Here is a 57,671-nt window from a genome sequence, read left to right as displayed (position 1 = left end):
CGCCATACCGGATTGACCATTCGCTCGCTGGCCGAACAACTGGATGCCCGCGAACATGTGCTGCGGGTGCTGATCAACCGTCATCTCGGTTATCGCAACTTCAATGAATACCTGAACCAGTTCCGTATCGACGAGGCCAGCCGCCGCCTCGCAGATCCAGATGAGGCGCACCTGCCGGTGCTGACAATTGCACTGGATATTGGCTATCGCTCACTGAGCCCCTTCAATGCCGCCTTCAAGCGCCGCCATGAGTGCACTCCCACGGAGTACCGGCGGGAAAAACTGCCCGCCTGATGGCAACCAACACCACCAAATCCTGTCACTAGTTACCGGGGTTTTGCGTAAATATCCACATTCGGGGCTGGCCCTGTGGATGTTTTGCAGTGCCGGAATGGCCTGCAGGCCCGAGCCGCTAAAAATCCGTCACCGTTTTTTCATTATCAGCAAGCCAAACCGACCGGACTGGGCCAGACTATTTAAGCAGGGCTGTTCTGTGGGCACTTAGCCCAGTCACCAACCCGCCCTCAGGGCAGTTCCTGCAAATCCAGAATTCCACAGTGACCGGCCCCTCCGGCCACTTTTTATCCAATAAAAAAGGCGCCTATAGTGAGGCGCCTTTTTCACATTCCAACGTATGTTCCGGTTCGCTTACTCAGATAGATCGACGGCGATACTTCCGGTACGCGGGGTACCAGGAGTGGCGCTCTATCGACGCTTCCAGCCGCTCCTCGGTTACCTTCGGTGCCACACCGTCTTCCTGAGCCTGAATACCCACTGCGCGGGCAATGTAGAGCGTGATATCGCGAATTTCCGCCAGCGGCGGTAACAGTGCCCCCTCTGTACTCTTCACGACAGGCGCATGTTCTGCCAGCGCGTTGGATGCCGCCATCAGCATGTTGTCGGTAACCCGGCGTGCACCAGCGGCGATGACACCCAGCCCGACACCGGGGAAGATGTACACATTGTTGCACTGGGCAATGGTGTGGCTTACACCGTCAATCTCTACCGGATCAAACGGACTGCCGGTTGCCACCATCGCCTCACCCTGGGTCCAGGTCAGGATTTCCTGCGGCGTGGCTTCAGCGCGGGAAGTGGGGTTGGACAGAGGCATGATCAGTGGACGCGGGCAGCCTTTGTGCATGGCCTCGACGACCGGCTGGGTAAACAGGCCACCCTGCCCGGAAACGCCGATCATGATGGTGGGGCGCACCTGCTCGATCAGCTGCTGCAAATCCCACTCGCTGGCGTCCGGGAACTCGTCTGAGGATCGCGCCAGTCGCGCCTGGAAGTCGTGCAGGTTTTTCATGTCACTGGTGACCAACCCATAGCGATCAAACATGAACAGCTGCTTGCGAGCGGCCTCTTCCTCCATGCCCTCTTCCATCATCGCCTTCACGATCTGCTCGGCGATGCCACAGCCGGCGGAGCCGGCGCCGACCACCAGAACCCGCTGTGCACTGAGTTTTTCCTGCTTGGCCTTGCTCGCCGCCAGCACAGTGCCCAGGCACACCGATGCGGTGCCCTGGATATCGTCGTTGAAGCAGCAGATTTCGTCGCGGTAGCGCTCCAGCAACGGCATCGCATTGGTCTGGGCAAAGTCTTCAAACTGCACCAGTACTTTCGGCCAGCGGCGCTTTACCGCGGCCATAAAGTCGGCGATGAATTCGTCATACTCTTCCTGGGAGATTCGCTCGTGGCGCCACCCCATATACATGGGATCGTTCAGCAGTGTGCGGTTGTTGGTACCCACATCCAGCATCACCGGCAGGGTATTCGCCGGGCTGATACGACCACAGGCGGTATACAGGGACAGCTTGCCAATGGGGATCCCCATGCCGCCGATACCCTGGTCTCCAAGACCGAGGATACGTTCGCCATCGGTGACCACGATAACCTTGACGTTATCCTTGGTGGCGCTGCGCAGAATATCGTCCATGTACTCCCGATCTGCGTAGGAAACAAACAGCCCACGGTGGTTGCGGTAAATACTGGAAAACTCTTCACACGCCTGCCCGACGGTCGGCGTGTAGATGATCGGCAGCATCTCCTCGATGTGCTCAACAATCAGGCGGAAGAACAGGGTTTCGTTGTCGTCCTGAATGGCGCGCAGGAAGATATGCCGGTCCAGGTCACTCTTGCACTGCTCGTACTGGTGGTAGGCCCGACGCACCTGCTCATCGATGCTCTCGACATTATTCGGCAGCAGGCCGATCAGATTGAACTCGATCCGCTCTTTAAGGGAAAACGCACTGCCCTTGTTCAGCAGTGGCAATTCCAGCAGTGAAGGACCCGCGTGGGGGATATAAAGGGGGCGTTTATCTTCGTTGGTCATTACAGCGTCGTCGGGGTATCGCGGCACCGGCAATAGCGCCGGCACGCACATTCAAAGGGATTCAACCGGATACGCTTTTCACTAAGAACAATATGCGATTCTCAGTCACACATCTTGTTCAATAACGGCGAAATCCGATGAATTTGGAATGCGCGCGAGCCTAACGCCGACGACAGGAAATAACAACCGTGTAGGCCGGCGCGAATACTGCTATTGCTTGGGCGATGACATAAACTTGATCAGCGCTTTGTAATCCTCATCGGAACAATCCGAGCACATGCCACCTGGGGGCATCGCATTGAGGCCGTTTTTGACTGAAGCGAGCAATGCGTCCATTCCCTTATCGAGCCGCGGCTTCCACGCCTCAACATCATGCACCTTGGGCGCGTTGGCTACGCCAGTGGCATGGCAGACATGGCAGGCTTTCTGGTATTTGTCTTCCGCCGAATCGGCTTGCGCCACGCCGGCAGTACACAGTGCCATTCCCAGGATCACGATCATTTGTTTCATTTGCTTCTGCCTCGCTTGCTTTGCAGTTGCCATCACTTGAGGTGACCGCGCGTTCTGCCCTGCGAATATGTCGCTTGTTACATCACGAACAGCAGTGTAGTCCGGTCCACGCATATACCGAAACTCAATCTAACTCTCCTATCTAACTCTCCTATCTAACTCTCCCATCTACTGCTCGCCATCGCCGATATCCGACGTCGCAGACTCGTTCGCCACCCACGTCCACCAATCATTCATCTATGAACTATCTTCAAAGACACCGGAATTCCAGCTTTTCACCACCTTTTGATAAATCCAATAACCCGGAGCTAGTGAATGAAATCACACTGGAGCAGGGACCCCAGCCTTCACTTTGCCCTGATTGGCGCCGTGCTCTTCGGCATCAACAGTTTTTTTTCCAGTTCTGACTCAATAGAAAACAACGACATCGTTGTATCTGAAAGCCGAATCAATCATTTGGCGGCCGTATTCGAACGAGGCTGGCAACGCCCACCCGAGCCACAGGAACTTGAGGGCCTGATTAACGATTACGTGCGCGAGGAAGTGCTCTACCGCGAGGCAATCCGCCAGGGGCTGGATAAAAACGACACCGTAATCCGCCGGCGCCTGCGTATGAAGATGGAGTTCCTGGCCCGGGATTTGGTCGAGGCCATAGAGCCCGCCGACGCTCTGCTCCAGGAGTACTACCAGAAGCATATCGACCGCTATACCCAACCTGCACAATACAGCTTTGAACAAATCTTTCTCGATAGCGATAAACGCCCGCAAGTGGCAGAAGATGCGCGTATCGTTCTGACCAAACTGGTGGCCGGCGCCGATTATCGCGAGCTTGGCGACAACAACCTGCTGCAACACCATTTTTCCAAGATAAGTAGCGAGAGAATTGATCGTGTTTTTGGCGGCAGTTTCTCTCTACAGCTCACGGAATTACCACAGGAACAATGGGTCGGCCCGTTAACGTCTGCCTACGGCGAGCATCTCGTCAGAATCACGTCTTACCAGCCCGAACAATTTCCGGAGTTCGCAGAAATCCGCACCGATGTGCTGCGAGACTGGCAAATTGAGGAACAGAAAAAAATTCTGGAGACCCAATACAACACTCTGCGCGCAAACTACCAGATTCAGATTGCGTCCCCCTCCAGGGAGGTGGCCGGGCCATGAAAAAGCTGATGCTGGTGTGGTTTGTATTCATGCTGCCCGCACTAGGGCAAGCCCATGAACTGCGCCCGGCTGCGTTAAGTGTGATCCAGAGCACATCCGGTAATTTTGATGTAATCTGGCGTGTACCGGCGCGCGGTGATATGCGGCTGGCACTCTACCCAACATTTGGCGAGACAAGTAAACAGGTTGGACTGCCTACGGCACGGATAGCCAATGGTTTTTATGTAGAGCGCTGGCAGATAAGTCATCCCGGTGATCTTCTGGGCAGCAATATCAGGATTGATGGCCTGGAAAACACCATGACCGATGTGCTGGTACGTATCAGCTGGCTGGATGGACGTGAGCAAGTGGCGCGTCTGTTACCGGATCAGCCACAGTTACGTGTAGAGGAAAAAGCAGGCAACAAGGAGGTTGCGAACATGTATTTTTTCTTGGGCGTTGAACACATCCTGCTGGGAGTCGATCACCTGTTGTTTGTACTGGCGCTGGTAGTGCTGGTCAGCGGGTGGAAACAGCTGGCAGCGACAATCACGGCCTTTACCCTGGCCCACAGTATTACGCTGGCAGCGGCGGTTCTGGGCGTTGTTACCCTCCCCCAGGGGCCGGTGGAAGCAGTCATTGCCTTGAGTATTGTATTTGTGGCCACGGAGATTCTGCACAAACTTGAGGGGCGCAGCACACTGGCAATTCGTAAACCCTGGGTGATGGCGTTTGGCTTCGGGTTATTGCATGGGCTCGGGTTCGCCGGCGCTCTAACCGATATCGGCGTACCTCAATACGCGATTCCACTTTCTCTGGCACTGTTCAATATCGGCGTGGAAGCCGGCCAGGTACTGTTTATTCTGGCGGTTAGCGGGCTGATGCTTATGTTCCGGCAATTGCCTGCCGTACAGCAGTGGGAAGTACGCACCGGTCACACGGCCATCGTAGCCAGTGCCCTCCCTGTTGCCTATATGGTGGGAGGGCTTGCCGCCTGGTGGCTAATTGACCGGACACTTTCTTTGGTTGTCTGAGCTTCGGCTGTCGATTCAGGTTCTCTGAGCAACCTGGGATTCATGTTGCCCCGGTAACGGTCAACTACCGGGGCAACTGACCGGATGTCGCCGATCAATCCTGGAACAGTAACTCCAGGGGGTACCCCGTAAACGGCTTGGTTTTTTCGATAACCAGGTGGGACGTCATGCGGGTAATCGCGGCATCTTCATCGGCCAGCAATTGCTCGGATACCCGATTAAAGTCCCCGGCATCCGGGCATACAAAACGCAGCATGTAATCGAATTCACCCGACATTTTTACACAGGATACGATCTGTTCGATCTTGTTGATTGCGCGGCGAAAGCTTTCGCTGGTACGGGCGTCCTGGCGCTTGAGCGCGACATTCACATAAAACTCGGCGTGACGGACTTTCTCCAGGTTCACCTCCGCCTGAAACTCGCGAATAAACTTCTCATTGGTCAGTTTTTTAACTCGCGCCAGGCAGGCGCTTTCAGATAGACCAATCTCTTCCGCCAGATTCAGGTTACTGACGCGGGCGTTGGTCTGCAGGATTTCAAGAATACGAAGATTGTGCCGATCGATTTTCACAGTATTGTTCTGTCAACGAATAGGAATTAAGGAGAAGGATAGCGGCAATCCCATGCTGCCGAAACCATTTGGCTCCGGCGCATCATATGGGATTTTTCGGGCTTAGACAGCTTTGCGGCAACCGCCCAGGACAAAATGCTCGATTCGGTCAAGCGCACGGGAGAGTTCTGCCTCATCCGCTGCCAGTGTCAGGCGCACATGGTTTACCGCGCTTGGACCAAATGGCTTGCCGGGTAATACAGATACCAGCTCCGCATCCAGTAGCGCTTCAGCGAACGCCTCGCCGTTTGCCGCCACCGCAGACACATCCACCATCACAAACATGCCGGCATCAGGGGATTCGCAACTCAGCCCTGGAATGCGCTGGATGCGCTCGACAATCAGGTCGCGGCGTTTCTCGTACGCCTCGCGCATTTGTTTCACGAAATAGGTATCAAACTCCAGCGCAAAAGCGGCGGCCTCCTGGATAAACTGGGGCACACCGAAAATGGTCGCGCCGGCAAATTCAATCAGCCGTTCGACCAGCGGCCCCTGTGCCACCGCCCAGCCGAGGCGCCAGCCACTCATGGCATGGGATTTGGACAGGCCATCAATCACGATCACATTGTCCAGATGCTCCGCCGCGGTACGCAGGGAGGTGTGGCGACGCGCAAAGGTGATCATGGAGTACATTTCGTCGGAGATAAGCCAGATATCCCGTTCGCGACAGTAGGCGGCCAGATCTCGCAGTTGCTCCGGGGTAGCCATGACACCGGTGGGGTTGACCGGGGTATTGATCATCACCACGCGGGTTTCTTCGCTGATGGTTTGCTTGATGGACTCGATATCGAACTCGAAGCCTTTTTCCGGCCGGCATGCGACTTTGCGTACGTCGAGCTGCAGTGCGTCGGTGATGGGCACGTAGCCAATGTACATGGGCTCGGGGATGACGATCTGTTCACCCGGGTTGAGCAGGCAGGAAAGTACTGCGTAGATAGCATTGGTGCCACCGGGGAATACTACGACGTCGTCGGGACTGCAGGGGTGCGGACTGACTTTGCTTTCGATATCGGCGATGGCGCGGCGCAGCATGGCTTCGCCGGCCGCCGGTGAGTAGTGGGTGCGGCCGACGCCGAGGCGCGCGCGGGCGAAATCCAGGATGGGTTCGGGGGTGTCGAAGTTGGGGTCGCCGACACACAGGAAGATGACGTCTTCCCCTTTGTTCGCCAGGGCATGGGCGCGGTCGCTGACCGCCCATACATCGGCGTCAGCGGAATGTAGGGCCTGGCTCTGCTTGCTGAATCGGGGGTTGTACATCGTCGGGGTCCATTAGTAACTGTTGTTATCAATACAGTTACGTTAGCAATCAGCGGGGTAATCGATGCCGCTTCCGGTGGGGTGATTTCGCAGCAGCGCGATTTTTTTCATGTCTGGGCCGCAGAAAATGCGGCAGCACAGGGAGGTGTATTCCGATCGCTTCCTGTGGCGGCAAATCACTGGGTAGCGGGTTTCAGGACCGCTGTGTATACATCCCTGTACGCTCTGTCGGAAACATCCCTGTTTCCGACAGTCCTGAAACCCGCTACCCAGCGCTTTGCCTTCCCTCGAACCATCAGCACTCCGTAAGCTAGCAACCAACCCCCGCCGGCATTCAAAACCGGTAGTTCAAGCTCAATCCACCCACCGTATCCTCCGGCCGGATAATCACATCCCCGGCTATCCGCAGGTTGTCGTTAATTTTCACCCCCACCATCGCACCCACGCCATTCTGGAAGAAGCCGGCGTTCTCGCTGCGGTAGCCCGCCATATACGCCCAGTTGTTGCGAATCGAGTTAACGCCGATGGCGACATCCTGTTCGTCGTCACCCGCGTTGTGTTCCAGCCAGAATTCTCCGAACCACTCCTGCTCATCCGATTTCGGGCTGTTGTAAAAGAAGCCGGCTCGGCAGCGGCGGTAATCGCGGTCCTGACCATGTACCCAGAGCCCCAAAGGATCCTTGCGGATTCCATAGGGCCCGGCGTAGGTGTATTCGGGAATGCTGTCTTCGTTGAAGCCATTGACCTGGATCTGGGTCCATTCGACCGATACAAACGGTCCCATATGGCTGTCGAGGTTTTGGCTGGCGTCGTAACCGGCGCGCAGGAATACGTTGTAGCCATCGCCATCCGTGTCGGCGTCCAGGCGATGGGAGAAGGTGTTGCCCAGATGGATGGTGCGCTGGATGTCGTTGTACTGAATATCCGACCAGCCAAGGCCTCCATCGACAAAGTAGAAACCGTTATCCCAGCGCGCAAAAGCGCTGAGGTTGAAGTTGCGGCTTTTCAGGAAGATATCCGGCGGCTCATATTCGCTGCCACCATAGGACATGCCAAGCCCCCACTCCAGGTGTTCGAAGCCGGCAAAGCTCATGCCGAGAAACCCGTCCCAGGCCGGGAATTCATCGTTGATGGCATAACCGGTGCCCAGTTCGGCATGCTCCACGCTTGCGCCAAAAAACACGGTGGTGAACGGGTCGCGGTAGCGCTGTGAAATCAGGTGATGATCGAGGTTGAGACGGTGCTGGCGGGTGTTCTGATAGCCCAGGTCAGGGAGCACCGCAAACGCGACCGGGGCCATCAGGGTTTCATAGTAGTAATCGGCCAGTAAACGCTGACCTGCCAGCGTAGGGTGAATACTGTCGTAAAACACCAGCATGTCCGGATTGGGGGCACTGCCGTTTTCCCCATACACGGGATGGGGATTGGCGCAATTGGTGTAACAGGTGGCACTCTGGTCAATATTGGCGAAGCCGAATGCTGTGGGGGTCTCCACGGCAAGTTCCAGAACCCCCTGCAGATCCAGCAGCAGGATGTTGCCAATGGAATTCAGCTGGCGGCGCAGGGTGTCATTGAACCACTCCGAGCCCTGATTGGCGTAGGCAACGGCGGCTCCGCCTTCCGCATAGACGGCGGGGGTACGGCCGATACGGGGCGCGTTCGCCATCACCACGTAACCGGCACCGGCACGCTTTAACTCACTACCGGCCGTGGACAGAAAGCTGGCAGCGCGCTCCATGGATTCCTTTGACAGGGTGCCGCCGCGCACGCCGTCGAGAATATTGTTGCCGCCACCAAGCAGGAAATAGAGACCATTCGGGTCCGCCGTGTTTTGTGACAAATAGCCCTGCCCTGTGGCAAAGGGTACGCCCCCCAGAGTGATGCCATTGTTCGGATTGTCGACCAGTGCCTGCAGTGCGGATGGATCGCCGAAAGCAGATATTGCCGCCAGCGTATCGGCCTCACTCAGGTAGGGGCTCTCCCCCGCCGCCGGATTACAGACGCCATCGGCACCGCAACGGCTGGCATCGGGCAATATTGTGGTCAGGGCGTTGTGGTCGGCCACCGAAGTATCCGGAAACAACGCCTGGAAGCGTTGTGATCCCACGACATCCAGCAGCACATCTGCAGTTCGGTTACCACCCACAGCCCAGTTACCGCCGTTCCCCAGAACCGACCGTGCCACCTGTTCAAATTGCTGTGCCGGTGTTCCCGACGCAGGCGCACAGGGGATGGCGCCACCAAACTCCGGTCCCAGTCCGAAACAGGAGTTACTTGCGTTTAGTCCAAGGTAATCTGCCAAATAGGAAACCGCGGGCTGCTGTGGATAAAGCCCTAGCAGATCGGCATTGGTAAAAATCCCCGCATTGCCATTATCCGACAGGCTGTCGCCGAAGGATGTGATCGAGCTGTAGAGACCTCGGCTTACCGCTTCGGCTGTCGCAGTAGCGGAAACCACGCTGATGGCCGCTGACAGAGCCAGCATCCTTACGGCCCGGTTTCCAGAAAACGTTCTTGTCCCGGGATAATTCACTGCGGCCTCCTTGCCACGGGAAATTTCGAGGCAAGTATAGGTCAGTGGTGTTGGGGGAGTTTTGCGGCGGTATCAATCTGGCCGAAACCCGCAAACGGGTGTCCGGCTACTGTACCTGCTGCTCAGGCGAACTGTCTGTCTGCTCGACTAGCGGCACCAGTACGCCACTGATAATGGCACCCAGCAAGCCCCACACCAGTGCGATGGCGAGCAAGCACTGCCACACCGGGCGGCCCCAGCCCGCGGGACCAAAGTGCACGCTATTGAAGTAGAACAGGGGGGCTGCAATGACGCCGGTTAACGCGGCATGCAGCGGACGCCGCATCAGGAAGCCAAGGGAGTATCGAACGGTGGTGGCGAGCATGGCCCAGATACAGATTGCCCAGGCCGGCGGCAGGTTGGAGCGGTAGTCCTGTACGCCATTCGCCATAAAGGCCCACTCGACACCAAATCCACAGAAGATGAAGCCCAGGATCAGGAAGATATCCCGCATGTCCCGCCACATCACAAAATGCAGCATAAGCACCACGAACAGCGCGATGAGCGCCAGAGCATTGCCGTACAGTAAGGCCACCCACCAGCCGGCAATAAATAGACTGAAATTCACCAGCTTCTTTTGATTCATTGGCGACTCAATAAGCAGAACCGATTCCGTACAACGAGTGCGAGATGCCACTATGCGTTAATGTCCACACGAGCTCTCTCGAATAAATCAGAGGTTCATCAAGACTTCAAGTTAGCAAAGACTTCGATCGCCCGTTTGCGGGAATCCGTCACATTACAGATAGGCTGAGGATAGCCTTGCAGCGGTGGCGGACAGTGAATATCCCTGGCGGACAACTTTGCAAGCTCAGGAACATACGCCCGGATAAAATCCCCTTCGGCATCAAACTTCTTCGACTGGCTATACGGGTTGAAGACCCGGAAGTACGGTACAGCATCAGTGCCAGTGGAAGCGGCCCACTGCCAGCCGCCATTGTTCGCGGCAAAGTCCGCATCCACCAGCTGCTGCATGAAGTAGCGTTCGCCGCGACGCCAGTCGATCAGCAGGTTTTTGGTAAGGAAGGAAGCCACCACCATGCGCAGGCGGTTGTGCATCCAGCCGGTCTGGTTGAGCTGGCGCATGGCCGCATCGACAATCGGCACACCGGTTTCACCGGCACACCAGCGCTCAAAATCGTGCTCACTCCGGGACCAGGGCACCTGCTCGGTTTCCGGTTTGAACGGCTGGTTACGGCACACCCGGGGGAAGTTCACCACCAGGTGCTGGTAGAACTCCCGCCACAGCAATTCACTCAGCCAGGTGCCCGCGCCCTCGCTTTTGCCTACCCAGCGGCCGCTATTCTCCTCCAGAGCCATCTGCACGCACTGTCGAATCGACACCGCACCGCAGTTCAGATAGGGCGACAGGCGCGATGTGCCCTCGATGCCCGGAAAATCCCGTTGCTCGAGATAATCGGCGATTTTTGTGGAAAAATCCTCCAGGTAGCGCAGTCCCGCCGCCTCACCCACCGGCCACTCGAGCACGTTATCCGTACCGCCCGGCACTACGTCATAGTCACCCACGGTTTTGGGGATGCTGCGCACGAGGTTGTTCTCGGCCTCCAGCACCTGCCACTCCGGCCAGAAATCCCTGTGCGTATCTGGACGCGCACGCGGTGTCGGCAGGGGATCAAACGGCGCGTCCCCATGGCGGACGATAAAGGCGCGCTTGAAGGGCGTGAATACCTTGAAACCATCGCCGCTATTGGTGGTAAGGCTGCCTGGCGGAATCAGGGTGCGGTCAGTGCAGTACTCGACCGGCACCGCAATATCCGTCAAAGCCGCACGAACGGCCTGATCCCGCTTCTGCTCATTCAGCGGGTACTCGGCATTCGCGAGCAGCACATCCACATCGAGCTTGTGCACAACCTGCGCAAGCGCCGCTGGCACCTGCTCGAAGCTCGACAATTCGAGAAAATACAGCGGGATATTCCGCTTCGCCAGTTCGTCCTGCAGAAGCTGCAATGAGCGCAGGCGGAACGCGACAACGTTGTCGCCATCGCCGTGGCTGCGCCAGGTTTGCGGGCAGGCGATAAATATTGCCGCCAGTGCATCGCAGCTTTTGTCCGCACGGTAGAGTGCGGTGTTATCGGCACAACGCAGGTCGTTGCGCAGCCATACCAGGCCGCGGCGTTTGGGCGCGCCGGCGCTGCGGGAATTCTTCTCGGCCATCACTATTCGGTTCTGTTACTTCGTTTTCGGAATGGTTGTCAGTGAAAGTCGCACAGGCCCAGTTCGGCCGGCTCGGCGGCCAGCAAAACCTGACTGTGGATAAATCCGTGGGGACTGCGCGGCAGGTAGTGGCGCAGCATGGTCAGTACCGCCGACAGCGGCTTGTGCCCCAGGCGGTAGTCTTCGATCAACTGCTGCAACTCCGCCGTTTCATCCTTGTTGAGGTACTCCTTCAGGTGCCCCTGGCTGTGCATCAGCGCGTTGGTTCTGTCTTTACGGCTCGCCGGGTGCGAGAGGATCTCCATGATGCGACCGCGTACTGCAAATGCCAGGTCGTCTTCCGGCATGGCTTTGCTATCTGCTAGCAGGCGGCCGAGGGCCCGGGTAGCATCCTGGTTATGCGCCATCAGGAGGTACTTGTAGGCGGTGTAGAACTCGATAATACGGGCAATGCGCGAGAGCCGCTTTACAGGCTCTTCACCTGCACCTTCATTCTGCTGCGCTTCCGGTATCTCTTCCTGTTCCGGCTCGCATTCCACATAGCGAAACCAGGCATCGTAGGCAAACACCCGGGTGAGAAAGTTCTCCCGCAACTCGCTATTGTTCAGCCGCCCCACCTCTTCCATTGGCAGATGGGGAAAATGCTGCTGTATCCGACGCGCGAAAATACCGACACCTTCACTGTCGATCCCGTGCCCGTTGTCCAGATAGCGACGCACACCGTGCAGACCGCAGCTCGGGGAGTTCTGCATAAAGATGTAGCCGCGGATCTTTTCCAGATCGGGCACCACGGAGTCGGCATACTCTCGGAGGGGATCGGTCACATCCACTGTCTGGTCTTCCACGCCAACCACGCGCACGGCATCCACGTCCGCTCCCGCTTTTGCCACCAACAGGTGGATGGGCTTGCGCGGCACGCCCATGCCAATCGCCACTTCCGGGCACAGGGGCACATACTCAAAACAGCGGGCGAGTAACTGAGTACATACCTTGCTGTGCTTGTGGCCGCCGTTGTAGCGCACCGGGTCTCCCATGGCGCACTGGCTGATACCGACGGGGATTCGGGTCTGGCGGGGTAGTATTTTCATGCGGCTCTACTATCCAGTTAACGCGCTCAGGCTGTGCATGGTTTCAGTGTACAGTACGCAATTGACCGCAGGATGGATGACAGGCGGCCGCATTTTCCGGCATCTGCGGAACTCCGCGCAATTTTCGCGCACCATTGTGAGCCGATTCTGCTAATTGTTGCGCGAGCCGCCACCGCCGCTACAATGCCAGACCTTCTTTATATCTACCTGTGCAGCGGCCGATCCGCTCAGATAGTTACAGTTACCCAATAGTAAGCACCCCGGGGCCCGGAATGATTCCAGCACTGCGCGAAATCGACGAAGTACAGGCGCTCTACCTGCAGTTCCTCAAAGCACTGAAACAGGCCGACTTCCACGGCGACACCAGCCCAAGCTACGCCAGCCGCACGGTGCTGGCCACCGATAACTCCATCTACCAGGTGCTGCCCCAGGCTGTGGTTTACCCGCGGGATGTACACGACCTGCAGCTGCTGATGGAACTGGCTGATCGAGAGGAATTCCACAAAGTGGTGCTGTCCCCCCGTGGCGGTGGTACCGGCACCAATGGTCAGTCCCTGACCGACGGTATCGTTGTGGACATCTCCCGGCACATGAACCGCATCCTCGAGATCAATGTCGAGGAGCGCTGGGTGCGGGTACAGACCGGTGTGGTCAAGGACCAGCTGAATGCCGCGCTCAAACCCCACGGGCTGTTCTTCGCCCCGGAACTCTCTACCAGTAACCGCGCCACCATTGGCGGCATGATCAATACCGACGCCTCGGGCCAGGGCTCCTGCGTGTATGGCAAAACCCGCAACCACGTTCTGGAACTGAAAACCGTGCTGATGGGCGGCGAACTGTGGCACTCCCACGCCGTCGACGACGACACCCTTGCACAGGTCACCGATACCAACAGCCGCGCCGCGCGGGTGCACCAGCTCTGCGACACCATCGACCGCGACAAGCGTGAACTGATTGAAGCCAAATTCCCCAAACTGAACCGCTGCCTGACCGGCTACGACCTGGCGCATATCCGCGACCGGGAAAAAGACGGCCGTTTCAACCTGAACAATATCCTGTGCGGTTCCGAAGGTACCCTGGGCTTTATCGCCGAGGCCAAGCTGAACCTGCTGAAGATCCCCAAATGTGCGGCGCTGGTAAACCTGAATTACGACCACTTCCAGGATGCCCTCAGGGACGCCACCGACCTGATGAAGGCTGGCCCCACCTCGATCGAGACCGTAGACAGCAAGGTTTTACAGCTGGCCATGGGCGACATCGTGTGGGACAGCGTGAGTGAATTTTTCCCCCAGAACGACAGGCCCGTAAACGGTATCAACCTGGTGGAGTACACCGCGGACTCCGAACAGGCGCTGGAGGCGGCCCTCGACAAGTTCACCGCCCACGTCGACAGCCTGATCGGGCAGCAGGGCAAAAGTTTTGGCTACACCATCGCCCGTGGTCACCAGCAGGTGAACAAGATCTGGGGCATGCGCAAACGGGCCGTCGGTCTGCTCGGCAATGCCCAGGGCAAACAGCGCCCGATTCCATTTGTGGAAGACTGCGCAGTACCGCCGGAAAATCTCGCGGATTTCATTGCCGAATTCCGCGCCGCGCTGGATGAGGCCGGGTTTGCCTACGGCATGTTTGGCCATGTGGACGCCGGCGTCCTGCACGTGCGCCCGGCCATTGATATGAAAGACCCGGAGCAAGCCAAACAGGTGCGCATTATCACCGAGCAGGTGGTCGCACTGGCCAAGAAATACAACGGCTTGCTGTGGGGCGAGCACGGCAAAGGTGTGCGTTCGGAATTTGCCCCGGAATTTTTCGGTGAACTCTACCCCGAGCTGCAGAAAATCAAGGCCGCCTTCGACCCGCGCAACCAGCTGAACCCGGGCAAGATCGCCACCCCCAGCGCCGCCTCCGGCCTGCTCAAGATCGACAAGGTGCCCACCCGCGGCGAGTACGACCGCCAGATTCCGGTACAGGTCTGGGATGGCTATTCCGAAGGGGTTTACTGCAACGGCAACGGTGCCTGCTTCAACTGGAACCCGGACGACGCCATGTGCCCCTCCTACAAGGGCACCCGCAACCGCATCCACTCGCCCAAAGGCCGCGCCTCGCTGATCCGTGAGTGGCTGCGTCTGCTGGCAGACCGGTCCGTCGATCCCGAAGCCGTGGCGCGCAAGAGCCGCGAGCAATCCTTTATCATCGGCCTGCCAGGACGCTTCAAGAACTCACTGGCCAAGGCCCGTGGCGAGTATGACTTCAGCCATGAGGTCAACGAGTCCATGCAGGCCTGCCTGGCATGCAAGTCCTGCGCTGGCCAGTGCCCGATCAAGGTGGATGTCCCCACCTTCCGCGCCAAATTCCTCGAACTCTATTACAGCCGCTACCTGCGCCCGCTCAAGGACTACTTCGTCGGTGGCCTGGAGTTTGTCATGCCTCACTTGGCCCGGGCCCCGCAGCTGTACAACTGGCCGCTGAAACTGACGCCGGTGCGCTGGCTACTCGAGAAAGGCCTCGGGCTCGCGGATTCCCCGGCGCTGTCCGCCACCCGCCTGGACAAGGCGATGCGGGAACTCGGCGTGCCTTACGCCAGCAGTGCCAGCCTCAAAGCCATGGGGCCAACGCAGCGGCAGAAGGCGGTAGTGATCGTGCAGGATGCTTTCACCAGTTATTTCGATGCCGACGTGGTCGCGGACACCCTGCGCCTGCTCAAACTGCTGGACTTCAACCCGCTGGTGGCGCCGTTCCGGGCCAACGGCAAGCCTCTGCATGTGCATGGTTTCCTGCGCCAGTTTGCGCAGGTCGCCGCCGGCAATAGTGCGATGCTCAACAGCCTCGCAGAAAGCGGTATCCCGCTGGTGGGCATTGATCCCTCCATGACCATGACCTACCGCTCCGAATACAAAAAACTGCTGGGCGACAAAGCACCGCAGGTATTACTGCTGCAGGAATGGCTGGCGGAACATACGGAACACCTGGCAACCAACAAGAAACGCCTGCAGCAGCGCAGTTTCACCCTCCTGCCCCACTGCACCGAGCAGTCAAACGCAGCGGGCTCCAGTCGCCAGTGGCAGCAGGTATTCAACGCGCTGGGAATGGAGCTGGCAACGGAAGCGGCGGGATGCTGCGGCATGGCCGGCACCTACGGCCACGAGACCGCCAACAAGGAGACCTCCAAGGTTATCTTCCAGCAGTCCTGGGCGCCGAAACTGCAGGGGGACACCGAGGGAGTTCTGGCAACAGGTTATTCCTGCCGCTGCCAGAGCAAGCGCTTTGCGCAAAAAGAATTACGCCATCCGCTGCAAGCACTACTGGCACAGATTGAAGATTCGGGGTTTACTGTCAGTAACCACTAACAAGCCGCCACTGGAGGCGCTCCCGATGTACCAGGCCCGCTTGCTGCCGACTTTGCTCCCGGCCCTCGCCCTGAACCTGTGGCTGGCCCTGCCAGCCAACGGGGAGCCCAATGAATCAGAAGAGCCGGTGGCCCAGCTGATTGGCGATGCCGAGGAGTACGCCCTCGGCGGCGATTACAGTGCCGCCCTGCCGCTGTACGAGCGGGCCATCGCCAGCCTCACCCATGACCTGCCGCAGCAGCATCGCCTGCGCTACCGTTACGGCATCATCCTGAATGCCCTCGGCGGCCAGCGCCCGGATCTCTACCCGCTGGCCCGCAGCCAGTTCCAGGCGGTGCTCGCCTATATAGAATCGGCACCCGGTTTGCCCTTCGAGCACTCAGCCGCGCGGGTGCGCTCCGCCCTCGCCCATACCTACCACCAGCAATCGGCCACTGTGGACAACCCACAGCAACGGGCACAGATGTTACGCAATGCCTATCAACTGTACCGGGCGGCCCTGAACGAGCTGGAAAAAGAAGAAGACTGGCAGAACCTGGCGATCACCTACTTCAATATCGGCCAGGTATGCGAATGGCAGGGCAATCTGGAAGAAGCCATCGAATGGCTGGAGCAGGCCGTGACCCTGGATCGCCACCACGGTTTCGACGACCTGGAAGAAGACCAGGCCTACCTGACGGCACTGCGGGAAATGGTCAATCCAAGCCGCCCTGTCGACAACACCCCCATATAGCCCCACATAAACAGTGCCTTTGGCACCCTTTCCGACACGTAGCGAGCAAGGCGTACTGCGAAAGCTCGCTACCTGAGCCCCTGTATTGGCGGGATATATATCCTAATACTATCGGCCTGATAGCCTGAAGATTGCCTGAAGTGCCCGAAATTTCCCGGGCTCAAGGTGTGTTTCTCTCAATTTCCGGGAAATCCCGCCGGTCTGACGGCGAGGTCGCAAATAAATGAAAAAAAATTATGTTCCACGGAATCTCCGGTCTTCTCCCCAGAGCTGATCATTTTTTCTACATTCAAAGCATGACATCGTTGTCATAGTAGATTTGCGATTAGCAACCAGATCCCCATAGAAAAGATTTAGGAGCGACCATCACTGTCATCAGCCTGTAATCTGTAGGGTGAGTATTTCATGTAAAAGGAAATTAAGAGTCTCAAGTTCCATTCCTCCAAAACAAGACGACAATCTGTCCGGTAATTTGCCGGCGGCACAGCAACGATTGATTCCCCTCCCCCGATCTTTAATATGGCTCCAGCTGATCAAACATTGATCACTTATTACGAAATCAACTTGGAGGCTAAGCAGACAACTCCAGTCTGCGACCGAAAAGCTTTCGGAGGTAAGATCCTTATGCGACAGAGCCTGAAAAAATTCGTACTTGTATTCGGCGCGTTTATTGCTGCCATGACCGGCGGTGAGGCATTTGCCTCTCTGCAAGAACCCGCCGCCAAGAAAAAGAAGTCCATGACGGTCACGGCTACGGCCTACAACTCCGTAAAAGGCCAAACCGACGATGACCCCTGGATGGCGGCATGGAACAACAAGCTGCGTCCCGGTGACAAAATCATCGCGGTATCCCGTGACCTTGAGAAGCACGGCCTGACCAACGGCACCAAGGTGCGCATTGAAGGTCTGCCCGGCACCTACACCGTGCGCGACCGGATGAACAAGCGCTTCACCAACCGCATCGATGTGTGGATGGAGAAAGACATCAAGAAGGCACGTAAGTGGGGTAAGAAGCAGCTGAAAATCATCTGGGACCACGATAAAAAGTAATCGCCCGATGACTGACTGGGATTCTCACCCCCAGAACGCAAAACCCCGCATTACTGCGGGGTTTTTGTTTTTTGCGCCGCCAACAATCTAGGGCTCAGTGCTGGCGGCAATGCCGGGCACTTCACGGCAGGCAGTATTTTCGATGTAGTAAATACTCGGCTGGCGATCCTCATTGTAGCGATGCTCTACCCCACCCTCCCTGAACACAATCAGGTACTCCGTCTTCACCCAGCCTTTTTCCGTGAGGTATTCGCTGAGCCAGAGCACGGCCGGCGAGTTTTCATAGCAGTTGCCGTAAAACATGCGCGTCTTTTCCACCACTTTCCTGGTCTCATAGTCGCGATATTTTCCCGGGTAGGTAAAACGTTCACCGTCGAGATCCTCGGTAATTACGCCAGTTTCCGCCTGGGGCCGGTCTTCATCATCCTCGCCCGCCGACTCGTCATCATCCGCGGACGATGCAATGTCATCCTCGAGTAATCCAAGCGCCGCGGCACGCTCGTCGTCTGACGCTGGCGGGTGGCTCCACCCGGTGTCGTCGTCAATTTTCTCGAAGTAGATGGCCGTGTTTTCATCGCAGTCGATACAGCTGCGGCCAGCGACGATCGCATAGCCCTGCAGCTCGCCGACCAGGCGCGCTTCCGCCAGGTTCACATCAATCTTGCGGGCATCCGACAACTCAAGCTCGATACCGGAAAATGCCGGCATGGCGCTCACAGAGCAGATAAAAGAGAGGGTCAGGAAAGGAAAGAGTGTTTTCATGCAGAGCAACCACAATTCATACGCCTGCAGATTGCCGGTACGAAGTGCGGCATCGCCGCCGGCAACAGCCGGCGCCGCCGGGGCAACATTCCCTGCAGCCCTCAGGCGACGCCTTGATTGGGTGTGCTGTTACACTGTCGCGATTCCCTTCTATGTATAACCATAGCAGCCATGCGAAGCCCTGCTGACAACACCAGGATTTATTCGCAAACGAACTGGCTAATGTCGGTCACGCACACTAGGTTGCTGCGGCCATGCATCAGGAGGATTCACCGTCGCCCGCTTCCACGGGCCCGATAAAAGCGCCGATCCCTTCCTCTTTCAGGGCATCCAGCGCCTCGCTGAGCGCCTCCTCATCGGTGTCGAAAACATCTTCCCACACGGTGGTGTTGTTGTTTTCGTCCACAATTTCCAGCAGCCAGCCACCCTCACCATCTTCATAAATATCAATGTCGACACTGTGGGTGCCGTCACTGAATGTCCGGCTCAGGGGGGATTCTTTGGAAGTGGTTTGTTCGTCGCCCATGGGCACAACCTCGCTGGCAGCCTCGGATTCGGGGAAATGGATTGGCAGCGCTTCTACCGATTTGAGAGGAAGCTGACACCAGTAGTGAACCAGCAGTCAGCCACTTCCCGGCGCTGTCGAAAAAGTGTACGACACCTAAAGTGAAATCCGTTAAAATGCGCGGCTATTTTCACCCCGGGCACCGTATTTTCTGAGTGACCCGCAGGATATCCATGCCCCGGAATTACGCTCCGGACTGCAAATAAGGAAACTTCATGATCGTCGTCTGTGCGCTGTACAAGTTTGTCACTCTGGACAACTTTGAGTCGATGCGCGAACCCCTGCTCAATACGCTGTTGAAACACGAAGTGCGGGGTACCCTGCTGCTGGCCCGCGAAGGCATCAACGGTACGGTGGCCGGCAGTCGCGCCGGTATCGACGCCCTGCTGGCCTACCTCAAGTCCGACCCGCGCCTGGCGGAACTGGATTACAAAGAGTCCTACACAGAGCAGATGCCGTTCCTGCGCAGCAAGATCAAGCTGAAGCGGGAAATCGTCACTATGGGTGTTGAGGGAATCGACCCCCGCCAGACCGTTGGCACTTACGTCCAACCCAAAGACTGGAACGCGCTGATTTCCGACCCGGAAGTTCTGTTGATCGACACACGCAACGATTACGAAGTAGAAGTCGGTACCTTCGAACATGCGGTGAACCCCAAGACCACCACCTTCCGCGAATTCCCGGACTATGTAAAAGAACACCTGGATCCGCAGAAGCACAAGAAAGTGGCCATGTTCTGTACCGGCGGTATCCGCTGCGAGAAATCCACCGCGTATCTTAAAGAACAGGGTTTTGATGAGGTATACCACCTGCACGGTGGTATTTTGAAATACCTGGAAGAAGTGCCGAAGGAAGAGACCCTCTGGCGCGGTGAGTGCTTCGTATTTGACGAACGCGTAACCGTCAATCACGACCTGGAAAAAGGCAGCTATGAACAGTGCAACGCCTGCCGCATGCCGGTCACCGAGGAAGAAATGCAGTCTGAACTGTTCGAACAGGGGGTAAGCTGCCCACACTGTTACGACAAGGTTTCAGAGTCGGATAAAACCCGTTTCCGCGAGCGGGAAAAGCAGATTCAACTGGCGAAAACACGTGGTGAAACCCATCTGGGGCACGACGCCCGGACCACCACGCTTTCTCGCCGCCAGGAGAAGCAGGCTCTTCGCCGCAAGCAGATGGAAGCGGCGAAAAAGCAACAGCAGTCTGGCTAATCAAACCTGCCCGGGTCTCTATCCGGGTAATTCCGCTGAGCTGGTCAGCCAGCTCAGCGCCTCCCCTTCGGTCAGGAAATGAAAGAGCTCCAGCCCTTCGTCCCGCGCCCGATGGCGGATCACTGCCGTGGTATTCAGTTGATTGCTGTTCAATACCGCAATACGTGCGCCGTGGGCTGCCAGTGTACGGCCCGCAAAGGTGCCCAGGCGCGCCTGCTCTTCTGCCGTCATCGACATACTCTGCACTTTCCTGACGTCCGCCAGAACCCTCAGTGGCTTTAAATGCCCGTACTTGGCGATCAGCTGGCGTATCGCCTCCACGCGATTTTCATAGGTTGCCTCACCGTAGAACAACATGCGCGCCACCCGGTTGCGGGCGTCAAAACGAATCCGAAAACTCATAACTACCGGAACTCCATTCATCCGTACTTCCGCCGCGGAACCTGCCGCGTCTTTGCTACCGCGCCTTCATCATCCGCAATCGCCAGCTACACGGCGCCAACCACTACCTGACATTTGCGCCTGAACTGTATTGGCGCCATAAACAACCAACCGAATATTACACTTTTGTTACAAAACTGTTACAAAAGTGCTTCGGATCCTGAAGGCCTGCACCAAAAATGGGACAAAGGTCTCTTTTTGACAAAAAAAAGGGACCAACAAGCAAATAGATCCTCATTTGCTTGTTGTAACAGGACAGGAATGCATGAAGTGTACGAATCTGGGACGGCAGCGCTAGGAACAATAATCCAAACAAAGCCGAATTTTTAGAACATTCAACCGCAACGGCTATTGTGTGACGGCTTCTGCGCTCAGCAGCCACTCGACGGCCGCCGCTTCAGTGATAAATTCAGCCAGTTGCAGGCCATGAGATTGCGCCCAGCGGTCGATTACTACATTGGCATTGCGATCCGTCGCATGCAGTACTGCCGTCCGAGCGTGTTTCAATCCTTCGAGTTGCGCAGTGTAAGTCCCAAATTCTTGGCGTTCCTCTATGGTGAGCCGAATATCTGCCCTGCGCACATCTACCATCAACAGCAACGGATGCAAGTGGCCAAATTTTTCGGCGATCTGGCGTGCGGAAGCGATTTTATCCGCCAGATAAACCTCATCGAAAAAGGTTGCCCGAACAATTCGGCTGTTCGGGTCAAACCGGATTTGAAAGCTCAATTTCAGAACTCCACTAAACGGCCGCGCGGTGATCCCTCACCAGGGTAACCCATGCGACTGACAGCCTGACTTCAGCCATCAGGAACTGTGCCAACCTGGAAACTCTTTGTGATTTGATCGCCAACCCGGCACGTTCGTTCCAGGAAGAGCGGTACGCGGATCAGTCAGTCTCAATTTCTGGCGCGCTATCGTCATTTAGCAGCCATGCTCGCGCCGCCGCCTTGCGGGCAATACCGGCGTAAAGTGCCGCCACTTCCCCGCCGGGCTCTGCCACCACCGTCGGCTTGCCGCCATCCACTTGCTCGCGGATCGACATCGCCAGCGGCAGCTGACCGAGCACTGCGGTTTCGTATTCACGAGCAATTCTTTCGCCACCGCCAGTACCGAATACCGGCTCCTGGTGTCCGCAATTGGAGCAGGTGTGCAGCGCCATATTTTCCACAATACCCAGCACCGGTACCGATACCTTACGGAACATTTCCACTCCCTTGATCGCATCGACCAAAGCCAGGTCCTGGGGCGTGGTCACAATCACGGCGCCGGCAAGCGCGACTTTCTGCGCCAGAGTGAGCTGGATATCTCCGGTGCCGGGAGGCATATCCACGATCAGGTAGTCCAGCTCATCGCCATCGTCCGCCCACAGGGTTTGGGTCAGAATCTGGTTCAGCGCGCCGCTGGCCATGGGCCCGCGCCACACCGCCGGGGTGTCTTCCGTCAGCAGATACCCGAGCGACATGGTCTTCAGGCCATAGGCAGGAACCGGCACGAAGAACTTGCCGCCCTTCACTTCCGGCCGCACCCCTTCGGTACCGAGCATGGTCGGCAAACTGGGACCGTAGATATCGGCATCCAGCAAGCCAACGGACGCACCCTCGGCCGCCAGCGCCAGCGCCAGGTTTACAGCAGTGGTGGACTTGCCGACCCCGCCCTTGCCAGACGCTACCGCGATGATGTTTTTGACCATCTTGAGCGGCTCTGGCACGTCGCCGGGGAAGGTCGCGGGGACGTCAAAAAACAGCTCAGCCTGAAGTTCTGCACCGGCCAAGTCGCCAGAGGCAAGCAGTGGCGCACACACCGCGCGCATGCGCTCCGCCCATGCCTCCTGCTGGCTGGCACAGGGATAACCGAGGGTAATGCCGGCGAATACAGTGCCATCGTCATAGCCCACCTCGATATCCGACTCCAGTTCGTCGAGCTTCAGCCCGGTAGCCGGATCCTCCAGCTGCCCCAGGGCTTCGGCGATATGTTCGAGCGCCGCCTGGACGCCGGCGGGGAGGTCTTCGTGGTCATGATCGTGATTGTGATCGTGGTGGTCGCTCACAGGCATTTCCTTGTAGCTGTCTGAGGGGTCGAGTGGGCGGCATTGTGGTTTAAGCGGCACATGCCTGACAAGAGCACAGGACCGCGACCCGGGTGCCTTGCAGGGCCCATTTCTGCTATATTCCGCGCTCTTTTTAGACACCGGGCTAGTTCCAGCCTCACCATCCGGTTTCGAACCGGCACAGGCCATCCCTTACTAATGTAGGCGGCCCGTGCAGGCAGCGAATACAGACGCTTCGCTGGCTACCCCGGAAAACAAACAGTCACCTGCCTCGCAGCCTTTGGAATCAATGATGTCGCAGCCCCGCAATATTCTAGTTACCAGTGCACTCCCGTACGCCAACGGTTCCCTGCACCTGGGCCATATCCTCGAGTATATCCAGACCGATATCTGGGCCCGCTTCCAGCGCGCTCAGGGTAATCAGTGCCTGTACATGTGCGCCGACGACGCCCACGGCACAGCGATCATGCTGAAGGCGGAGCAACTGGGCCTGACACCGGAACAGCACATTGCCAACATGCAGGCGGAGCACGAGCGCGATTTCGCCGGCTTCCTGATCGGTGTGGATAACTACCACTCCACTCACTCGGAAGAGAATCGCGAGCTGTCCGCGATGATCTACAAGCGCCTGCGCGAGAATGGCCATATCGCCTCCCGCACTATTACCCAGGCCTTCGACCCGGAAAAACAACTGTTCCTGGCGGACCGCTACATCAAGGGCACCTGTCCACGCTGCAAGACCGAAGACCAGTACGGCGATAACTGCGAAGCCTGTGGCGCAACCTACAGCCCCACCGAGCTGATTAACCCTATTTCTGCAATCTCCGGAGCCACCCCGGTTGAGAAGGAGTCCGAACACTTCTTCTTCACCCTGCCGGCCTTCACCGATTTCCTGAAGACCTGGACCCGCTCCGGTACCCTACAGGGCGAAGTAGCCAACAAGCTGTCCGAGTGGCTGGACGAGGGGCTTCAGGAGTGGGATATCTCCCGCGATGCGCCCTACTTTGGCTTCGAGATCCCCGATGCACCGGGCAAGTATTTCTACGTATGGCTGGACGCGCCGATCGGTTATATGGCGAGCCTGAAAAACTATTTTGACAAGAAGGGCGACAACAACGGCGGCGACTGGCTGGAGTACTGGAAAAAAGACAGCACCGCCGAGGTTTACCACTTTATCGGTAAGGACATCGTCAATTTCCACGCCCTGTTCTGGCCGGCCATGCTGGATTCTTCCGAATTCCGCACCCCGACCAAAGTCTGCGTGCACGGCTTCCTCACCGTGAACGGCAAGAAGATGTCCAAATCCCGCGGCACCTTTATCAATGCGCGCAACTACCTCGATCACCTGGATCCGGAGTACCTGCGCTACTACTTTGCCGCCAAGCTCACCGCCGGCGTCGACGACCTGGACCTGAACCTGGAAGACTTTGTCGCCAAGGTGAATTCGGACCTGGTGGGCAAAGTGGTCAATATCGCTTCCCGCACGGCCAAGTTCGTCAGCAAATCCGGTGGTGTCCTGTCCGCAGAGCTGGCTGACGAGACCCTGTGGCAGCAGTTTGTGGACGCAGCCCCGCGTATCACCGAATTCTTTGAGGCCCGTGAATACAGCCGCGCGACCCGTGAAATCATGGCGCTGGCAGACGCGGCCAATGCCTGGATTGCCGACAAGGCACCCTGGTCTCTGGCCAAGGAAGAAGGCAAGGAAGCGGAAGTCCTGGCGATCTGCTCCCAGGGCGTAAACATGTTTCGCGCACTGATCACCTGGCTGGCGCCGGTTCTGCCGGAAACCGCCAAGAAAGCGGAAGAATTCCTCGGTGTTTCCCTGGACTGGCACGCAGCGACTACTCCGCTGGCAGGCCACACCATCAACAAGTTCAAGCCGTTGATGCAGCGTGTGGAGAAAACCCAGGTAGACGCAGTGGTTGAAGCTGCGCAGGAATCACTTGCGCAACTGCAGGCAGAATCCAAGCCCGCGGCCACAGGCCCGCTGGCGGACGATCCGATCGCGGAGGAAATCCAGTTTGACGATTTCGCCAAGGTGGACCTGCGTGTGGCGCTGATCGCCAAGGCCGAGCACGTGGAAGGTGCGGGCAAGCTGCTGAAGCTCACCCTGGATCTGGGCGGTGAAACCCGCCAGGTATTCTCCGGTATCAAGAGCGCTTACAAGCCGGAAGACCTGGAAGGCAAGCTCACGGTGATGGTGGCCAACCTGGCGCCGCGCAAAATGCGCTTTGGTGTGAGTGAAGGTATGGTGCTGGCAGCCGGCCCGGGTGGTAAAGACCTGTGGATCCTGGAACCGCACGAAGGCGCACAACCAGGCATGCGGGTGCTGTAAAAACACACCGCAACCGCAATACCAACCTGTAGGAGCCTGCTTGCAGGCGAACAGTCCCGGCATTGAACTGCCCCTGTTCGCCTGCAAGCAGGCTCCTACGGATTCAGTGCCCATTTTCGGTTAAAAACGAGAGGCAAAGATGCGTGGTGTTTTTCTTGATACTTCAACCATGAAGCTGGAGGAGCTGGAAACCTTCGCCCTGGAAAAGTCTCTCGAACATTGGGAATTTTTCGAGACCACAGCACCCGAGGAAACGGCGCGGCGTATTGCGGAAGCCGAGGTGGTGATCACCAATAAAGTCGTACTCGACCGCGCCTTGATCGAGGGTGCTCCCAGGCTCAAGCTCATCTGTGTTTGTGCCACCGGCACCAATAATATCGACCTCGACGCAGCCGCCGAGAAAAACATTCCTGTACGGAATGTCAGTGGCTATACCGGCAGCTCGCTGGCACAGCACACCCTCGCCCTGATCCTCGCCCTCGCCACTCGCTGGCACCAGTATGACGCCGACGTCAAAGCCGGGCGCTGGAGTCAGTCCGATATTTTCTGCAGGCTCGATTACCCGGTACTCGAACTCGCCGGCAAAAACCTCGGCATTATCGGCTACGGTGACCTCGGACAAAAAGTGGCACAGCTCGGCGAAGCTCTGGGGATGACGATTCTGATCTCCGACTCCTTCACCGGCGAGCAAAAACCCGGCCGCGTGCCTCTGGCCAGGTTGCTTGCCGAGTCGGACGTGGTCAGTCTGCATTGCCCGCTTACGGAAAATACCGACAAGCTGGTCAATGAGGATTTTCTCGCTGGCATGAAAAACTCGGCATTTTTGATCAATACCGCCCGTGGTGGGCTGATTGATGAACGGGCACTGGTCGATGCACTGAACAATGGCACCATTGCTGGCGCCGCACTGGATGTCTTGAGCGTTGAACCCCCACCTGCAAACCACCCATTGCTGGCCAACAATATCCCCAACCTGATCATCACCCCCCACAATGCCTGGATCAGCCGTGAAAGTCGCCAGAGGCTGCTGAGTGGCGTGGTACGAAATATCGAAGATTGGAAAGCGGGGAACGCGGGCTGATAACACTCAGCTGCGCGCGCCCCGGGCTGTAAACATTTCGGATTCGGATAAACCTTTGCAGCGCGCATTCGAGCCGCGTCAACGTCACGCAATCAACTCGCACCTGTCCCGTCCAGAATCGCAGAGCCTTGCTTACCGACCTGCCGATTTATTCATGGCGCCAAAATAAACCAAAAACCTTTCGCTCCTGACATTCTCCTGCGAATACCTCAAAGAATACGCATTTCTTTATCCAACTACGCCCACCCAACTGGACTTTACCGGGGAGTATTTGATTAACTCGACCCGTCAACAGGAAGAAGTACGGCTGTTTGAACACCTGTCATGACAGCCCATACATATAAAAAGGATTTGAATCATGGCCATTCTAGCGCGAGCGGCGAAAGTTATTTCTGCCGCGGCGTTTTCGTTGCTTATTGCTGCCTGCGGCGAAGACACCCCAAATAATACCGAAACCTCAAACGGTGACCTGAAGCCGGTCTCGGAAATCACCAAAGACAGCGAGCATTTTGCTGGTCTGTTCGATCTGTACCAGAACCAGAAAACCGGCAGCGTTTACCTGAAGATCGATCCCAATCAACTGGGTAAAGATATCCTGCATCATATGCAGGTCAGCCAGGGTACCCAGAGTGATGAATTCCAGCACCTGACGGGTATTTATTTCGAGCCGCGGGTTTTGCATTTCGAACGCCACTTCGACAAGGTGCAGGTGCGTCAGGAAAATACGGTTTTCACCTTTGACCCGAAAAACCCGATCAGCCGCGCGAGCCAGGCCAACCTGAACCGCCCACTGCTCGCTTCGCTGAAGATCGAGGCGGAAGATAAAGATAGCGGCGCCATATTCATCAATGCGGACAAGCTGTTTCTGGCAGAGTCCCTGCGCCAACTGAAGTCATCCCCGAATCCCGAAGCGAAACCGGGAGACAGACTGCCCATTGGCAAACTGAATGAAGACAAAACCAGCTATGTCGGTCTGTACAATTACCCGCAGAACACCGATGTGGAAGTGGAATACGTCTACGAAAACCCAGAACCGGTGTTACCCAAGAATTTTGGCCAGGATATCCGCGATTTTGCCGTGGGTGACGAGCGCAGCCTGGCATTCAGTATTCGCCATATCCTGATCCAGGCGCCGGAGAATGACTTTGTACCGCGCCGCGACGACCCGCGACTCGGATATTTCACCAGTCTCAAGCAGGTTATGACTTCGGATGAAGTGGCTCCTTACGGCGACGTTATCAACCGCTGGCACCTGGTAAAGAAAAACCCCCTGGCGAAAATATCCGAGCCGGTAAAACCCATCGTCTGGTGGATCGAAAATACGACCCCGCTGGAATACCGGGACACCATTCGCGATGCCACCCTGGCCTGGAACAAGGCATTCGAGCAGGCGGGCTTCAAGGATGCCGTCCAGGTCAAAGTACAACCGGACGACGCCGACTGGGATGCGGGCGACCTGCGCTACAACGTACTGCGCTGGACCGCCTCCCCCAAACCACAATTTGGCGGCTACGGGCCTTCTGTCGCCAACCCGCTGACCGGCGAAATTCTCGGCGCCGATATCATGCTCGAGCTGATCGCCATGCAAAACATGTCGAGAATGCCGGGCATGTTTGATGTACCCGCCGCATCCAGCGCGCAAGCCGGCGGCCGCTTTAACCCGCTGCAAGTGAGCCACGCCCCGATTTACCAGGGAGGCGCCTTCGGTGCCGCGGCCCTGAGTGCCATGGGCGCGGAAGAGGCCACCAGCAACCGCTTTGCCGAGGAGTTCCTCTACTTCCTGGTGCTGCATGAGGTTGGCCACACCCTCGGCCTCAACCACAACTTTATCGCCAGCCAGCAATCGCCGCTCGACACCATTTTCGATGCTGAAATGACCCGTAAACATGGGCTGGTTGCATCGGTGATGGATTACCCGGCACCCAACCTGGCACCCGTGGGTATGGAGCAGGGACAGTTTTATGTTGTGGAGCCCGGCGCCTACGACCGCTGGGCAATCGAATACGGCTATTCCACCGCCACTCCCGATGCCGCGGAAGAAGAACAACGCCTCAGCAATATACTCGCGCGCTCTACCGACCCGGCGCTGGCCTTTGGCAACGACGCCGATGATATGCGCATGCCGGGCGCCGGTATTGACCCGCGCATTATGATCAACGACATGAGCCAGGATGCTATCGGCTACGCCCAGAACCAGTTCGAGCGCAGCCAGTTGATGCTGGATACCATGGCGGACCGCCTGCTGAAACAGGGAGAGTCGCGGCAGGAACTGGTATACGGGGCCAATCTCGCCCTGGGCTACTACGCACGCGCCGCGCAGACCGTGTCCCGCTATGTGGGCGGAGTGCGGGTCGATCGCTCCATGGTCGGCCAGGAGGGTGGCGAGGACCCGTTCCGCCCTATGGACGCTACCGAGCAAAAACGTGCGATGGAAGTGCTTGAAGAGCATGTCTTCGCGCCGGATGCCCTGCACCTGTCACCGGAACTCCTGAGACAGTTGCAGCAACAGCGCCGCTGGTTCTTCTTCTATGGCAAAACCGAAGACCCCAAAGTACACGATGTGGTCCTGCAAATGCAGAAATCCGTACTCGATCACCTGCTGAACCCGGTGGTCCTGAAACGGATACAGGATTCCGCCCTGTACGGGAACGAGTACTCCATGACGGACCTCTACGCGGATCTGAACCTGGCGATCTTCGGCGCGGATGCAACCAGCAACGTCAACAGTTTCCGCCAGAACCTGCAGCGGGAATATGTCGACCGCCTGATCGGCCTCGCCAGCGCCACCAAGGATGGCGCCCGCCAGCAGCAGGCGCAGGCCCTGGCCCGCTATTCACTCAAGCAAATAGAACGGCAGCTGGATTCCCGTGGCAATGAACCTGCATCGCGGGCCCACAAGGAGCATATCCAGTTCATCATTCGCCAGGCTTTGAACCCCAACACAGTTCAAACCGCCGCCTGACAGGCAACAGGCAGCCGTGCACTACGGCTGCCTGTCTTTCCTTATATCCCCTTCTCGTTTATACCCCGCACGAAACCATTGCAATTACACCTGACCGCGCAGACTCACTAGCGCAGCGTACTAAGTTCCTTCGATTTCCGTGGTAACGGGCCAGGCCGACTATAGGATTAGAAGACAACCTTTCTTCAATGAAGGAGCACGCTATGGCTAGCGCCAAACCGAACACGAACTCCAGCCGGGAAAAACTGCACGAGGCATACAATCTCGCCGGTGAAGCTGCACACGATGCCGCGAGTCACGTGAAGGACCGGGCCCACGAAACCGCAGACCACCTGAAGACCAAAGCCAAAGACTCGGTGGAGCGCAATCGCCAGCGCGCCCAGGACGTCACTGAACGTGCTGAATCCCGTATCAAGGACCATCCGCTCATGGCAGTAGGTTGCGCATTCGCAGTGGGCTGGGTGATTGCCAAACTGATGAAATAGCGTTCTCAGCGGTTCCCGGTGATCCAGAAGGCGACTGTACTTCGGCACAGTCGTTTTTGTTCGTCCCTCTACCCGCTTCTATGAGCAGCTTCGATTCAGGGGAATGTTTTGTATGGGTGAACCAAACCGGTCCGATGGACCTCGCGATACATTTCACAAGTATGACCGTCGCGAGGATGACAATCGCTGGGATGCCCGGGCTGCCACTGAGGAGTTCGATACCACCCGGGACACAGGTAGTGCGTTTGAAGAAGACGTTGAAAATGTAATGACCCGCGCACAAGCGACGCTGTCACTGACATCCGCCTGGTTCAGTAATTTCTCGACCCTGGCTCAGCTGGAGCTGGACCGCACGCTGAGTGCAGGCAAGCGCATCGCCGCACTGTCACTGATACTGCTACCTCTGGCCTTCGTATTGTTCGTCAGCCTGTGTGGCGGCCTCGGTTTGCTTGGCTACTACTTCTCACAATCCATTTATGTGGGCTTTGCGGTGTTTCTATTCACTCAGGTTTTACTCCTCGCCGGGATTGCGATTTACATCAATCAGCTGCGTAAATTACTCGGTTTCGAAGAGACGAAAAGACAGGCCCGGGAGGCGCTGAACGATGTCACTGAGTTCTTTAAATAAGCGCATACGCAAGTGCAGTAAAGATATGGATCGTCAACGTCACGGGGCGGTATACCTGTTAACGGATCAGAAGCAACAGGCACTACACCGAGCTCGAAAAGTACCCTTGTCCGTGGCCCTGAGTGTGGCTTTTGCCTGCGGCTATCTGGCGGAACGTTTCTTTGCTACGCCGGCGCCTGCGACACTGCTGCGCTGGTATATGACCTTGAGGACGTTCTGATATACCGACGCCGCTAACGTTAGGCCGGCACACTATCCCTGTGTTGATTCTTCTCTGATTCACGCTGCCCCATTTCCAGAATTTTTTCTGCCACCTCCACCAGCTTGAGGTTCATTTCCATCGCACGCTGCTGCATGGTTCGGTACGCATCGTCCTCATTCATTTTAAACGTACGCATCAGGACGCCCTTGGCCCGCTCTATTTGTTTGCGCTCGGAAAGCGCGCGGCGGGCTTGCTCAAGCTCTTCACTGACTTCACGAATATGCGCGACCTGGGCCCGAATCAGGTCGTAGAGCGAGTGGGCAAGGTGCTGGGAGCCTATTGGGGTAACACTGCTATCGGAGACACTGCCGGTAAGTCCTGGTACCGCCGGATCAAACAGCATGGTGAGTGCCGGCGCCTCTGGCCAGCGCCCGGATTTCAGTTCCTGCAGCCGTGCGTAATGACGAGCCAGTTCAGCCTGGGCCTGGGATACCCGCTTGCGGCTGATCGCCAGCAGCCGGGCAGCCATGGAGTCTTCCAGACCGTGCATACTGTCGATACGTTCTGTAGCCAGCTCGTACCAGATCTCGCTGATATCCGCGGCAATTGGCTCGCCGGGTTTGAGTCCGACGATGATCTGGCGCAGCCGCTGTAAATCTGCCGCAGCCGGGCCACTCTCGATTTCTTCCCAGCGGGCCTTTTCCTGTTCAATGGCAAACTCGGTAAATACCGCGAGGCTGCTCTGTTGGCACTCCTGCAATTGAGACAGTCGGTCGTGCAGGCTCGCATCAAAATGACTGCCAGCAAATCCGATCGCGCCCCAAGCGCGTTCCTGTCCGGCAAACTCCTTGGCCTGCATAAAATTGAACAACGCCACCAGGCTCCGTGTTACTTCCGGGTCATCAGCCACGTCCGCCGCCTCAAACACGACCGCAAGCAAACCCGCGACCACCCGGCAATAGGCACTGGTGGCATCCAGTGCGCTGATGGCGAGGCTTCCAACCTGCTCACGTAACCCCGGCAACCCATCGAGCCCGTGCAGGGTATAGGCGATGCTGTTCAACAGGCGCATATTGCGCTGCTCATCGCGATTCAGGTAGTGATCGTGCAACAGCTGGCGAAAGCACTGTTCGTTCAGCTCGCCATTTTGGATTTGAGTTTCCCTCTGCCCCTTGAAACGCGCCCCGTCAGAAACCAGGTAGATATTGCTGATACCTCGTTCTCGCTGTAGCTGGTGTACCAGCTCAGACACTGTCGTCACCAGCTCACTGGTGGCACACAGGCGCTCCAGGGCCTGAATTTCAGCGCGCTTGGCCGCGAGCAGAAACTTTTCAGCATCGTCACAGTAGGCAGACATGGCCTTGTACCCTTTTAAAATAGTGGTTATCAGCAATGAAGATTTCAGTAACTACCATTGCCACAGCAATAAATATTCCAGATTCCGCCCCCCGATGACCTGTCGCTGCAAGCCTCTCTGCCGCGAACCAAAAAAGGGCAACCTGGAGAAAGCGCACAGAAAAAAGGCGCGGACACATACTGGCCCGCGCCAGCCGGATCACAACCCGGCCTCCTTCCCGCCGATTCACGCTTGTTTCATTGTTACCGGCACACGGAAAGTTCAAGTTGGCACTGTGCTTGCTTTCAATATCAGTGTGCGGGTTGGTGAACCCCGCAAAGGGTGCATACCCACAACAATATGAACATTGGATAAAGGCGTCCATCACTTATCGGTATTGACCGGTTTGTGTGGGCGCTTTTTTTGTGCCCGGGTTTCCCTGCGATATCACCCCTGCCCTGGTGAAACTTCGCAGCCGGCCAAGCCCAAATGGACATCTGGTTCCCAACTTTCAACAAGGTGAAAACTATGGCTTATCTAGTCCCAACGGAATTTGTGACAAAAATGGTCGATGCGGGGGAATCCAAAATCTATATGTCCACCCGTGACACGCTGGTACGCGCCTATATGGCTGGGGCGATTCTTGCCCTTGCCGCGGTATTTGCCGTGACTGTGGCAGTACAGACCGGGGTATTTCTTATCGGTGCCATCCTGTTCCCGGTCGGCTTCTGCATGCTGTACCTGATGGGTTTCGACCTCCTGACCGGCGTCTTTGTACTGACCCCACTGGCTCTACTGGACAAACGTCCGGGGGTTACTGTGTCCGGCGTGTTGCGCAACTGGGGTCTGGTTTTCGTGGGTAATTTTGCCGGGGCGCTGACGGTCGCGGTAATGATGGCCTTCGTATTCACCATGGGCTTCAACACCGAGCCCGGTGCCGTGGGCGCAAAGATTGCCAGCGTCGGTGAAGCCCGCACCCTGGGCTACGCCGAGTACGGCCTCGCCGGCTGGCTGACCATTTTCCTGCGCGGCATGCTGTGTAACTGGATGGTTTCCATGGGCGTGGTTGGCGCAATGATATCCACCTATGTGAGCGGCAAGGTGCTGGCGATGTGGATGCCCATCATGCTGTTCTTTTTCATGGGCTTCGAACACTCGGTGGTGAACATGTTCCTGTTTCCCTCCGCGATCATCATGGGCGGCGACTTTTCCGTAGCGGATTACTTTATCTGGAATGAAATCCCCACTGCACTGGGTAACCTTGTCGGCGGCCTGGCCTTTACCGGTCTTACCCTGTACAGCACCCACTACAAGACCGCGCCCAAACGAACGCTGGTCGCGGCAAATCAATCCTCCGGTGGCAGTGAAGCCATGGCCTGATTTTCCATCACAGACGGATCCCGGCCGTAACCGCGGCCGGGAATTTTCCATGCAAAATACACTTTCCCTCGATGTTGGCCAATTTTCCTGCGCCGGAGTCAAACCGGAAAACCAGGACTGGTGTGGTGCGCACCTGCCCGGTGAGCCGCAACTGCAGGTAAAGGGCGCCGCCGCCGCCATTGCCGATGGCATCAGTTCCAGTCCGGTCAGTGCCACGGCGAGTGAAACGGCAGTGAACAGTTTTTTAAAAGACTATTACTGCACCGCCGATGCCTGGAGTGTGCGAAGCGCAGCCGAGCGGGTATTGAATGCAACCAACGCCTGGCTATACACCCAGACTCGCCAGAGCCCGTACTGGCCCGATAAAAATAAAGGCTATGTCTGCACCTTCAGCGCGCTTGTAGTAAAGGGGCATGAAGCACACCTGTTTCATCTGGGTGACTCGCGGATTTACCGGCTGCGCCGTGGCTCCCTTGAGCAACTGACACGCGATCACCGACTGTGGGCCGGAAGCCACCGCAGTTACCTGGGGCGCGCCCTGGGCGTAGAGCCGCAACCGGAAATCGACTACCTGCGGCTCACCATTGAGGCTGGCGACCTTTTTATTCTGAGCACCGACGGTGTACATGAGTACCTTTCTGAACAAGCCCTGATTTCGATCCTCGGTGAGTACGCCGGGTGCCCGGACAGCGCAGCCGAAGCGCTGGCCACTGCAGCACTGGCCAATGGCAGCAGCGACAATCTGAGCGCCCTGCTGATGCAGGTTATTTCGGTTCCCGGGTGTATTCAGGAGGGGCTCGAGTCCCCCCAAAACCTGCCGCTACCTCCAATCCTGAAAGCCCACGAGCGCTTCGACGGCTACACCATTGAGCGGGAACTGCACGGTAGCAGTCGCAGCCATGTGTATCTGGCAACAGACGATGCCAGTGGAGAGCAGCTAGTGCTGAAGTTGCCCTCCATCGATCTCTCGGATAATCCCGCGTACCTGGAAAGATTGATGACGGAAGAGTGGGTTGCACGCCGGGTGGACAGCCCACACGTCATCCGTGCCGCGGCCACACGACGTCCGCGCAATTATCTCTACACGGTAATGCAGCTGGTGCAGGGGCAGACGTTACGCCAGTGGATGACCGATAACCCCAACCCCGGCCTGGAGACTGTCCGCGGCATCGTCGAGCAGCTCGCCAGGGGACTGCAGGCATTGCACCGGGCAGAAATTCTGCACCAGGATCTGCGCCCGGAAAATATTATGATCAGTGCCACCGGCACCGTTACCCTGATCGACCTTGGCGCCGCACGTGTGGATGGCATTCCAACCAGTGTGGAAAACACGCTCCCGATTCCCGGCACAGCATTGTACGCGGCACCGGAATATTTTCTCGGCGACCTGGGCACCCCCGCATCTGATTTATTTTCACTCGCGGTACTGACCTACCACCTGCTCTCGGGTGAATTCCCCTACGGTACCAGGGTAGCGCACTGCACGACCGTGGCTGCCCAACATAAATTGCGCTACCGCAGCGTTTTAAGTGAAACCCGGGAAATCCCCGCCTGGGTCGATGCCACCCTGAAAAGAGCCCTACAGCCCAATCCGCTGCGCCGCCACGAGGCGTTGTCGGAATTCATTCACGATCTCCGCCACCCAAACCCGGAATACCTGAACGCCACCCGTGCGCCATTGCTTGAGCGCTACCCGACCCGTTTCTGGCAAACCTTATCCGGACTTTTGTTGCTGCTGGTTTTCTACCTGTTGAGCGTCATTGCCAGCCACACATAAACGTATTCGAACACACCCCAAAACCGCACAGGAGCACGCCATGATCAGTAACCGCCAACAAGTCACGGAAAGGATTCTCGTCGCAAAGGTCGCTAAAGGACTTAAATGGGTCCAGGTGGCTGATGCCATCGGCCAGTCAAAAGAGTGGACCACTGCAGCCTGTCTCGGGCAGATGACGCTGAGTAAACCCCAGGCACAGATTGTCGGTGAGCTGTTCGACCTCAGTGACGAGGCCATCGCCTGGCTGCAGATCGCCCCGTACAAAGGCTCCCTGCCCACCGAGGTGCCGACAGATCCGCTGATTTATCGATTCTATGAGCTGGTCAATGTGTACGGCACCACCATCAAAGCACTGATACACGAGGAGTTTGGTGACGGAATCATGAGCGCGATCGATTTTTCGATGGATATCCAGCGCGAGGAAGACCCGAAAGGGGACCGGGTAAACATGGTGTTGTCCGGCAAATTCCTGCCGTACAAAACGTATTGAGACGTATTGATAAGACCCGCTAGTCGGTTTAGTGCGAACGCAGGTGGGCCCAGCTCCCGCCTGCTTCACACACCGGTAAACTAACCAGCCCGGACTGACCGACAAGACCGTATCCAAACTGGATTACAATGATCGATCACTCAGCCAACCCGGTAGTTCGATCTTGAGCACATCCACCCCCGCAGCAGGCGTCATTTCCAGCGAAGCTTTTACACCGCCACATAGCGTGGAAGACGCTGCAGCGCTGCTGGTGGACTTTATCCACCGTCATCCGCGCCTGATGATCCTTACCGGCGCAGGCGTCAGTACCGATTCAGGCATACCGGACTACCGGGACAAAAATGGCGAGTGGAAGCGCAAACCACCAGTGGACCACCGGGATTTCATGCGTTGCGAGCGCACCCGGCAACGCTACTGGGGGCGCGCACTGATCGGCTGGCCGGTTATCCGCAACTCGCAGCCGAACCCTGCGCATTTTCACCTGGCTGAGCTGGAGCAGCGCGGACACGTGGAACTGCTGGTAACACAGAATGTGGATCGGCTGCACCAGCAGGCTGGCAGTGAGAAGGTGATTGATCTCCACGGCCGTGCCGACGAGATTCAGTGTATGAGCTGTAACTTCCGCGCCGACCGCCAGACCATTCACAACCGCAGCTACGCGCTGAACCCGGCGTTCCGGCATTTCCAGGCGGATACTGCGCCAGATGGCGATGCCGACCTGGAAGTGGACTTCAACAGTTTCCGTGTAGTCGACTGCCCGCAATGCGCCGGCATTCTGAAACCGGATGTGGTGTTCTTCGGAGACAATGTACCCAAAACCCGGGTGCAGTTGGCGATGGACGCGCTGCGAGCGAGCGACGGACTGCTGGTGGTTGGTTCGTCACTGATGGTCTACTCAGGGTTTCGGTTTTGCCGCATTGCGAAGGAATGGAATAAGCCATTGGCCTCTCTCACTCTGGGACGCACCCGCGCCGATGACCTGATTGACCTCAAATTGAATACGCATATCGGCGAAACCCTGGCTGCGGTGCTGCAGCAACTGTAGCGCCACCGAACCGGTTCGCGATCCCACATCTCCGTATTACCCAGCGTCACTCGGCGCCACCGTGACGCGCACTTCTTTTAGCGCGATCCGAACTTTCGAAGCTGACATATCCCGCGAGGCACATCGCAAAAAATTGGCAGCGATATGTACTCACGATAAAAATTCCCCACCAGAATCTACTGACAATTGACCTGCCTGAAAGTAACGCGGCGCCAAATGGCTGCACGGCAGAAGGCTCCACGGATAGTTACTCATCAGCCGAAATCCGGTTCCCGGAAATCGCACATCGTCGAATGGATGCTCAATGGAAGCGCAAACTTTAGCCGAAGCAGTTGAAATCAAAGAGTCAAAAACGGAGGCAGAACGTTCAGGACTTAACCTGAACGTTGCCTTCACCCTGGATGGGGCCAAGAAGCTACTCCATACATGGGAACTCGCGGACCAGAGAGATGCCCCCAGGGTCGCTACGGCAAAGGCCGATTTTTTCCTGCCTTTTCTCTCCGAAATCCCCGGCGATAAAACCCCGTATGTCGCTCTGTGGAAAAAGGATGGCAAACCTGACGGGATACTGATCGGCCGTCTTAGCGTCCGACGCCCGCTGATTACGATTGGAAACCGGAGGCTTCCAATGCCACAGCTTCGGACGCTGAATATTACCGAAGGCGGGCTCGAGGCACTGAGCGCGGAAACCGCACTGCAACAGAAAAAATACCTGCAAGCGTTACTGGCTGGTGGAGATCTTGAATGCATTTCAATTTTTCGCCTGTCTCCGGATGGCGAAGCCGGGAAAGCGCTTGACAACGGGCTCAACAAATCAGGCGATGGGAATCCGACAAAAGTAGCCCGCTGGTTCACCGAGCTGAATGATCGCCATGGAAACCCGGTGGTGACCAATTCAGCAAAAACACGCAGTGGATTTCGCCGTAAAGATCGCAAGCTCGTTGAGGCGTTTGACGGTTCGGTTGAAATACGGGAAATCCGCAACCCGCAAGATATTGCCGGTTTTTTAAAGGTGGCAGTCAATATCGTCGCTGCCAGCTATCAGCAGAGCATTGGCGTTGGGGTAAAAGACGATATGGCCTGGAAGAGTACGTCCAGAATACATGCCGAAAACGGCAGTTTCCGCGGCTACCTGCTGGAAGTCGAAGGCGAACCCATTGCCTATATTGTGGGACCCGTGGTGGATGGTACCTTTACCTTGCTGGCCACCTCCTTTCTGCCGCAATACGGGAAACTGGCGCCGGGGACTTATTTACTCCGCCGAGTAATCGAGCGGTTGCAGAACGAAGGCATTCGCTGGATCGACTATGGTATCGGCGATTACAGCTACAAAGAACTCTATGGCACCCTGCGCCGGGAAGATACCTCGACAAACTTTTACGCTGCATCCACTAACGCAAGGATCGCCCGGGGCTTAAACGTTCTTGCGAATTCAACCACACGATTCCTGCAATCCAGCGGCCTGCTGAAGCGACTCAAACAGATTCGGCGATCTATCATTGACCGCCTGAAAAACACCAAAACTGCCTCCCGCTAAATGTGAGGAGGCCATTTACCAGCGGCAGTATTTCGCTCAGTCGCCTCCCTGATCGGAGAGTTTGTCTTCCGTACGGAGGTCAAAGTCGCTGGCATCGTGCCGCTCGTGCAACTGCAACGCGGGGTCGCCCCAGGTTCGATTCACCATACCCCCACGCTTTACTGCCGGGCGCTCAGCGATTTCCTCGACCCAGCGATTCAGGTTTTTATAGCTGTGCGCCTCGAGAAATTCCGCAGCGTCATACGCCTCGTTTCTGACTACCGCACCGTACCATGGCCAGATGGCCATGTCGGCAATGGTGTACTCCTTTCCCGCAACATAGGGATGCTCGGCCAGCTGGCGGTCGAGCACATCGAGCTGGCGCTTTACCTCCATCGCATAACGGTTGATGGGGTATTCATATTTCTCCGGCGCATAGGCATAGAAGTGGCCAAAGCCACCACCAAGGAAAGGTGCCGCCCCCATCTGCCAGAACAACCAGTTCATTGTTTCGGTGCGCTGCTCGGGCGTATGCGGCAGAAACGCACCGAACTTCTCGGCCAGGTACACCAGGATGGAACCAGATTCGAACACGCGGATCGGTGGTGTCGTACTGTGATCCACCAGTGCGGGGATTTTTGAGTTGGGATTGATGCTGACAAATCCACTGCCGAACTGATCGCCTTCGGTAATCCGAATCAGGTGCGCGTCGTATTCGGCCCCTTCATGCCCGAGGGCAAGCAGCTCCTCGAGCATAATGGTCACTTTCACCCCATTGGGTGTGGCGAGGGAGTACAGCTGCAGCGGATGCTCTCCCACCGGCAACGTTTTTTCATGCGTGGCACCAGCTGTAGGGCGGTTGATACTGGCAAACTGCCCACCGTTTGCGTGATCCCAGGTCCAGACTTTTGGCGGGGTGTAAGTGGTGTCAGACATCACAACTCCATAATTAAAAGAAGCTCAGGGCTACGTTTTTCGATCAGTGATCGGGCAAGTTTTCAGAGACCTCAATATACGTAGTACTTCGCCGCAACACATCAACCACTGCCGGCAATGGTTCCACATATATATCTGGCAGATTCCGCTCCCCCGCAGACAGCTCTGCAAAGGCAAGTACCTCAATGGGAGGGGCATAACCCGCAGTGACCCCCGGTTTATTGCCCCTGGCATCCAAACGATACCAACCGAACGCATCCAGATACACCGCGTTCAACCCATGCAGGCAAAAACGTTTACCCTCTTCATCCATGGACAGTCTCTGGTAACAAAGCCCGGAGGGGATTTCATTGGCCCGTAACAAGGCAGCCAGCAAATGACTCTTGGCGTAACAGTACCCGGTGCCAGCGAGCAGCACTTCAGACGCAGTACAGGTCACCGGATTCATACAGTAATCCCAGCTGTGCTTGATTTCGTCTCTCACGAATTCAAAACAGTTTTTGACTACACCATTCTGGTTCGCTGCGCCCCTTGCCAGCTGACGGGCTCTGCGAAAAACCTCCGGATGCATCCAGTCAACAACCGCACAGGTTTGCAGAAACTTCTCCATGTTGTATTTAAATCCTTTCGGGGAAGCCTGAAATTATTCCAGTTCAAGAGACATAAACAGGCTATTCGGGTCTTCCCGATATTGTGCAAACGGGCCGCAGAACTCAAAGCCGTGCCGCTCGTACAGGCGGTGCGCGGGTTTGAAGAAATCCATGGAGCCCGTCTCCAGACTCAGGCGGGTATAGCCGCGCCTGTTGGCTTCATCGAGGATGTGCTGCAGCATCGCGGAGCCAACGCCATTGCCGCGAGCGCGAGTGCCAGTGCGCATGGACTTGATTTCGCCGTGCTCCGGCGTCAGCTGTTTGAGCGCACCACAGCCAACCAGCTCACCGTCACTGTAGGCAGACCAGAAGGTAATTTCCGGTTGGCGCAGACCATCGAGGTCCAGGGCGTGCTTGCTTTCCGGCGGGGACATGGATCGCATGTCATCAATATGCGCCTGCAGGAATGCGGCGATTTCGTTACTGGACAGGTCGTCAACTTCGATATTCAACATAGTACTTCCTAATATCATTTACCACGCGTTAACCACTCACCAATCGCCAACCTATAATTTTCGATTCGCCAATAACCCGCTGATTATCCTAAGGTCCTCCCGGACCCTAACTCCGGGTTACCTCTAAATTATCCTTCTCTAACTCTGGGGCCATACTGCCCCTCCCCCGGGCGGTCAGGGCCAGGGCGCCCCACAACAGCAGGCTTACCACCAGCACCAGCCCATATTCCCCAAAAGGAATCCGCAGTGGCAGCTGCCAGCTCATCACGCCGCTGGCCACCAATCCCAGTAATAGCAACACGTACCCGGCGATGATGCTCCCTATGATCCTCCGCGACAAGCCCAGTCCGTGAATCTGGGTTACCACAATCATGGTCAGGAAGCCGGTAAAGAACATGGCCACCGCCGACCAGCCCTGCAGCGGCGACAGGTAGGCGACAACCGCCCCATGAATCAGCACAAAGCTCTCCAGGAAGAAAGTCCAGTGACGGTTGCGATGGGTGCGCGTAAACATCAGGCTGCCCTGCAGCAATAGCGCAAACAGATAGAAGAAACCGAGCAGGTGCCCAAGGGTGAGTTCAATGGGGTGATACCAGAAGGTGTAGAGGATCGCCCAGGAAAAGTAGTACCCGTGATAGCGTTTGAGACAGGTCACCACGGTTTGCTTGATCGGAACCCGCTTGCCAAAGAACAGCCCCCGGCGAGGGTTTTCCATGATCAGGACCACCACCAGCAAGAAAATGACGGCGAACTGGGACGACCACACCGAAACCGTCTGTGCCAGGCCGTCGTAAAAAAACTTAGTCTGGAGTATATGCAGTCCAATAAAGAAAGCATTACCGACCAGCGCCAATACGTTGATCGGGTGTAAGCCGCTCGTGTAGCCCAAACCCTCTTTGTGACGCAGTTGCTTCGCGCGAAAGATGATCCACCAGTGAAACAGCTGGTGCGCCGCATAGCCAACCCAGGCGGTGATAAATGCCCAGGTAGAAGGCTCAGGCAACTGCCAGTAATACCAGCCTCGAGTTTCATCTGGCAGGAATTCTATGTGCTCACTGTAAGGACCAATAAAAATCGCCACCATTAACAGCGTGAGGCAACCCAGTAGCCCCCAACTCAATTGAAAGCGATAACTCTTATGGCTTCGTATCCAGCTCTTGAGCGGCATGCTACCCCCGGTCATTACCATCGATTAGTGAAAAATCCAGCCTCTGAAGCTTTATTACCCAGGCAAGACGAGTGACACCCCGCCCACCATCGCCACCAGACCGGACCTTCAGTCCAGGGATAAGGCTCTTGATACGCTGGCGCTACGCCCAATAGATCACATTAGCGAGAGGGCGCCATATCAAATATCAACTCCTGATATCCCTGCTCGGCATTCCATTAAAACGCAGAATCCTCAAGTTATACCCAATTAAGCCGAAGATATAACTGTTAGCAATATCCTGAAGAGAAGGAATTTATGTTAAGCCGTATAAATATCGGAATGCGCCTGGCCATCGCATTTGCGCTTGTCGTTGGCCTGCTGGCCATCGCCACGGGTGTGGGGCTGTTATCGCTGTCCAATTTCAAAAACACCGCAAAAGAAGCACTTTCCGTGAATGCCGCGCTGGCCCTGAATGCCCAGCAAGTTCAGATCCTTGCCCTGCAGGAGCGCCGCTTCGAGAAAGATGTCTTTATCAACGTCAACAAACCCGAAAAAGTACAGTCCTACTTCGAACGCTGGCAGCAGACCGGCGAGCGCCTTGATCACGCACTGGAAAATGGGCAAACGCTGACCTCGGACCCGACACTGCTTGAGCACTACGCCCTCGCCCGGCAGGCGCTGGCCGCTTACAGGGAAGACTTTATCGGTATCCACGAACGCATAGCGGCCCGAAAACTGCGCAGCACCGCTGCCGCCAACAGTGCGTTTTCCGAATACAAGGCCAATATTTACCAGCTGGAAACCGAAGCCAAAGCCATCGATGAACTGGCTGCGGCCGATATGGACGCAGCACTGCCAACCATGACCAGTGCCTTCGAACGCGCGAGCACCTGGTTAGTGGCGGTTGCACTGTCGGCACTGGTGCTCGCGATCCTGTTGGCCGTGCTCATCACCCGCAGTATCACCCGTCCACTGCAGCGCGCAGTCGACGCCGCCAAGCTGATCAGCGCGGGGGACCTGCGCCCACAGATCGCTGTTCACGGCCGCGATGAGACCGCCATGCTGCTGTTAGCCATGCGCGAGATGAGCGACTCACTGACCAACCTGGTCTCCCAGCTGCAAGGTACCAGTGATTCGGTGAATACCGGTGCCAATGAGATGGCGGTGGGCGCCGAGGAACTGGCCACCCGTACCGAACAACAGGCTGCCGCGCTGCAGGAGACTGCGGCGAGCATGGAAGAATTCTCGGCCACGGCCCAGCAAAACACCCAGACCACGCAAAAGGCCAGTGACCTCGCCAACAGTGCTTCGGAATATGCCCGCGCCGGCGGCGAGGAAGTGAAGACCAACATGGGGCTGATTCAGGAAATCGCCCAGCGCTCCAATGAAATGAATGGCATCATCGAAGCTATCGACGGCATTGCCTTCCAGACCAACATCCTCGCACTCAACGCCTCAGTGGAAGCCGCCAGGGCCGGGGAGCACGGGCGCGGTTTTGCCGTAGTGGCAGAAGAAGTGCGCAACCTGGCGGGCCGCGCAGCAGAATCGTCCGGGCAGATCCGCTCGATGCTGGAGGAAACCAAGGAAATGATCAGCCGCTGCGCCACCCAATCCCGGCGCAGTGGTGAAACCATTGAACAGACGGTTTCTGCGATCAACGACCTGGCCACCCTGATGCAGGAAGTCTCCATCGCCACTGGCGAGCAGATCAGCGGCATCAGCCAGGTTACCGCCGCGGTATCCCAGATTGACGCGGCCACCCAGCAGAATTCCCTGCTGGTGCAGGAATCCAGTGCTGCAGCCCAGTCCATGGAAGAGCAGGCTCAGCAGTTGCAGAAACTGATTGCACGCTTCCAGATAGCGGACGCTAATGAGGATGAGGCGAAAGAACCGGAGAATGAAGTCGACAGCGAACATCCGACACACGATAGAACGGCAGCGCGAGAGGCCCCGCGTCTGGTAGCGGCATAAGCCAGAGAGACCTCCTTATGGCTCTTAAATAGCTCCGTCACAACAGTCATACTGACTGCCGCCCCTTTCCCCAACCCCGTTTGTGGAGTGGGGCGGCGTCTTTACCGTTCGCCGGGTCTTGCTCAAACACCCCCATTCAAACGTCTCTATTCACCCGCCGGCTCACAATCTCGCCTCGAACCCCAGCAAACCATTCCTCCCGCGAGTTGAAGGCGCCCCGGCGGTCACCCATAATAGCGGCCCTGCGCAGCACCTCTCCCCCAGCCAATTGCCAAGCGCCGGCGGCGGCTTACGCCAAACGGCCGACCCTGGTGTGGAGATCGACAAACAGGTCGATCTGTCCCGCAACGTTGCGGGGTGTATTGGCGCCAGTGCTAGGCTTTGCCAACATACCAGCTCTTAACCGACACCCGCGGAGAACCATGACCGAATTCGCCGTCATCCTGCTCAGCACCATCCTGGTGAACAACTATGTGCTGGTGCAGTTCCTCGGCCTGTGTCCGTTTATGGGCGTTTCCAACAAGCTGGAAACCGCCATCGGCATGGCCGGCGCCACCACCTTCGTCCTTACCCTGGCCGCCATCTGTTCCTACCTGGTGAATACTTACCTGCTGGAACCCTTCGGCATGGAGTACCTGCGCACCATCTCCTTTATTCTGGTGATCGCAGTAGTGGTCCAGTTTGCGCGCATGTTTATCGAGAAGACCAGCCCGTTACTGTACCGGGTACTCGGGGTGTTCCTGCCCCTGATTACCACCAACTGCGCGGTGCTGGGTGTGGCGCTGCAGAACACGCTGAAAGCAAACAATTTTGTGCAATCCACCCTGTACGGTTTCGGTGCAGCCGTGGGCTTTTCCCTGGTCCTCATCCTGTTTGCCGCCATGCGCGAACGCCTGACCATGGCGGATGTACCCAAGCCCTTCAAAGGCGCGGCTATCGGCATGATGACCGCGGGATTGATGTCGCTGGCCTTTATGGGCTTTAGCGGATTGGTATAGGTCGGAGGCGAGTTAGCGAATGGACTGGTTATCAGAAGTATCCACGCCCCTGCTGATCCTCGGGGGGATGGCCCTCGTATTCGGCGCCCTGCTGGGGTTTGCCGCGGTGCGCTTCAGGGTGGAAGGTGACCCGATCGTAGACCAGATCGACGCCCTGCTGCCACAGACCCAGTGTGGCCAGTGCGGCCATCCGGGCTGTCGCCCCTATGCCGAAGCCATCGCCAATGGCGAGGCCATCAACAAGTGCCCGCCCGGTGGCCAGGCCACGATCAACGAGCTGGCTAACTTGCTGGATGTGGAGGCAATCCCACTCGATGCCGAGCACGGCGAGGAAGACGTCAAGAAAGTCGCATTTATTCGTGAAGCTGAGTGTATCGGTTGCACCAAGTGTATCCAGGCCTGTCCGGTCGATGCCATCGTCGGCGCCGCCAAGCAGATGCACACCGTGATCGTGGACGAGTGCACCGGTTGTGACCTGTGCGTGGAGCCCTGCCCGGTGGACTGTATTGACATGGTGCCGCTGGAAACCGGCCTGCAGGAGTGGCACCCGAAAAAACCGAAAGATGGAATCCAATTGATCGCCAGCGACCGACCCGAGCTGCACGCCAATGACCGGAGTGCCGCATGAGCCAGACCCAGGAACGGCTGAGCGCCGGGGAGCGCCGCGAAGCCCGTGAAGCACGCCTGATTGCCCGCGAACAGGCGCGCGAGCTGAAACCCAATGATTTCCATGGCGGCGTCCACCCGCCGGAGAACAAGCACCAGTCCACCGGCGAGCCCATCGGCACCATTCCGCTGGCGGAAGATTTCATCGTTCCGCTTAACCAGCATATCGGCGCTACCGCCATTCCGCTGGTATCTCTGGGCGATGAGGTACTCAAGGGCCAGAAAATCGCCGAGGCGGATGGCCCGGTCAGCTGCCCGGTACACGCGCCGACTTCCGGCAAGGTGGTGGCGATCGAGCCCATGCCGGTACCGCACCCCTCGGGGATACTGGCAGACTGTGTCCAGATTCGCGCCGATGGCCGCGACCAGTGGTGCGCACTCACCCCGATGGACGATTTCCGCAACCGGGATACCGGCGAGCTGCTGGAAAAGATCCGCGAATCCGGCATCGCCGGTATGGGCGGCGCCGGCTTCCCCACCGCGGTCAAACTGAATCCCCGCGGCGGTGCCGAGATCGACACCCTGATCATTAACGGCACCGAGTGCGAACCCTATATCACCGCCGACGATATGCTGATGCGCGAGCGCGCCGATGAAATTATCGGCGGTGTGCAAATACTCGCTCACCTGCTGGACGAGCCCGAACGGGTGCTGATCGGCATTGAGGACAACAAGCCGGAAGCCATCGCCGCCATGCGCGCCGCGGCCGAAGGCACGCGCTTCCATGTCGTGGTGTTCCCGACCAAGTATCCGTCCGGTGGCGAGAAGCAGCTGATCCAGATCCTCACCGGTCGCGAGGTTCCCAACGAAGGCCTGCCGGCAAATGTCGGTATCGTGTGCCAGAACGTGGGCACCGCCCGCGCCGTGTACCGGGCGATTACTTTTGGTGAGCCCCTGGTCAGCCGTATTACCACAGTGGTGGGGGAAGCCCTCGAGCGCAGCCGCAATATTGAGGTCCCCCTCGGTACCCCCATCCACCATATCCTCGATTGCCACGGTATCGACCGCAAGAAGCTACAGCGGATCATTATCGGTGGCCCGATGATGGGCTACACCGTCGAGGATGACAGCGCACCAGTGGTGAAAACCACCAACTGTATCCTGGCGCCCACCAATAAAGAGCTGCCGCCGCCACCACCGGCGCAGGCCTGTATCCGCTGTGGCCTCTGCGCCGAGGCTTGCCCGGCTTCCCTTCTGCCCCAGCAGTTGTACTGGTACGCACGCGCGGAAGACCGCGAAAAGCTGCAGGCCTACAACCTGTTCGACTGTATCGAGTGCGGCGCCTGCTCCTATGTATGCCCTTCCAGTATCCCGCTGGTACAGTACTATCGTGCCGCCAAGGGCGATATCCGCGAAGCCCGTGCCGAAAAGGAAAAAGCAGATCGCGCTCGCGAGCGCTTCGAGTTCCGCAAGCTGCGCATGGAAAAAGCAGAGCAGGAAAAAGAAGCCAAGCGCCTTGCGCGTAAAAAAGCCGCCGAAGAAGCCCGCAAGCAGCGCGAAGCCAACACTGACAGCGCCGAGGCGAAGGCCGCCAAACAGGAATCCGATGTAGTCGCGGCCGCACTGGCACGAGTGAAGGCGAAACAGGCCTCCCCCGAACAGCAACTGGCCCGCGCCCAGCGCACGCTCACCAGTGCCGAACACCGCGTGCAGCGGATGCAGGCCAAACTGGACGAAGCCGACGATGCCCAGCAGGCACAACTGGCCGCGCAGCTCAAAGACGCGGAACTGAAACTGCAGGACGCCCGCAACAAACTGGCCGAGGCGGAGAAGCTGGCGGCAACAGCACCACAGCCCCCGGAATCAACACCCGTCGAAAAAGCCGAAGAGCGGGAAGCCCGGCTCTCCGAGGCCGGCGCGTCGTCTTCGGCTGCCAACGCCGCCATCGAGAAAGCCAAGGCGGCGGCCGCCGCCCGTGCCAGCATGACCCCGACCGAGAAGCTGGCCACGGAGATCGAGGCACTGGAAAAACGGGTACAGAAAGCTGAGGCACGCCTGGAAAAGGCCCGCGCCGAAGACGACCCCAATACCGCCGCCTTCGAGACGGCCCTCGGCAAGATGCAGGAAAAGCTCAGCACCAAGCGCGCGGAGCAATCCGGCGATCAACAGGATTAACGGGCAGGATTAGAGAACGACCATGTCCCTGATGCGAATAACCTCTCCCCACGCCCACTCGGGCCAGAGCACGTCGAAGGTCATGCTGCAGGTGGCTGCAGCGACCATTCCCGGCGTACTGGCGCTGGTGATTTACTTCGGCGTCGGAGTACTGATCAATATTGCCCTGTGCACCATTACCGCACTGGCAAGTGAAGCCGCGGTGATGAAACTGCGCGGCCGCCCGGTACTGTTTTATCTGAAAGACTACAGTGCCCTGGTCACCGCCCTGCTGCTGGGTATCGCCCTGCCTCCCTACTGTGCCTGGTGGCTCCCGATCGTGGGCTCGATTACCGCCATCGTGCTGGCCAAACAGCTGTATGGCGGCATGGGCTACAACCCGTTCAACCCTGCCATGGTGGGGTATGTGGTGCTGTTGATCAGCTTCCCGGTGGAGATGACCCGCTGGGTTGGAGCCGGGGAACTCATACATGGCACTCCGGGGGTCGGCGAAGCCTTTTCCCTGGTGTTTGGCAATATGAATGTGGACGGTTTTACCCGCGCCACACCGCTGGAAATCGTGCGTCACAACGAGTCCACGATTCTTGCCCAGCTGTATTCCATGGAACCGGTCTTCAACAAGGGCACCCTTGCCGGCCTCGGCTGGGAAATGGTCAATGTGGGCTTCCTGATCGGCGGCCTGTTCCTGTTGTTCCGACGCCTGATTACCTGGCATGCACCGGTGGCGATGCTCGGCACACTTACCCTGCTGTCTATCATCTTCTACGACGGCGGCAGCTCCCTGAGTGAGGGCTCACCCCTGCTGCACCTGTTCTCCGGCGCGACTATGCTCGGCGCCTTCTTTATCATCACCGACCCGGTCAGCGGCTGTACCAGCAACAGGGGCCGCCTGGTGTTTGGCGCTGGCGTGGGCCTGATCCTGTTTGTGATCCGCGCCTGGGGCAGCTACCCGGATGCCGTGGCCTTCGCCGTGCTACTGATGAATTTCGCCGCGCCCTTTATCGATAATTACACCTTGCCGCGCACCTATGGCCACAAGGCTGCGCGCAAGGCCACCGACCTGGAGGAGCAATAATGCTCAAGCGCTCCATCGGTTCCAACGCCGCAATCCTGGCCCTGTTCGCGATCGCTACCGCCGGTACCCTGGCGGTGACCCAGATCACCACCCGCGAGCCCATCGAGCGAGCGATACGCGAAGCCTCTGCCAAGGCACTGCTGGAAATCATTCCGCTGGATCGTCACAGCAACGACATGCTGCTGGATACCTATCCGATCCCCCGCCAGTACTGGGCACTGCTCGGTCTGAAGCAGGAAGCCAATATCAACCTGGCGCGGGAAGAAGATGGCACGATTAACGCGGTCATCGTTCCCGCCGTCGCCCCGGATGGTTATTCCGGACCGATTCGTATCCTCGTGGGGGTCAACCGCGATGGCACCATTGCCGGTGTACGGGTTACCAACCACGCGGAAACGCCGGGACTCGGCGACAAGGTCGAGGTCAAAAAAAGTGACTGGATCCTGTCGTTCAACGGCAAATCCCTGAAAGACCCGGCACGGGACCAGTGGAAGGTACAGAAAGACGGTGGAGCCTTCGACCAGTTTACCGGCGCCACCATTACCCCCAGGGCGGTCGTCAATCAGGTCCGCAAGGTTCTGGATTTTGTCGCCGAGAACCGCGAGAAAATTTTCACCGCCCCCGTATCCAAACGCGCGGTAGAAATTCAGCAACAGCCTGAGCGCAACAGCCCCAAGGCGGGTTCGGAGAACAATTGATGGCAACCCCGAACTACAGTGAAATTACCCACAACGGCCTGTGGAAGAACAATCCCGCGCTGGTCCAGCTGCTGGGACTGTGCCCGTTGCTGGCAGTAACCGGCTCCGTGGTGAATGCAATTGGCCTGGGCCTCGCCACCACCGCAGTACTGACCTGTTCCAACCTGGCGGTTTCGCTGGTGCGTAAACAGATGCCGGAAACTGTACGCCTGCCAGCATCGGTCATGATCATCGCCACTTTCGTGACCTGTGCGGAACTGCTGATGAAGGCCTTTACCTATGAGCTCTACCTGGTGCTCGGGATTTTTATCCCACTGATCGTGACCAATTGCGCAATCCTCGGTCGCGCCGATGCCTTCGCCAGTAAAAACCCGGTACTGCCCTCTGTGCTGGATGGATTTATGATGGGCGCGGGGTTTACCGCTGTTCTGATCGTGATTGGAGCAGTACGTGAAATAATCGGCCGAGGTACATTATTCGCCGACATGGATCTGCTGCTTGGCCCGGTGGCAGCCAACTGGACACTGCCCGTATTCGGGCAGGACTACAGTGGCTTTCTGGTCGCAGTTTTGCCCCCCGGTGCCTTTCTGGTTGCCGGCCTGTTGATCGCAGCGAAAAATGCTATCGATACCCGCATCGAACGCCGACGCAGCGCGGAAGTAAAAATTGTCACCGGTAGTAAACGCGTACGTACCACAGGCAAAATTCAATAAATAATTGCGGCCGAATATTCGGCCGCAATTATTGTTTCAAACTAATTTATTCCCGCCGACAAAAATCCCCCGCTAATAATCGAATATTTATTCAAATAAATACGCACTGTAATGGAATGTAATGGGATTTGATTCACAATCCCCAATTCCGGTGTAGCGCAGCTGGTACATATCGCTAGAATAGCGCGCGCTGTTGAGAAGTATTAGGTAAACCAAGACCCGCTCACCGGAATAGCTGGTAATTCAAAAATGTCCGGCCGGTGTAAATTATTCGGGAATAACATCCTCAATTACATTCCGCGGTAAATTACCTCCTCATCGTTCAGCGCCTCCACCCGGACTACGCAGAATATTGTCGCGAGTGGAATATATAAAATAAAAAACTACGGAGAGCCCTTCGGGCAGATAAATATCGCAACCAATAATCAGATTAGGAATTACTGATTACTAAAAGCGTCACTTTTAAAACCACAGGAACATCTGTCACCATGACTTTAGACAGTGGAAAGTCTGAACTGGTCTACCAGGGCCGCCGCGCCCAGCGGGCCGACAGCCGGCAACGCCGCAAAGCCATTCTCGAAGCTACTTTGCGCCTGATCGTAAAAGAAGGTATTCGCGGTATTCGCCACCGCGCTGTTGCCCGCGAAGCTTCCGTCCCCCTCGCTGCAACGACCTATTACTTCAAAGACCTGAACGATCTGATCAGCGACTCCTTTACCTACTTCGTCGAACAGAATATTGAGCACACCCGACAACTGCATGCGGACAGCATTGCCGTTGCCCGCCAGCTTACTCCGGAGCAACTGGCATCCGGGCTTGGGCGCAGGCAGCTGACCCAGCAGCTCACCCGGTTCGTGCTGTCCCATGTTCGCGACCAGGCCAGTAACCGCGACAACCGCCTGGTTGAACTGGCATTCCGTCATGAGGCATTGCGCAACGAGCAGCTGACCCGCGCGATGCGCATGGCGAATCAGGCCAATGAAAACCTGATTGTAGAATTTTTCGAGATGCTGCAATTCAGTGATCCCCAAGCCGCCGCCCAGATCGTCCATGGAACCATCCTCAATCTGGAATATCAGATACTCAATGGCGCCATCAACAGCGACTCTCCCCTGCTGGAGAGAACGGTCACACTGATGATTCGTACTCTGATCCCCAGTCGGGTCGAACAGACGACTACGGCTGAGGCCGCACAGCCCGAGACTGTGTGACCCTCAGCATGGCGCCCGGTAACTTTTGTCCGCCGGGCGCCCCCTCTTACCTGCCTGATTACTCGCCAAACAATCGCCCACCTGACCCTGCTTCCCCCACCGGGAATACGGCCGGCGCGTCATTCGTTGTAGCCGCCTCACCCGCCTACAGGCGCGACTAGACTTTATCCAGATGCACCGGAAGCTTTATCTACCATGTCGATTGGATCTCGCACCCTGCTTGTCTGCCTACTCCTGCTGTCGATCGCGCTGACCGGTTGCGATCGCGGCGCGCACAAGCAGCCATCCTCCAGTGACACAGCTCCGCAGACTTCGCAGGAGGCTGCACAAGAAACGCCTCAAGAAGTATCACAAGAGGCCGTACAAGACACTCCGCAAGCGCCACAAAAAGGTCCCACCGACGCCGACGCCAACGCCAACGCACCAGCGACAACCGAAGAGGCGGCAAAAAAGCCCTCCATTCTCGACAAGATCCGGGGAAAAGGTATGCATATGGCAGCCAAGGAGGATTTGCGCCCGGAGGCCGCCTGGGCGCCGGAAACCAGCAGTGAATACCCGATCAACGCCTACAACAACTATGTGGAAACCGGTGACCTCGATGCGATAAGAAAGCACGGAAAATTACGCATCCTTGTGGACATCTCCAACACCGACTCCCTCCACCGCGCAGCCACCCAGCAGGATATCGAGCTGGAGGAAACCAAGCGTCTGGCAGAGTCGCTCGGCCTCAAACCCGTTGTTCTTTATGCCAACAATTTTCACGAGTTGGGCCCAAACCTGATAGAGGGCAAGGGCGACATTGTCGCCAACAACGTCGTCATTACAGAACCGCGCAAGCAGCTCGTGGATTTTTCCATTCCCACCGCAAATACCCACTTGATCCTCGTATCCAGAAATGACGAAGAAGAAGTGACGGACAAGTCGGACCTTAAGGGCAAAACACTGGTCGTAACCAAAGGCACATCCTATGCGGAAGCAGCCAAGGTGTTCGCCAGCCAGCACCCGGGCCTGGAACTGAAAATTGTCGAAAAAAACTATGTGGAGCTTGTTATTGATGTATCTGAAAAGCTCATTGACTTCACCATTGTCGAAGAACAGATTTACGACCTCGTAACCCAGTTTAAAGAAAACCTGAAAAAAAATGTTGTATTCCCCGAAGAGCGTCAGATGGCATGGGCGATACGCAAGGGTTCACCAGAGCTACTCGCCGCAGTTAACGCATTCGTACGGGAAAGCCTGCTCACCCGCTCGACCAAGCGTTTCATTGGCGATTTTGACGAGATAAAACAACGCGGGGTAATCCGTGTCGTTACCCGTAATCACCCTGGCAGCTATTACATGTGGAAAGGGCGAATCATGGGTTATGAGTACGAGCTGGCACAGGCTTTCGCCAAAATACATAAACTCCGCCTGGAAATCGTTGTCGCACCGCGCCACGAAGATTTGATGACCATGCTGCAGGAAGGCAAAGCCGATATTGCTGCGAGCCTGCTGTCGATCACCGAGCGCCGCAAACATGCGCACATGGCCTTTGGCCCGCCGTATATGCAGGAAAAAGTGGTGATCGTGGCGCGGGAAAACGAAACGTTCAGCGATCCCAGCGAGCTCGCCGGACGCACGGTGCATGTACGCAAGTCGAGCAACCACTACGATGAAGCCCTGGAATTACAGAAGAAAGTGCCCGATCTAAAAATAGAATTGGCACCCGAAGCACTGAATATCCAGCAGATTATCGACAAGGTCGCGGACAAGGAATACGACCTGGCCATTGCCGATGACGTTTCGGTAAAGCTGGAGCACACCTGGCGTACAGATATTCACACTGCACTGGATTTGCATGTTGAAGACAACGTCTACGCCTGGATGCTGCGCGACAACAACCCGCAGCTGCTCGAAGCGGTTAACAAGTTCTTCAATGGTGCGAATACCAAGAAACACCTGAAGACGCTGTACACAAAATATTTCACGGCCCCGAAACGCAGCCGCGAGGAAATCAACCGCCTGAATGCCAATGGCTCCATCTCGCCCTTCGATAAGTTCGTGCAAAAATACTCCGACAAATATGACTTCGACTGGAGGTTGATCGTTGCCCAGATGTTCCAGGAAAGCACATTCAACCCGAAAGCAAAGTCCTGGGTAGGCGCACGCGGCCTGATGCAGGTGATGCCGGATACCGGCAAGCAGGTGGGTGAGAAAAACCTGTTCGATCCGGAAACCAGCGTGCGGGCCGGCATCAAGTACCTGGAATGGCTACACCGGAAATTCGAAGACAAAGGCATTACTGCCGAGAATATGATGTGGTTTACGCTCGCCGCTTACAATGCCGGGCTCGGTCATGTATACGATGCGCAGGATCTGGCAGAGGAAAAAGGCTGGGATCGCAAGGTGTGGTTCAACAACGTCGAAAACGCGATGCTGCTGTTGTCAGAAAAAAAATACTATACCAAAGCCCGCTATGGCTTTGCCCGGGGGCAGGAGCCCTACGATTATGTACGTAAAATCCAGGCGCGCTTCCGCACGTACGTTGCCCTGCTGGAAGATTACCAGCGCCGCGAACAAGATGAGGAACAGAGTCTGATTGAGCGGACACCGGAACTTTTTGCAGGCGCATTCTATCTCTCCCCTGTCTCACAGGAGTTGGCCGCCCTCCGGGAATAAGTTACGCAATGTGCGAACTTGTTCGGGAGGGCAGCCAGATGGTGCTCGCTCAGGAGCAGTTGCCGGGAATGGAGGCAATCCATTCACTCAACAGCTCAACACCTTCCTCATGTACCAGGCTGCGTCCAAGCTCCGGCATCATCGCCCCTGGATCCGTGGATTCCACACGGAAGTTCAGGATCGACTTTTCCGGGCTGCCCGGCACAATGGCGAACAGACGATTTCCGGAACCTGTACCCGCCGCAACCGGTGGTTTGCAGATTCCGAGGCGTCGCATGTCTACCTCATTGTGATGCAGCATCAGTCCTGAAGTATCCGCAGCGCCGCTGGGGTTATGACAGTGGCCACAGTTAATATCCAGGTACGACCGCGCGCGCTCCTCCAGTGACACGGAAGTGTCCAGGTAGTCCGCGTTATGCGGTACGGATGCCATCTCCGGCAGTCCACTCAGGTAGCCCACCTGCTGCCAGTAAAGCAGCTGATTCTCACTTCCTCCCTGATAGGCATAGTCCTTATTCAGGTGACGGGCGCGCGGGCCAATCGGACGAACCGCTTTCTGGGTGTGGTTATCAGCGTGACACCCGGAACACTGGTTTGCATCCGGCACCACGTAGGCAAACTGTTCCGCGCTGCCATCCGCGCTCACCAACTGCAGGCGCTTGGCATCGCCGGCGATTTCCAGCACGGCTTCGGTCTGCTGTTCGTTCCATACGTAGGGCAGTGCCTGCCAGCCGTCTTCACGCTTCACCAGTACCCGGGTCTCCAGCAGCTTCACGTTGCTGAGGTTCAGGCCGGAACCGGCAAAGTCGTTACTGTAATCGTCGGTGCGCAGCACATTGCCATCTTCACCACGCGGGTAATAGAACGTCTTGCTGATGATCGTACCGACTGGATACTCGAAGTCTTCATCCCCGTAGGCCGCACTGGCACCCTCAGGCATCCACACGGTACGCAGTTTGTGGGCGTAATCGGTAAACAGTGCGGTGTTGAGGTCGTAGGGCACTACGCGGTCGTTGAGTGACAATTCGCCATCGATTGCCTCCACCACATGCCATGCACTCAGGCTCTCGGGTACAGCATCGCGGTCGTGCAGGGTGACCTGATCACGGGGTGCATCGCACCCCGTCAGCATCAGGGCCAGGACCGCGCCCCAATACAATTTACGCATCGGCCACCTCATTCTGTGCACTCTGCTCTTCCTGAGGCTGATCAAATTCCAGCACAATCTGCGGCAGCTTTTTCAGGCTGCACTGATGTGCGGAAATATCGGTGGTGATGTTTTTATAGTTGCCCTGTACATCCACATTGATGATGCCGACACCTTCGTTATCGATACACAACTTCAGGCTCTCGGGCAGTTGACCGTCAACAAACTTTTTCTGGTCGATGGCACCGTCCCAGAGGATATCCGGCATGCTGCCGGTCAAACCAAACTTGGCAATTTTTAGCGCTTTCAACTCCATATGGTCCGGAGAGGAGCCGCCACCGGTAAACTGGTTATCGTAGATATAAATACCTTCAGGATAAGGGTCGAAATTTTCCTGAGTGGACTTGTCGCTGTAGTAACCGGCGGCAAAATAGCTGCTTACGATCACGTTGGCTGTGTCGTTATCCGCGATGTCGTTATTGAAGATTTCCACGTTGTCATTGGAATTAATCACAATACCTGAGCCTGCAGGAACGGCTGCGACCGGTGTGCCTTCATGACCGAAGTTATCGGTGTTGTTCTTGAATACGCGATTGTCATAAACCCGGGTGCTGTGACCTGGTTGCGGCAGGTTCGGCATATTGAATACCAGGATTCCGCCGGTGTTATTGGTTGCCACATTGTCATACACATCGGCACCGATCGTGTTCTCGATCTCAATACCCGCTACGTTAAATTCCGCGCGGTTGTTGCGCACAATCACATTGCGCGACTGCCCCACGTAGATACCTGCATCGGATGCTCCGATAGCAACGGTACCTTCAACCAGCGTATTTTCGGTTTGCACCGGGTAAATCCCGTAAGCACCGTTGTCGCTGGACGGGCCGTTGGTCCACTCCACGCGAATATCGCGAATGATGATGTTCTTGCCTTCGTTGACCTTGAGCGCGTCACCAATGGTGTCCTCGATGGCGAGCCCCTCAATGGTGAAGTCACTGGCGTTGACCAGCAGGCCCTCGGCCCCCTGAATCTGGTCTTTGAATGAAAGGATGGTCTTATCCATGCCCTCACCGCGAATGGTTACGCCATCGACGTTCAGGGACAGGCTGCGGTTCAGATTGTACTTGCCCGCCGGGATGTCGATGACATCACCGGGTTTGGCCTGAATCAGCTGCTTCAGCAGTTGTTTTTGAAAATCCGCGGACACAGTGGCCGCGGCGCTCTCTGCAGCTTTGCCATTGTTGCTGTCCTGCGAGCAGGCTGCGGCCAGGGCGGTCAGCAGAACTACGCCAAGTTTAGCGGTAGTATTCATCGAGTCTCCAATCCAAACAGGTTATTCATTTTGGTTTTTATAGGTTTCACAGCCCCGTATTTACGGAATCCCGGAGCCCGACCGGTCGATTAAGGACATCGACCAGATTTTCCCCCGCCCGCAACCCAAAATGGTACGAATGTACCAAGTAGAGGGCGCGCAAAATTTCGGCTATGAGTGCTCGGATAGTATCCAATCAGAATGGGATCCGGCAACACGCCATTCGGAACTATGTCTCCTTTTAACCAACAAAGATGACTGACCAATCAGTTTTGTTCTGCGCCAATCGCCTTCAAGCGCTTGCCCACCCAATGTGCGCGCGGTACTTTCTTTGTCCCGACTACTCTCCTTGCTCCCTGATCGCCACCACAGCGGAAAGCAGCGAATGGAATCCACAAAAAAAGCAGAAGTCAGTGATGGAAACACTCGCCGGCGCAGATGTGGCTTATCCGCGTATCTGTCAGCGCTTGTAGGGGCTGCATTACTTTCAGACAGCGCGACCATCCTCGCAGAGCAACTGGAACTGCGCCTGCAGGCAGATGGCTACGCATACCAGGTTGTAAAACATCTGGATGGGCAGTTTGAGTACTTCGAATCCGGCGCGCTTGAGAAGGCGTCAAGTGAAGCGACCAAGACTTATGATGCCATTCGCTGTGATGGCGCCTGGGGCGCGATGAAATACCAGGTTGAGCTACCCAGCGGGCCCGGCTTCACCCTTCTCAATGACGGACTCACCTTGCAGCTCCGCATCGTCGAGCACCGGGTATTGAGCGCAGACCGCAACATCCAGGCAATGAAAATTCAGTGCCAGGAGTTGGCTCCCAGGGCACTCGTGCACGCTGTAGCGGAGATAGAACTGCAGCGCGGTCAGGCACACGCCGATCAGATCACACTGGCAAACGGATACCAGCTGGAATTTGACTACCGGCCCTAGGTGATTGGTGATCAGATGGAGAGAGACGGTTTCCCCTGGCAAAAGTGTCCGGTACCTCCGCCTCCGTTTCTATACCTCACAGTAAAAAGCCCCCGTACAGGAATCTTGCACGGGGGCTTTTTTGTTAGCCAGGGCAAATATGTCCCAGGCCGGCTCCGGAGGGAGGTATCAGTGCTGGAATACCGGCGCGGCGACATAGCTCCAGAACAGGACCGTTGCCACCATCACCACGACGGCCATCACCAGGCACACGGTTACAATCGCGCTGGCAAAGAGGAACCCCCGCTCTTCCGATACATTCAGTACGATCGGTATTCCGACATAAAGGAGATATACGGCGTACGCCACCGCCAGGGTGGCCAGCAGGATATCCAGCCAGAGCACCGGATAGAGCCCGGCGACACCCGCAATAAAGATCGGCGTTGCGGTGAACCCCGCAATGACCATGCCTTTCATCGGGTGTGTCTTGGCACCGTAGGTTCTGGCCATCCAGTGAATGAAAAAGCCGATCGCCACTACCGCCAGGATCATGGTGATGTAAAACACCGCAACCAGCGACAGGGCACTCTGACTGGTCAGCGTGCGTACCTGGCCACTACTGCCAATGCTCCAGCCAATTTCCGTGGTGCCAAAATACCACGCCAGTGCCGGCAGCAATGCCAATACGATGACGTAAGGAATCTGACGGTTGAGCCCCTTTTCGGACAGGCCGGCAATTTGCTGCCACTGTCTGCGAGGTTGCACCATCAGACCAAAGAGATGATTCAGCATTCCCGTTCTCCTCACTCAGAGGAACTTCTCAACCGTGCGAATTCGCGGGTGAGAGGGAGAGCCTCATTTAAACTCTCAAATTGAGCTGGATACGACTTGT

At 57.0% G+C, this 57,671-nt stretch carries 49 protein-coding genes (1 of these 49 only partly in view); 28 read left to right on the top strand and 21 right to left on the bottom strand.

What is annotated here, in order from left to right; all coding sequences use genetic code 11:
- On the top strand, nucleotides 1-294 hold the final stretch of the coding sequence (locus LC093_RS17635; protein ID WP_226667946.1) for a helix-turn-helix transcriptional regulator. 744 nt of this gene lie to the left of the window's left edge; the window shows 294 of its 1,038 coding nt (coding positions 745-1,038); the start codon falls outside the window, past its left edge; its stop codon occupies nucleotides 292-294.
- A 358-nt stretch (nucleotides 295-652) separates the two neighbouring features.
- On the opposite strand, the gene LC093_RS17630 is transcribed toward LC093_RS17635, so the two are convergent.
- Together LC093_RS17630 and LC093_RS17625 are read right to left on the bottom strand one after the other, a co-directional pair.
- A complete protein-coding gene (locus LC093_RS17630) occupies nucleotides 653-2,332 on the bottom strand; it encodes an NAD-dependent malic enzyme (RefSeq protein WP_226667943.1) in 1,680 nt (559 codons plus the stop codon).
- 210 nt (nucleotides 2,333-2,542) lie between these two features.
- A complete protein-coding gene (locus LC093_RS17625; RefSeq protein ID WP_226667941.1) occupies nucleotides 2,543-2,842 on the bottom strand; it encodes a c-type cytochrome in 300 nt (99 codons plus the stop codon).
- Between the two features lie 315 nt (nucleotides 2,843-3,157).
- On the opposite strand from LC093_RS17625, the gene LC093_RS17620 reads away from it, so the two are divergent.
- Together LC093_RS17620 and LC093_RS17615 are read left to right on the top strand one after the other, a co-directional pair.
- Nucleotides 3,158-4,003, top strand: coding sequence for a peptidyl-prolyl cis-trans isomerase (locus LC093_RS17620; RefSeq protein ID WP_226667939.1), 846 nt, complete (start codon nucleotides 3,158-3,160; stop codon nucleotides 4,001-4,003).
- Entirely contained in the window at nucleotides 4,000-5,016 is a 1,017-nt protein-coding gene (locus LC093_RS17615) for a HupE/UreJ family protein (protein WP_226667937.1), read from the top strand. The genes LC093_RS17620 and LC093_RS17615 overlap by 4 nt, the downstream gene beginning before the upstream one ends.
- A gap of 94 nt (nucleotides 5,017-5,110) precedes the next feature.
- On the opposite strand, the gene LC093_RS20480 is transcribed toward LC093_RS17615, so the two are convergent.
- The 6 genes from LC093_RS20480 to LC093_RS17585 all read right to left on the bottom strand — a co-directional run bounded on the left by LC093_RS20480 (nucleotide 5,111) and on the right by LC093_RS17585 (nucleotide 12,718).
- Nucleotides 5,111-5,587, bottom strand: coding sequence for an Lrp/AsnC family transcriptional regulator (locus tag LC093_RS20480; RefSeq protein ID WP_226667935.1), 477 nt, complete (start codon nucleotides 5,585-5,587; stop codon nucleotides 5,111-5,113).
- A gap of 102 nt (nucleotides 5,588-5,689) precedes the next feature.
- Complete coding sequence (locus tag LC093_RS17605) at nucleotides 5,690-6,883, bottom strand: pyridoxal phosphate-dependent aminotransferase (protein ID WP_226667932.1); 1,194 nt, start codon at nucleotides 6,881-6,883, stop codon at nucleotides 5,690-5,692.
- 334 nt (nucleotides 6,884-7,217) lie between these two features.
- Nucleotides 7,218-9,368 carry an autotransporter outer membrane beta-barrel domain-containing protein gene (locus tag LC093_RS17600; RefSeq protein ID WP_226667930.1) on the bottom strand — a complete coding sequence of 717 codons (2,151 nt, stop codon included), beginning with the start codon at nucleotides 9,366-9,368 and terminating at the stop codon, nucleotides 7,218-7,220.
- A 154-nt stretch (nucleotides 9,369-9,522) separates the two neighbouring features.
- The gene (locus LC093_RS17595) at nucleotides 9,523-10,041 is read right to left on the bottom strand and encodes a DUF2878 domain-containing protein (RefSeq protein ID WP_226667928.1); all 519 of its coding nucleotides are present in this window, start codon (nucleotides 10,039-10,041) and stop codon (nucleotides 9,523-9,525) included.
- Nucleotides 10,042-10,139: 98 nt separating this feature from the next.
- Nucleotides 10,140-11,630 (bottom strand): cryptochrome/photolyase family protein, encoded by a 1,491-nt coding sequence (locus LC093_RS17590; RefSeq protein ID WP_226667926.1) that lies wholly within the window; start codon nucleotides 11,628-11,630, stop codon nucleotides 10,140-10,142.
- Nucleotides 11,631-11,668: 38 nt separating this feature from the next.
- A complete protein-coding gene (locus LC093_RS17585) occupies nucleotides 11,669-12,718 on the bottom strand; it encodes a YbgA family protein (RefSeq protein ID WP_226667923.1) in 1,050 nt (349 codons plus the stop codon).
- A gap of 272 nt (nucleotides 12,719-12,990) precedes the next feature.
- Here LC093_RS17585 and LC093_RS17580 point away from each other — a divergent pair, with 272 nt between their 5' ends.
- The 3 genes from LC093_RS17580 to LC093_RS17570 all read left to right on the top strand — a co-directional run bounded on the left by LC093_RS17580 (nucleotide 12,991) and on the right by LC093_RS17570 (nucleotide 17,845).
- Nucleotides 12,991-16,062: an FAD-binding and (Fe-S)-binding domain-containing protein gene (locus LC093_RS17580; RefSeq protein WP_226667920.1), complete on the top strand. Its 3,072-nt coding sequence runs from the start codon at nucleotides 12,991-12,993 to the stop codon at nucleotides 16,060-16,062.
- A 25-nt stretch (nucleotides 16,063-16,087) separates the two neighbouring features.
- Nucleotides 16,088-16,795, top strand: coding sequence for a tetratricopeptide repeat protein (locus tag LC093_RS17575; RefSeq protein WP_226667918.1), 708 nt, complete (start codon nucleotides 16,088-16,090; stop codon nucleotides 16,793-16,795).
- Between the two features lie 624 nt (nucleotides 16,796-17,419).
- Nucleotides 17,420-17,845, top strand: coding sequence for a 3D domain-containing protein (locus LC093_RS17570; RefSeq protein WP_226667916.1), 426 nt, complete (start codon nucleotides 17,420-17,422; stop codon nucleotides 17,843-17,845).
- An 87-nt stretch (nucleotides 17,846-17,932) separates the two neighbouring features.
- Here the strand turns inward: LC093_RS17570 and LC093_RS17565 are convergent, their stop codons facing one another.
- Nucleotides 17,933-18,607 (bottom strand): hypothetical protein, encoded by a 675-nt coding sequence (locus tag LC093_RS17565; RefSeq protein WP_226667915.1) that lies wholly within the window; start codon nucleotides 18,605-18,607, stop codon nucleotides 17,933-17,935.
- A 259-nt stretch (nucleotides 18,608-18,866) separates the two neighbouring features.
- Nucleotides 18,867-19,133, bottom strand: coding sequence for a hypothetical protein (locus LC093_RS17560; RefSeq protein ID WP_226667914.1), 267 nt, complete (start codon nucleotides 19,131-19,133; stop codon nucleotides 18,867-18,869).
- A 254-nt stretch (nucleotides 19,134-19,387) separates the two neighbouring features.
- Between LC093_RS17560 and LC093_RS17555 the strand changes: the two genes are divergently transcribed.
- On the top strand, nucleotides 19,388-20,383 hold the full coding sequence (locus tag LC093_RS17555; RefSeq protein ID WP_226667913.1) for a rhodanese-related sulfurtransferase: 996 nt from the start codon (nucleotides 19,388-19,390) through the stop codon (nucleotides 20,381-20,383).
- An 18-nt stretch (nucleotides 20,384-20,401) separates the two neighbouring features.
- Here LC093_RS17555 and LC093_RS17550 read toward each other — a convergent pair whose 3' ends face one another.
- The 3 genes from LC093_RS17550 to apbC form a co-directional block, all read right to left on the bottom strand.
- A complete protein-coding gene (locus LC093_RS17550; RefSeq protein WP_226667910.1) occupies nucleotides 20,402-20,785 on the bottom strand; it encodes a hypothetical protein in 384 nt (127 codons plus the stop codon).
- A 387-nt stretch (nucleotides 20,786-21,172) separates the two neighbouring features.
- Nucleotides 21,173-21,553 (bottom strand): hypothetical protein, encoded by a 381-nt coding sequence (locus LC093_RS17545; protein WP_226667909.1) that lies wholly within the window; start codon nucleotides 21,551-21,553, stop codon nucleotides 21,173-21,175.
- 160 nt (nucleotides 21,554-21,713) lie between these two features.
- On the bottom strand, nucleotides 21,714-22,874 hold the full coding sequence (gene apbC / locus LC093_RS17540) for an iron-sulfur cluster carrier protein ApbC (protein ID WP_319004947.1): 1,161 nt from the start codon (nucleotides 22,872-22,874) through the stop codon (nucleotides 21,714-21,716).
- 292 nt (nucleotides 22,875-23,166) lie between these two features.
- On the opposite strand from apbC, the gene metG reads away from it, so the two are divergent.
- The 6 genes from metG (at nucleotide 23,167) to LC093_RS17510 (ending at nucleotide 30,585) form a co-directional block, all read left to right on the top strand.
- Complete coding sequence (gene metG, locus LC093_RS17535; RefSeq protein ID WP_226667907.1) at nucleotides 23,167-25,209, top strand: methionine--tRNA ligase; 2,043 nt, start codon at nucleotides 23,167-23,169, stop codon at nucleotides 25,207-25,209.
- Nucleotides 25,210-25,348: 139 nt separating this feature from the next.
- Nucleotides 25,349-26,290 (top strand): D-2-hydroxyacid dehydrogenase, encoded by a 942-nt coding sequence (locus LC093_RS17530; protein ID WP_226667905.1) that lies wholly within the window; start codon nucleotides 25,349-25,351, stop codon nucleotides 26,288-26,290.
- 358 nt (nucleotides 26,291-26,648) lie between these two features.
- Complete coding sequence (locus LC093_RS17525) at nucleotides 26,649-29,252, top strand: zinc-dependent metalloprotease (RefSeq protein WP_226667902.1); 2,604 nt, start codon at nucleotides 26,649-26,651, stop codon at nucleotides 29,250-29,252.
- A gap of 203 nt (nucleotides 29,253-29,455) precedes the next feature.
- Nucleotides 29,456-29,737, top strand: a complete 282-nt coding sequence (locus LC093_RS17520) for a DUF883 family protein (protein WP_226667900.1) — start codon at nucleotides 29,456-29,458, stop codon at nucleotides 29,735-29,737.
- A gap of 112 nt (nucleotides 29,738-29,849) precedes the next feature.
- On the top strand, nucleotides 29,850-30,365 hold the full coding sequence (locus LC093_RS17515; protein WP_226667898.1) for a hypothetical protein: 516 nt from the start codon (nucleotides 29,850-29,852) through the stop codon (nucleotides 30,363-30,365).
- 25 nt (nucleotides 30,366-30,390) lie between these two features.
- Nucleotides 30,391-30,585, top strand: coding sequence for a hypothetical protein (locus LC093_RS17510; RefSeq protein ID WP_226667896.1), 195 nt, complete (start codon nucleotides 30,391-30,393; stop codon nucleotides 30,583-30,585).
- A 19-nt stretch (nucleotides 30,586-30,604) separates the two neighbouring features.
- On the opposite strand, the gene LC093_RS17505 is transcribed toward LC093_RS17510, so the two are convergent.
- Nucleotides 30,605-31,924: a nitrate- and nitrite sensing domain-containing protein gene (locus LC093_RS17505; RefSeq protein WP_226667894.1), complete on the bottom strand. Its 1,320-nt coding sequence runs from the start codon at nucleotides 31,922-31,924 to the stop codon at nucleotides 30,605-30,607.
- A gap of 507 nt (nucleotides 31,925-32,431) precedes the next feature.
- On the opposite strand from LC093_RS17505, the gene LC093_RS17500 reads away from it, so the two are divergent.
- The 5 genes from LC093_RS17500 (at nucleotide 32,432) to LC093_RS17480 (ending at nucleotide 38,132) form a co-directional block, all read left to right on the top strand.
- On the top strand, nucleotides 32,432-33,283 hold the full coding sequence (locus LC093_RS17500) for a formate/nitrite transporter family protein (protein ID WP_226667893.1): 852 nt from the start codon (nucleotides 32,432-32,434) through the stop codon (nucleotides 33,281-33,283).
- A gap of 49 nt (nucleotides 33,284-33,332) precedes the next feature.
- The gene (locus LC093_RS17495) at nucleotides 33,333-35,060 is read left to right on the top strand and encodes a bifunctional protein-serine/threonine kinase/phosphatase (RefSeq protein WP_226667891.1); all 1,728 of its coding nucleotides are present in this window, start codon (nucleotides 33,333-33,335) and stop codon (nucleotides 35,058-35,060) included.
- A gap of 40 nt (nucleotides 35,061-35,100) precedes the next feature.
- Nucleotides 35,101-35,550 carry a cyanase gene (gene cynS / locus LC093_RS17490; protein WP_226667890.1) on the top strand — a complete coding sequence of 150 codons (450 nt, stop codon included), beginning with the start codon at nucleotides 35,101-35,103 and terminating at the stop codon, nucleotides 35,548-35,550.
- Nucleotides 35,551-35,713: 163 nt separating this feature from the next.
- On the top strand, nucleotides 35,714-36,595 hold the full coding sequence (locus tag LC093_RS17485; protein WP_226667888.1) for an NAD-dependent protein deacetylase: 882 nt from the start codon (nucleotides 35,714-35,716) through the stop codon (nucleotides 36,593-36,595).
- A gap of 304 nt (nucleotides 36,596-36,899) precedes the next feature.
- Nucleotides 36,900-38,132 carry a GNAT family N-acetyltransferase gene (locus tag LC093_RS17480; RefSeq protein WP_226667886.1) on the top strand — a complete coding sequence of 411 codons (1,233 nt, stop codon included), beginning with the start codon at nucleotides 36,900-36,902 and terminating at the stop codon, nucleotides 38,130-38,132.
- A 36-nt stretch (nucleotides 38,133-38,168) separates the two neighbouring features.
- On the opposite strand, the gene yghU is transcribed toward LC093_RS17480, so the two are convergent.
- The 4 genes from yghU to LC093_RS17460 all read right to left on the bottom strand — a co-directional run bounded on the left by yghU (nucleotide 38,169) and on the right by LC093_RS17460 (nucleotide 41,320).
- Nucleotides 38,169-39,047 carry a glutathione-dependent disulfide-bond oxidoreductase gene (gene yghU, locus LC093_RS17475; protein WP_226667883.1) on the bottom strand — a complete coding sequence of 293 codons (879 nt, stop codon included), beginning with the start codon at nucleotides 39,045-39,047 and terminating at the stop codon, nucleotides 38,169-38,171.
- Between the two features lie 43 nt (nucleotides 39,048-39,090).
- Nucleotides 39,091-39,657 carry a transglutaminase-like domain-containing protein gene (locus LC093_RS17470; RefSeq protein WP_226667881.1) on the bottom strand — a complete coding sequence of 189 codons (567 nt, stop codon included), beginning with the start codon at nucleotides 39,655-39,657 and terminating at the stop codon, nucleotides 39,091-39,093.
- 33 nt (nucleotides 39,658-39,690) lie between these two features.
- The gene (locus tag LC093_RS17465) at nucleotides 39,691-40,152 is read right to left on the bottom strand and encodes a GNAT family N-acetyltransferase (protein WP_226667877.1); all 462 of its coding nucleotides are present in this window, start codon (nucleotides 40,150-40,152) and stop codon (nucleotides 39,691-39,693) included.
- A gap of 106 nt (nucleotides 40,153-40,258) precedes the next feature.
- Nucleotides 40,259-41,320 (bottom strand): hypothetical protein, encoded by a 1,062-nt coding sequence (locus LC093_RS17460; protein ID WP_226667876.1) that lies wholly within the window; start codon nucleotides 41,318-41,320, stop codon nucleotides 40,259-40,261.
- A gap of 297 nt (nucleotides 41,321-41,617) precedes the next feature.
- On the opposite strand from LC093_RS17460, the gene LC093_RS17455 reads away from it, so the two are divergent.
- The 9 genes from LC093_RS17455 to LC093_RS17415 all read left to right on the top strand — a co-directional run bounded on the left by LC093_RS17455 (nucleotide 41,618) and on the right by LC093_RS17415 (nucleotide 53,407).
- On the top strand, nucleotides 41,618-43,273 hold the full coding sequence (locus LC093_RS17455) for a methyl-accepting chemotaxis protein (RefSeq protein WP_226667873.1): 1,656 nt from the start codon (nucleotides 41,618-41,620) through the stop codon (nucleotides 43,271-43,273).
- Between the two features lie 422 nt (nucleotides 43,274-43,695).
- Nucleotides 43,696-44,271 carry an electron transport complex subunit RsxA gene (gene rsxA / locus LC093_RS17450; RefSeq protein ID WP_226667870.1) on the top strand — a complete coding sequence of 192 codons (576 nt, stop codon included), beginning with the start codon at nucleotides 43,696-43,698 and terminating at the stop codon, nucleotides 44,269-44,271.
- A 19-nt stretch (nucleotides 44,272-44,290) separates the two neighbouring features.
- Nucleotides 44,291-44,899: an electron transport complex subunit RsxB gene (gene rsxB / locus LC093_RS17445; RefSeq protein WP_226667868.1), complete on the top strand. Its 609-nt coding sequence runs from the start codon at nucleotides 44,291-44,293 to the stop codon at nucleotides 44,897-44,899.
- On the top strand, nucleotides 44,896-47,052 hold the full coding sequence (gene rsxC, locus LC093_RS17440) for an electron transport complex subunit RsxC (protein WP_226667865.1): 2,157 nt from the start codon (nucleotides 44,896-44,898) through the stop codon (nucleotides 47,050-47,052). The genes rsxB and rsxC overlap by 4 nt, the downstream gene beginning before the upstream one ends.
- 22 nt (nucleotides 47,053-47,074) lie before the next feature.
- Nucleotides 47,075-48,127 carry an electron transport complex subunit RsxD gene (gene rsxD / locus LC093_RS17435; RefSeq protein ID WP_226667863.1) on the top strand — a complete coding sequence of 351 codons (1,053 nt, stop codon included), beginning with the start codon at nucleotides 47,075-47,077 and terminating at the stop codon, nucleotides 48,125-48,127.
- Entirely contained in the window at nucleotides 48,127-48,825 is a 699-nt protein-coding gene (rsxG, locus tag LC093_RS17430) for an electron transport complex subunit RsxG (protein ID WP_226667861.1), read from the top strand. Before rsxD ends, rsxG begins: the two co-directional genes overlap by 1 nt.
- Nucleotides 48,825-49,538, top strand: a complete 714-nt coding sequence (locus tag LC093_RS17425) for an electron transport complex subunit E (RefSeq protein WP_226667860.1) — start codon at nucleotides 48,825-48,827, stop codon at nucleotides 49,536-49,538. Before rsxG ends, LC093_RS17425 begins: the two co-directional genes overlap by 1 nt.
- Nucleotides 49,539-50,026: 488 nt before the next feature.
- Nucleotides 50,027-50,749: a TetR/AcrR family transcriptional regulator gene (locus LC093_RS17420; RefSeq protein ID WP_226667857.1), complete on the top strand. Its 723-nt coding sequence runs from the start codon at nucleotides 50,027-50,029 to the stop codon at nucleotides 50,747-50,749.
- 195 nt (nucleotides 50,750-50,944) lie between these two features.
- Complete coding sequence (locus LC093_RS17415) at nucleotides 50,945-53,407, top strand: transporter substrate-binding domain-containing protein (protein WP_226667855.1); 2,463 nt, start codon at nucleotides 50,945-50,947, stop codon at nucleotides 53,405-53,407.
- Nucleotides 53,408-53,456: 49 nt separating this feature from the next.
- On the opposite strand, the gene LC093_RS17410 is transcribed toward LC093_RS17415, so the two are convergent.
- Together LC093_RS17410 and LC093_RS17405 are read right to left on the bottom strand one after the other, a co-directional pair.
- Nucleotides 53,457-54,575, bottom strand: a complete 1,119-nt coding sequence (locus tag LC093_RS17410; protein ID WP_226667853.1) for an SO2930 family diheme c-type cytochrome — start codon at nucleotides 54,573-54,575, stop codon at nucleotides 53,457-53,459.
- A complete protein-coding gene (locus tag LC093_RS17405) occupies nucleotides 54,568-55,866 on the bottom strand; it encodes a parallel beta-helix domain-containing protein (protein WP_226667852.1) in 1,299 nt (432 codons plus the stop codon). Before LC093_RS17405 ends, LC093_RS17410 begins: the two co-directional genes overlap by 8 nt.
- A 385-nt stretch (nucleotides 55,867-56,251) precedes the next feature.
- Here LC093_RS17405 and LC093_RS17400 point away from each other — a divergent pair, with 385 nt between their 5' ends.
- Complete coding sequence (locus tag LC093_RS17400; RefSeq protein WP_226667850.1) at nucleotides 56,252-56,800, top strand: hypothetical protein; 549 nt, start codon at nucleotides 56,252-56,254, stop codon at nucleotides 56,798-56,800.
- A gap of 168 nt (nucleotides 56,801-56,968) precedes the next feature.
- Here LC093_RS17400 and LC093_RS17395 read toward each other — a convergent pair whose 3' ends face one another.
- The gene (locus tag LC093_RS17395) at nucleotides 56,969-57,571 is read right to left on the bottom strand and encodes a Yip1 family protein (RefSeq protein ID WP_226667848.1); all 603 of its coding nucleotides are present in this window, start codon (nucleotides 57,569-57,571) and stop codon (nucleotides 56,969-56,971) included.
- Nucleotides 57,572-57,671 lie beyond the last annotated feature (100 nt).

It is taken from the genome of Microbulbifer aggregans (assembly GCF_020524005.1).
Lineage (GTDB): Bacteria > Pseudomonadota > Gammaproteobacteria > Pseudomonadales > Cellvibrionaceae > Microbulbifer > Microbulbifer aggregans_A.
Note: the sequence above shows the minus strand (reverse complement) of the source record. Positions and strands in the feature narration are given on the sequence as shown.

Coding starts and splice junctions, on each gene's coding strand:
- LC093_RS17605 (WP_226667932.1), bottom strand. CDS start 6,883: ATGTACAACCCCCGATTCAGCAAGCAGAGCCAGGCCCTACATTCCGCT.
- LC093_RS17565 (WP_226667915.1), bottom strand. CDS start 18,607: ATGAAAACACTCTTTCCTTTCCTGACCCTCTCTTTTATCTGCTCTGTG.
- LC093_RS17575 (WP_226667918.1), top strand. CDS start 16,088: ATGTACCAGGCCCGCTTGCTGCCGACTTTGCTCCCGGCCCTCGCCCTG.
- LC093_RS17420 (WP_226667857.1), top strand. CDS start 50,027: ATGACTTTAGACAGTGGAAAGTCTGAACTGGTCTACCAGGGCCGCCGC.
- LC093_RS17525 (WP_226667902.1), top strand. CDS start 26,649: ATGGCCATTCTAGCGCGAGCGGCGAAAGTTATTTCTGCCGCGGCGTTT.
- LC093_RS17550 (WP_226667910.1), bottom strand. CDS start 20,785: ATGAGTTTTCGGATTCGTTTTGACGCCCGCAACCGGGTGGCGCGCATG.
- rsxB (WP_226667868.1), top strand. CDS start 44,291: ATGGACTGGTTATCAGAAGTATCCACGCCCCTGCTGATCCTCGGGGGG.
- LC093_RS17455 (WP_226667873.1), top strand. CDS start 41,618: ATGTTAAGCCGTATAAATATCGGAATGCGCCTGGCCATCGCATTTGCG.
- LC093_RS17505 (WP_226667894.1), bottom strand. CDS start 31,924: ATGTCTGCCTACTGTGACGATGCTGAAAAGTTTCTGCTCGCGGCCAAG.
- LC093_RS17495 (WP_226667891.1), top strand. CDS start 33,333: ATGCAAAATACACTTTCCCTCGATGTTGGCCAATTTTCCTGCGCCGGA.
- LC093_RS17595 (WP_226667928.1), bottom strand. CDS start 10,041: ATGAATCAAAAGAAGCTGGTGAATTTCAGTCTATTTATTGCCGGCTGG.
- LC093_RS17500 (WP_226667893.1), top strand. CDS start 32,432: ATGGCTTATCTAGTCCCAACGGAATTTGTGACAAAAATGGTCGATGCG.
- rsxC (WP_226667865.1), top strand. CDS start 44,896: ATGAGCCAGACCCAGGAACGGCTGAGCGCCGGGGAGCGCCGCGAAGCC.
- LC093_RS17400 (WP_226667850.1), top strand. CDS start 56,252: ATGGAATCCACAAAAAAAGCAGAAGTCAGTGATGGAAACACTCGCCGG.
- LC093_RS17470 (WP_226667881.1), bottom strand. CDS start 39,657: ATGGAGAAGTTTCTGCAAACCTGTGCGGTTGTTGACTGGATGCATCCG.
- LC093_RS17530 (WP_226667905.1), top strand. CDS start 25,349: ATGCGTGGTGTTTTTCTTGATACTTCAACCATGAAGCTGGAGGAGCTG.
- rsxA (WP_226667870.1), top strand. CDS start 43,696: ATGACCGAATTCGCCGTCATCCTGCTCAGCACCATCCTGGTGAACAAC.
- LC093_RS17510 (WP_226667896.1), top strand. CDS start 30,391: ATGGATCGTCAACGTCACGGGGCGGTATACCTGTTAACGGATCAGAAG.
- LC093_RS17600 (WP_226667930.1), bottom strand. CDS start 9,368: ATGCTGGCTCTGTCAGCGGCCATCAGCGTGGTTTCCGCTACTGCGACA.
- LC093_RS17555 (WP_226667913.1), top strand. CDS start 19,388: ATGATCGTCGTCTGTGCGCTGTACAAGTTTGTCACTCTGGACAACTTT.
- LC093_RS17615 (WP_226667937.1), top strand. CDS start 4,000: ATGAAAAAGCTGATGCTGGTGTGGTTTGTATTCATGCTGCCCGCACTA.
- LC093_RS17395 (WP_226667848.1), bottom strand. CDS start 57,571: ATGCTGAATCATCTCTTTGGTCTGATGGTGCAACCTCGCAGACAGTGG.
- rsxG (WP_226667861.1), top strand. CDS start 48,127: ATGCTCAAGCGCTCCATCGGTTCCAACGCCGCAATCCTGGCCCTGTTC.
- LC093_RS17480 (WP_226667886.1), top strand. CDS start 36,900: ATGGAAGCGCAAACTTTAGCCGAAGCAGTTGAAATCAAAGAGTCAAAA.
- LC093_RS17405 (WP_226667852.1), bottom strand. CDS start 55,866: ATGAATACTACCGCTAAACTTGGCGTAGTTCTGCTGACCGCCCTGGCC.
- LC093_RS17630 (WP_226667943.1), bottom strand. CDS start 2,332: ATGACCAACGAAGATAAACGCCCCCTTTATATCCCCCACGCGGGTCCT.
- cynS (WP_226667890.1), top strand. CDS start 35,101: ATGATCAGTAACCGCCAACAAGTCACGGAAAGGATTCTCGTCGCAAAG.
- LC093_RS17465 (WP_226667877.1), bottom strand. CDS start 40,152: ATGTTGAATATCGAAGTTGACGACCTGTCCAGTAACGAAATCGCCGCA.
- LC093_RS17590 (WP_226667926.1), bottom strand. CDS start 11,630: ATGGCCGAGAAGAATTCCCGCAGCGCCGGCGCGCCCAAACGCCGCGGC.
- yghU (WP_226667883.1), bottom strand. CDS start 39,047: ATGTCTGACACCACTTACACCCCGCCAAAAGTCTGGACCTGGGATCAC.
- LC093_RS17520 (WP_226667900.1), top strand. CDS start 29,456: ATGGCTAGCGCCAAACCGAACACGAACTCCAGCCGGGAAAAACTGCAC.
- LC093_RS17425 (WP_226667860.1), top strand. CDS start 48,825: ATGGCAACCCCGAACTACAGTGAAATTACCCACAACGGCCTGTGGAAG.
- rsxD (WP_226667863.1), top strand. CDS start 47,075: ATGTCCCTGATGCGAATAACCTCTCCCCACGCCCACTCGGGCCAGAGC.
- LC093_RS17560 (WP_226667914.1), bottom strand. CDS start 19,133: ATGGGCGACGAACAAACCACTTCCAAAGAATCCCCCCTGAGCCGGACA.
- LC093_RS17415 (WP_226667855.1), top strand. CDS start 50,945: ATGTCGATTGGATCTCGCACCCTGCTTGTCTGCCTACTCCTGCTGTCG.
- LC093_RS17620 (WP_226667939.1), top strand. CDS start 3,158: ATGAAATCACACTGGAGCAGGGACCCCAGCCTTCACTTTGCCCTGATT.
- LC093_RS17460 (WP_226667876.1), bottom strand. CDS start 41,320: ATGCCGCTCAAGAGCTGGATACGAAGCCATAAGAGTTATCGCTTTCAA.
- LC093_RS17570 (WP_226667916.1), top strand. CDS start 17,420: ATGCGACAGAGCCTGAAAAAATTCGTACTTGTATTCGGCGCGTTTATT.
- LC093_RS17580 (WP_226667920.1), top strand. CDS start 12,991: ATGATTCCAGCACTGCGCGAAATCGACGAAGTACAGGCGCTCTACCTG.
- LC093_RS17585 (WP_226667923.1), bottom strand. CDS start 12,718: ATGAAAATACTACCCCGCCAGACCCGAATCCCCGTCGGTATCAGCCAG.
- LC093_RS17625 (WP_226667941.1), bottom strand. CDS start 2,842: ATGAAACAAATGATCGTGATCCTGGGAATGGCACTGTGTACTGCCGGC.
- LC093_RS17515 (WP_226667898.1), top strand. CDS start 29,850: ATGGGTGAACCAAACCGGTCCGATGGACCTCGCGATACATTTCACAAG.
- metG (WP_226667907.1), top strand. CDS start 23,167: ATGTCGCAGCCCCGCAATATTCTAGTTACCAGTGCACTCCCGTACGCC.
- LC093_RS17410 (WP_226667853.1), bottom strand. CDS start 54,575: ATGCGTAAATTGTATTGGGGCGCGGTCCTGGCCCTGATGCTGACGGGG.